The organism is Phenylobacterium haematophilum (genome assembly GCF_014196295.1).
GTDB lineage: Bacteria > Pseudomonadota > Alphaproteobacteria > Caulobacterales > Caulobacteraceae > Phenylobacterium > Phenylobacterium haematophilum.
In genome coordinates, this window is record NZ_JACIDK010000006.1 from 165,972 (window position 1) to 223,281 (window position 57,310).

The following is a 57,310-nucleotide window of genomic DNA, read 5'->3' on the forward strand; positions in this document are numbered from 1 at the left end:
GCGAACCGCCACCCTCCGCGTCGGCGTCGGAACGGGTCTGTTGATCAGAGACGCGATACCATCTTGGCGATTACAGGGACGCGCCAGCTTACGGTGAGGCAGCGACAGTGGGAGCCCCCGCGCCGGGGCCTATGGCGCGGGCTCACGGCGCGATTTTACGAGCCGGGCTGCGAGCGGGCCCTCTTGGGGGCCCTCGCCGGCCCACCGCGTTTCACTGGTCGTGGTGGGAGGCCCCGCTCGTCCGGACCGCCCAACGCTCTGTAAGGTCAGACCCGCCGCGGCGTCTTTGGGATCGTGGTCTCCAAGAGACGGCCGTTTGCCGGGTCAGGCCGCTGAGGGACGATGACGGGCCACACCAGGGTTGGCGACACACGCGGGCGGGCCTGACGATTTAGATCAATCCCACCCATTGCTCAGGCTCGGGCGGGCTCAGGACCGGATAAGGAGCGGAACGCATGGACATCGTGGTCTTTGAAGCTGAGGAGTGGGAGGCAAAGGCCTGCGCCGCGCTCACCCCGCACCACACGCTCAGCTGCACGAAGGCGCCGCTCCGCCGCGACACCGTCGGCGCCTATGCGATGGCGGAAGCTATCAGCCCCTTCGTCGAGTCTGATCTCCGCCGTGACGTCTTGGAGTGCCTGCCTCGCCTGAAGCTCATCGCCACGCGCTCCACCGGCTTTGATCACATCGACCTGGCCTATTGCCGAAGCGCAGGCGTCACCGTCTGCAACGTGCCGGACTATGGTGATCACACAGTCGCCGAGCACGCCTTCGCCTTGCTCCTGTCGTTGATCCGAAAGATTCCCGAGGCTGGCGACCGCGTCCGCCGTGGGGACTTTTCGACGCGGGGGCTGCGCGGCTTCGAACTGGCCGGCAAGACCTTGGGCGTGATCGGCGCCGGCCGCATCGGACGCCGGGCGATCGAGATCGGCCGAGGGTTCTCCATGGAGGTCCTGGCCTTCGACATGGCGCCAGATCTTCAGGCCGCTCAAGACCTCGGCTTTCAGTATGTGGACTTTGTCGACCTCCTGTCCGCCGCCGACGTCATCACCGTTCACGTTCCGGGCGGCGGCGGCAGCCAGGGCCTGATCTCAGATCCGGAATTCGCGCTGATGAAGCCCGGTGCGATCTTGATCAACACCGCCCGCGGCGGCGTCGTCGATCCTGAGGCCCTCATCCGGGCGATCGATTCCGGACGACTCGGCGGCGCCGGTCTGGATGTGATCGCCGAGGAGAAGGCGCTTCGTGACGAGGCGGAGATCTTCAGAAGCGGGTCCGGGCTCCAGCCCGATCAGTTGCGAACCATGATCGCCGACCACGCGTTGCTGCGCTTTCCGAACGTGCTGATCACGCCTCACATCGCCTACGATACACGCGAAGCGGTCGGCCGCATCATCGACACCAGCCTCGCCAACATCGAGGCGTTCGCGCAGGGCGCGGCGCAAAATGTCGTTCGCTGAGCTCATTCCGCCGCGACCGCGTAAGCAATGCGTCAGTTGGACGTCTATGGAGCCGACGGCTCCTGCGCCGTGCCTTTCGGAGCCGCTTCCGATGTCACATCCAGATGCGCGCAATCCCGCACACGCATCAAAGGTGGGCGAAGGACCGCGACGGGCGCGCGCCTTGCGTGACCTCTCGTCCCTTGCGCCGATGCGACTTTCGGCGCCCCTCTGTCCGGCTGGCCGGCTCTATGCCGGCCTTCATCGACCTCTTGGCGGGTGATCCGGCAGTGGCGCAGACGGCTCTTCCAACCGGAATCGACGCCCCCCGATCATCGACTGGGGCCAAGAATATTCGGCAGGGGCGCCTCGTCGCCGTGCGGGGCACAGTATTGGACGTCGAATTCCTGGCGGGCGATCTGCCAGAGATCAACGACGCGCTCGTAATCGAATGGAGCGGGCCGGAGCCGTTGGTCGCCGAAGTTCTGACCCATCTCAACGAACATCGCGTCCGCGCTGTGGCGATGCAGAGCGCCGAGGGGTTGCGCCGTGGGCTGGTGGTCCGATCTGCCGGCGGGCCGATCGCGGCGCCGGTCGGCGAGGCCCTGCTGGGACGACTCGTGGACGTCCTGGGCGTGCTGCGTGACGGCGGCCCTCCCATCCCCGCTGAGACGCCCCGCTGGCCAATCCACCGTCCGCCGCCGACGCTGGCCCGGCAGAGCGGCGCGCCCACGCTGCTGGAGACTGGCATCAAGGTCATCGACTTGCTGGCGCCGCTCGCACGGGGCGGCAAGGCGGGCCTGTTCGGCGGCGCCGGTGTCGGCAAGACCGTGCTGGTCACCGAATTGATCCGCACCATGGGCGAGACCTATGGCGGAATCTCAGTCTTTGCGGGTGTCGGCGAGCGGTCCCGCGAAGGCCATGAGATGTTGCTGGAGATGCGCAGATCCGGCGTCCTGGAGCGGACGGTGCTGGTCTATGGTCAGATGAATGAACCCCCCGGCGCGCGCTGGCGGGTGGCGCTCAGCGCCTTGACGATCGCCGAGTATTTCCGTGACGAGAAGAAGCGCGATGTGCTTCTGCTGATGGACAATGTGTTCCGCTTCGTCCAAGCGGGGGGCGAAATCTCCGGCCTGCTAGGGCGTCTGCCCTCCCGGGTCGGCTACCAGCCCACCCTCGCCACAGAGGTGGCGGGGCTGGAAGAGCGCATCGCCTCGGTTCCCGGCGCGGCCGTGTCGGCGATCCAGGCCGTCTATGTTCCGGCCGACGACTTCACCGATCCGGCGGTCACAGCGCTGTTCAATCATTTTGACGGCGCCGTCGTTCTGTCGCGCGCCATGGCCGCCCAGGGCATGTATCCTGCGGTCGACCCGCTGCGCTCAAATTCGGTCCTGCTGAACGCCAGCGTCGTGGGGGAAGCCCACTACCGTCTGGCGGAGGACGTCCGGTCCACCCTTGCGAGATACCGCGACCTCCAGGACATCATCGCTCTGCTCGGGATGGACGAACTGAGCGCCGACGACCGCCGCACAGTGGTTCGCGCCCGTCGCCTGCAGCGGTTCCTGACCCAGCCGTTCCAGGTCACCGAGGCCTTCACGGGCAAGCCGGGTCGCACGGTTCCGGTCGGCAAGACGGTCGCCGGCTGTCAAGCCATCCTGGAGGGCGAAGCCGACGCCTGGGCCGAGAGTTCGCTCTACATGGTCGGCGACCTGGAGGAGGCGCGCGCCCGACAGGCGCAGGCGACACCCGAGGGTACGGCGTCATGAAGCTTCTCATCACCTCGCCTAGCAAGGTCACGGTCGATCATGACGACATCGCCGCCATACGCGCCGAGGACGCGAGCGGAGAGTTTGGGCTGCTGCCCCACCATGCGGACTTCATGACGGCGCTGAGCATATCTGTCCTCAGTTGGCGCCATCTCGATGGGCGGCAAGGGTATTGCGCCGTACGCGGCGGGCTTCTGACGGTGAACCGCGGCGAGGTCGCGGTCGCGACCCGCGAAGCGATCGTGGGCGATGACCTTGCCGCGCTCGAAGCGATTGTTGGTGATCGGCTTCGGGCGGACGCCGAGCAGGACCGCCAGGCGCGGGCTCACTCGGAACATCTGAGAATCCAGGCCATCCGACAGATCGTCGGCTATCTGCGACCTGGTGCGAGCGACGTCAGGGCGGCCCCCTCATGAGGCCGCCGCTCGACCCCTCGCCCGGCGACGTCGAGAGCGCACTTCAGCGCGCCGTCGCCCAGCGCGCCAAACGCCGGGCCTTCTGGCAGACCCACGGCGAGAGGTCGCTGGCGCAGAATCTGGCGATGATCGGGGCGCTCGGATGGCTAGTCATCACGCCGACCCTCGCCGGTGTCTTCCTGGGGCGGTGGCTCGACCGGCGCTTCGACGTCGGCATCTTCTGGACGGGGGCGTTGCTGACGGCCGGATTGGCGACCGGCTGCGTGATCGCCTGGCGGCGCGTCCAGCAGATCCAGCGGGAGGACGAGGCATGACCGGAGACGAGATCGGGCGTTTGGCGATCTTCGGCGTCGCGGGCCTTGCGCTGGGCGGGGCGAGCCTCGCGTCGTTACGGTTCAACACGAGGCTCTATATGAGCGGCGATTTGTGGAGACCCATCGGCCTGCACATCGTGCGCCTGGCCGTCCTGGCCGCCGTGCTAATCTGGGCGGCCCACGCAGGCGCGGGGCCGCTGATCGCCATCGCGGCGGGCCTAGTGCTGGCGCGGCCGCTGACCCTGCGGCTGCTGGCGAGGGTCGGATGATCACCTCGCCCCTGACCGCTCAGGTGCTCTTCCACATCGGGCCAGTTCCGATCACCGAGCCGGTGGTCGTCACCTGGGGTCTGATGGCGGCGCTGACGACGACCGGCCTATTGGGAACGCACAAGCTGCGGCTCGATGCGAAGCCCGTCCAGGCCACCCTGGAGCTGCTGATCTCCGCGGTGCGCGACCAGATCCGCGAGACGATGCGGAACGATCCCGAGCCCTACCTGCCGTTCCTGGCGACCCTGTTCATCTTCATCGTCTCGGCCAATCTGCTGGCCCTGCTTCCGGGCGTCGAGCCCCCGACCGCGCATCTTGAAACCGACGCCGCGCTGGCGATCATCGTCTTCCTCGCCGTCCACTACTTCGGCGTCCGCGCGCGCGGCCTCGGCGGCTACCTCGCCGATTTCGCCAAGCCGACCTGGATCATGTTGCCACTCAACCTGCTGTCCGAGGTCACCCGGACCTTCTCGCTGATGGTCCGCCTGTTCGGCAACATCATGAGCGGGGTCTTCATCATCGGCATCGTGCTGTCCCTGGTCGGCCTGCTCGTACCGATCCCGTTCATGGCGCTCGAACTGCTCACCGGCCTGATCCAGGCCTACATCTTCACCGTCCTGGCGATGGTCTTCATCGGCGGCGCGGTCGGACACACCCCCTCGTCCTCCAGGAGCCCGCGATGAACTACCTGCCCCACATCAGCATCCTGGCCGCGGCCTTCGCGGTCGGCATGGGCGCCATCGGCCCCGCCCTGGCCGAGGGCAAGGCGGTGGCGGCGGCCATGGACGCGATCGCTCGCCAGCCGGACGCGGCGGGTGTGATTTCGCGGACGCTGTTCGTCGGCCTGGCCATGATCGAGACCATGGCCATCTACGCCCTGGTGATCGCGCTCCTGGTCCTGTTCGCCAATCCGTTCGTGCGTTGAGATGCAGTTCGACCTTTGGACCCTGGGCCTGCAGGCCGCCAATTTCCTGGTGCTGGTCTGGCTGCTGCACCGGTTCCTCTATCGTCCGGTGCTTGCGATTCTCGCGGCGCGGAAGGCCGCGACCGACAAGTTGACTGCGGACGCCGAGGCCGCCAAGGCGGCGGCTGAGACCGTTCGGCTCGACCTGGAGCGCCAACGCGCCTCGATCGAGCAGGATCGCCACGCCGCCTTGAAGGCGGCGCACGAGGCGGCCGACGCGGAGAGCAAGGCGGTGCTCGCCAGGGCGCGGGCCGAAGCCGAGGCGCTCGGACAGGCGGCGCAGGCCGAATTGGCGCAGGAGCGGGCCGCAATCGTCGCCTCTTCGGGAACCGACGCCGCCCGGCTCGCCATCGGCATGGTGCGTCGTCTGGTCGACGACCCCGCTGCGACATCCCTCCAGACGCACCTGCTCAACCTCGCCTGCGAGGACCTCCGCGCCCTGCCGGCCGAGACGAAGCGGCAGATCGCAGAGCGTCTCTCGACGCGCCAAGGCTCGCCGCAGGTGGTGACGGCGACGCCGCTGGACGAGACGGCCCAGGACACCGTGGCAGGGATACTGACCAAGACGTTCGGCGCGCCGCTGGCCCCGGTGTTCCGGGTCGATGCGAATCTGCTGGCCGGCGTGGAGATCCATTTTCCCTTCACGATTCTGCGGCGCTCATGGGCTGAGCGCCTGAAACAGCTGGAAACCGAGGTGATCAATGCCGACCCCGCTACGATCGTCGCTTGACCGCTGGCTGGAGGCGGCGGAGGGGCGCCTGGCTTCGACCGCCCTGGAATCGCGCCCCGAACAGATCGGCGTGGTCGAGGAGGTGGGCGACGGGATCGCCTTCGTGAGGGGGCTTCCGGACCTGGCGGCCAATTCGCTCATGCGCTTCGAAGGCGGCGCCACCGGGTTCGCCCATACCCTTGAGGACGATCGGGTCGGATGCGTCCTTCTCGACCTGGGTCGGGTCGAGGCCGGCGAGCAGGTCCATGGCCTGGGCGCGCCGGTGGGCACGCCCGTGGGGGAGGGCCTCCTCGGCCGAATCGTCGATCCCCTGGGCCGGCCGCTCGACGACGGGCCGCCGATCAGCGCCGTGCGGCATGATCCGGTGGAACGTGCGGCGCCGAGCATCATCGATCGCGACCTGGTGACGCAACCCCTGCAGACGGGCGTCAAACTCATCGACGCCTTGCTGGCGCTCGGCCGCGGGCAGCGCGAGCTGATCATCGGTGATCGCGAGACCGGCAAGACGGCGCTGGCGACCGACGCCATCATCAATCAGCGGGGCGGCGACGTCATCTGCATCTATGTGGCGATGGGACAGAAATCCTCGTCCGTGCGGCAGGTCATCGATGCGGTCGGAACCTATGGGGATCCAAAGCGATGCATCTTCGTGGTCGCTGGGTCGGCGACGGCGCCCGGCCTGCAGTGGGTCGCACCCTATGCCGGCTTCACCATGGCGGAGTTCTTTCGCGACCGCGGCGACCATGTGTTGATCATCCTCGATGACCTGACGAAGCATGCCGCGACCCATCGGGAATTGTCCCTGCTGATGCGACAACCGTCCGGTCGCGAGGCCTATCCAGGCGACATCTTCCATGTCCAGGCCAAGATGCTCGAACGCGCGGCGAAGCTTTCGTCGGACCGCGGCGGCGGGTCGCTGACGGCGCTGCCCATCGCCCAGACCGAAGCCGGCAATCTCAGCGCCTACATCCCGACCAATCTCATTTCGATCACAGACGGACAGATCGTCCTCAGCACAAAGCTCTTTGACGAAGGTCAGAAGCCTGCCGTCGATGTCGGTCTCAGCGTCAGCCGGGTCGGCGGCAAGACCCAGACGCCGGTCCTGCGCGACCTGGCGGAAAACCTTCGGCTCGACTACGCCCAGTTCCTCGAGCTTGAGCTGTTCACCCGGTTCTCGACGACGCTCGACCCGCACACCCAGGCGCAGATCGACCACGGTCGGCGGATTCGCGCCATCCTCACCCAACCGCAATATGCGCCCTTGCCGCTCGGGCACGAGGTCGGCGAACTGCTGGCCCTCCACGATGGGATGCTGGATGGCTTGGCGCTTGACCAGATCGAGGCGTTCAAACGCCAGCTGGGGCCTTGGCTGGATGAGCGGTGCAAAGGCCCGTTGGCGCGACTCGAGGCCGATGGGCGGGTCAGCGCCGGCGACCGCGAACAGATCGCAGCGGCGATCACCGCCCTCGCGGCCACCTTCAAAGCCAAGTCCGGTGAGACTCGACCATGACCGCGCTGGTCGACGCACAAGCCCGTATCCGTAGCGTGCGAAAGCTGAAGATGGTGGTCGACGCGATGCGCGGAATCGCCGCGGCCCATGCTCAGCAGGCGCGAAGCGCGCTCGGCGGCTTCCGAGCCTATGGCGAGGTCATCAACGCCGGATTGCAACGGGCGTCGACGACCCTCACGCTGGACGCGCGACCTCCAGCCGCGGCCGGGCGCAACGCTGTGGTCGTCTTCGCCGCCGAGCACGGTTTCGCGGGGGCGTTCTCCGAGCGGGTCTTGGCGTCATTGGGGGCCCACGAAGTCTCGGAGGTCTTCTTGCTCGGCGGCCGCGGTCTCGTTCTGGCGCAGCAGCGCCGTTTGCCCCTCGCTTGGACGTCCGCGATGGCGAGCCGGATCGCAGGGGTGGACGCCACCGCGCGACGTGTGGCCGACGCCCTTTACGGGAGTTTCGTGAAGGATCAGATCTCGCGGGCTGAGATCCTCTACACGGTCACGACCGGCGCAACCGGGTTTGCGGCCGTTCGCAAGCCGCTCCTTCCCCTTGACCTGGGACACGGGCCGACGGCTGGTTCCGGGCCGCCGCCATTGACCAATCTGCCCCCCGGTCGTCTGATCGAACAGCTGGTGGGCGAGTATATGTTCGCTGAGCTGGCGCTGGCGGCGCTGGAGAGCTTCGCCAGCGAGAACGCCGCGAGGCTGGCGACCATGGAATCGGCGCGTCTCAACATCGAAGACAAGCTCGACGAACTGACCCGGCAGGAACGGTTGTTGCGACAAGAACAGATCACCGCTGAGGTGCAGGAAGTGACATCCGGCGCCCTCTCGGCGGACGATCGGGTCCGACAGTAGACGCTGCGGCTGGCGCGGCGACCCGTGCGCGGTCGTCGACTACGCGCGCCCTGGGCCTCGCAGGCGGTCGTGGTGGCCCAGAGCGATCCACGCATGACTCCGCCCTGCGAGCCGCCCTGCCCTCAATGACTGAGCAGAACGGCGCGGTCTGTCTGGGTGAGGAGGGCGCGGGTGAAGCCGCCGAACACCCGTTCCTGCAGGCGGCTGTGTCCATAGGCCCCCGCGACGATCAGGTCCGCCTTGCGCCGGGTCGCGATGTCCAGAACCTGCTCGACGGGATCGGAACCGCGACCCTCTAAGGCGGTCTCAACGGTCGCCTCGACGCCATGCCGCGCCAGATGGGCGGCCAAGTCCGTGAGGCGCAGCATCGCCTCGGCCGCCTCGTCTGGATTTGCGCAGATTTCCACGACATGAACGGATTGCGCCCGCTGCAGGAAGGGCAGGGCGTCGATGACGGCGCGGCGCGCCTCGCGTGTCTCTTGCCAGGCGATGACAATGCTGCTCAGCGTAATTTGCGTGGCGCCCGGAGGCGTCATCAGAACAGGCCGACCGGCGGCGAGCACCAGCGGGCCGGCCAGCGCGAGCCCGTCGTCCCGTCCGGTCCGCGCCATGCTGCGACCGATGAAGATTAGGTCGGCAGCCCGCGCCTCAGCCGCAAGCTTCTGAAGCGGCGCCTGCATCTGGGCGCGCCATTCGCAGCCCTGCCGCAAAGCTGTCGCGGCGGCGCGGAACTTCGCCTCAGCGCGTTCCAGATCGGCTTCGATCGACGCCAGCTGGGCCACGATCAGGGGCCCCGCGCCATAGGCGGGACCATCGCCGGCATAGCCGCTGCTGTCGAAAGCGCTCTTGTAGGGTTCGGCCCCGACGCCGATCAGCTTGGCGTCGAGCTGGTTGGCGAGGTCGACGGCGAGCGCCAAGCGCGCATCCGGCTGGGGTTCGGCCTCCACGGGGACCAGGATGGTGGAGATGGACATGGGCTGACTCCAGGCGCGGTTCCTAACGAGGACGGATCGTGGCGCGCGACCTTACCGCCAGCCGCTGCGGCGGCGTCTGTAAGGGGGGATGACGGGCGACGTCTTCCTAGAGGCGAGGGACTTCGCGTTGGCATGGAGTCGAACATGATCACGATCAAGGTGGAGAGGATGAAGTGCGGCGGGTGCGCGGCGTCTGTAAAACGCGCCATCGCCGCGGCCGATCCGGACGCCGTCGTCGACGTGGACCTCAAGGGCCATGCCGTCCATGTGCAGAGCGATCGCGACGCCGCGACAATCAGATCGGCCATCGAACGGGCCGGTTACAAGGTGGTCCTCTGAGCCTCAAGGCGCGCGGCTAGGGTCTGGGGTTGGCGCGGCAGAGGCTCCGCCGCACCCAGAGCAGGCCTTGTCTTTCGACACGACGGCTCGCGATCCCGGCCGCGCAGCACCCCTATCCGGCCGATCAGGGTTTGGAACGATCATCAGGCCCCACCGTCGCCTCTGAGGCGACCGTTCCGCCGCGCGCCATCAAGCCAACGCCAAGGAACGTCAGGCCGGCCCCGACGAAGACCGGCCAATCCAGAACTTCGCGGTAGAAGACGGACCCCATCGCCAGGCCGAAGATCGGCGTGAGGAAGCTGAAGGCGTTGGCCTGGTTCAGCGGCGTCGCCTCCAGGACGGAGAACCAGAGCCAATAGGCGAGCGCCGTCCCGAGGAGGCCAAGCGCCAGGAGAATCCAGATGAAGGCGAACGACCAGTGGATGTCCGCTGGCCGCTCGGTAAGCGCCGCCGTGAGGATGAGCGGAAGGCTGCCCATCAGCATCTGCAAGCCCATGGCCATCATGGCGTCGACTCGGCCCGCGATCCGCTTGATCAAGACGTTGCCGATCGTGATGCCCAGCGCGGCGAGGACGATGAAGCCCACGCCGAGCAGGTAGGTTCGCGACGCGCCAGAGAGGAGCTGCGGCGACGCTATGACAACAATGCCCAGAAAACCCAGCGCCAGCCCGGCCGCCCCGCGCGGAGTGAGGCGCTCCTTCAGGACCGCGCCCGCCAGAACCGCCGCCAGGAGAGGTTGGGTGTTGGCGATCACCGTGGCGACGCCCGGCGCGACATAGGCGGCGGCATGAAACATGCCCACGAAGCCGAGGCTCGTCGCGCCGAACCCGATCAGCGCTAGAAGGCCCCAATCCCGCAATTGCTTGGGCGCCGGCCGCCGTAGCGTCATCGCGACCAGGGTCAGCGCCGATCCCGCCAGGAGGGCGCGGAGCGCCGCAAAGCTCATATGCGGGGCCAGTTGTATTCCCGCTGTGATCAGGGGATAGCAGGCCGCCCAGAGCAACATCACCAGCACGACCTTGAGGATCGAAACGATAGTCATGAGGTGGAAATTTGCCCGGTTGCGCGACGATCGGCGGGATCGTCGTCCTGTTGCGCCCTTCCGGGGCCGCCTGTCTATGCAAGCATTCAGGATGCGGACGCTCGTACTGTAATGATCGCCGCAGTGCGCCGTCTATCGTCGTGGTTGGCGCAACTTCCCGGAAGGCGAAGTCGCACCGCCCATCGACCGCACAAGCGCATGTCAGGAGGGGTGTTTCTACAGGGTTGTCCGACGCGCGCTTGCAATCTTCGACCCTGATGGAGGTCGTCCGTGAACGCATTGATCTATTTTCTCGTCTGGGCCGGGATCATATTCGTCCTGATGCGCTTCGGCTGCGGCGCTCACGTCATGGGGCATGGCCATCGCCAGGACGAAGACAAGACGGGCCCAAGCCATCGGGCGACGTCGGGCACGTCGCCTACGCTTGGGGGCGGCCGGGGCGTGGGGTCCCGCCATGACCACTTGCCGCGTCGCTGACTTGCGCGCCTTTCACCCCGTGCGGCGGGTCGGTTGTCGACAATTTCGCACGTCTGGGGATACCCGTGCCCAAGCGCATTGGAGTGCTGCAACATTCCACTGGAGGACCACATGGCTGAGGCAAGAACGCCATCAACACCGCCTCGAGGGAGCCACCTGGCCGCGGATCAGACGCCGGTAAGGGTACCGGTCATAGCGCTTGGCATGAGCCTCGGCCTTTTCCTGGCGACTACCTACGTCCTGTGCATCGGCTTCGACCTCTTATTCCCGGGCCAGGCCATGTATGAGACGTGGCGTCACCTGCTGCCGGGATTCACCTGGCTCACCTGGCCAAGCTTTTTCCTCGGGCTCGCCGAGAGCTTCGGCTATGGGTGGTATGTCGCGTTGATCTTCGGCCCGCTGTTCAACGTCTTCGCCGCCATGGGTGAGCGGCCGCGCTCCACATGATCGCCCCCATCGCGTCGGCGACGGGGCCTCGGCGCAACCGTTGTCCCCGATGCGGAGTCGCGACTTCGGCGGTTGTCTACCCCCAGCATCCCGCAAGGGGAGCGTGAATGTTGCTCGCGCTCTGGTCGGCAGGTTGGCGGCCATGCACAATTGTCAATCGCGCCGAAACGAAAGCCGGATCATGAACAAGCACGATCGCAGTTCGCCATTGGGCGGGGCCTCGGACTCCGCTGATGCGGCGGTGGCCCGAGACCCGGTTTGCGGCATGAGCGTGAAGCTCGGCGCAGGCAAACCGAGCCTTGAGCATGCGGGCGTAACCTATCATTTCTGCTCGCGGGGGTGTCACGACAAGTTTGCGGCCCATCCGGAGACCTACCTTTCTCCAAAGGCGACCCGTGGGGAGGCCAGCCCACTTCCGGCAGGTACGAAATACACCTGCCCCATGCACCCGCAGATCGTACGCGATGCGCCCGGTGACTGTCCGATCTGCGGCATGGCCCTGGAGCCGATGGGCGTGCCGTCCGCGGATGAGGGTCCGAACCCCGAACTTGTCGACTTCAAACGCCGGTTCTGGATAGGGGGCGCGCTGACGCTGCCTTTGCTGGTGCTGACAATGGGCCCCTATGTGGGGCTTGGTTTCCTGCGGGAGATCTTCGGCGAGCGCGCGACATTGTGGATCGAACTGGCCCTGGGCACACCCGTCATCCTGTGGTCCGGCTGGCCGTTTTTCATTCGTGGCGCGAAGTCGGTGATCAACCGAAGCCTGAATATGTTCACCTTGATCGCCATGGGCGTCGGGGCGGCCTACCTGTTCAGCGTTACGGCGGTGCTGCTGCCGGGTATTTTCCCGGCCGGGTTTCGAGATCCACAAGGCCACGTCGGCGTCTATTTCGAAGCCGGCGCCGTGATCATCGTCCTGGTCCTGCTCGGTCAGGTTATGGAACTTGGGGCCCGCGAACGCACCGGCTCGGCGATCCGCGCGCTCCTCGATCTGGCTGCGAAGACAGCCCGCGTCATCCGCCCGGATGGCCGAGAGGAGGAGATTCCGCTCGAGGCGGTGCAGGTTGGCGACCATTTGCGGGTTCGCCCCGGCGACAAGGTTCCCGTTGATGGCGTGGTGGTGGAAGGCCGCTCGTCGATCGACGAGTCGATGATCTCCGGCGAACCGGTTCCCGTCGAAAAGGTCGAGGGGGAGACGGTGATCGGCGCCACGATCAACGGGACGGGCAGCCTGGTGATCCGGGCCGAACGCGTCGGCGGCGATACGGTCCTCAGTCAGATCGTCGAGATGGTGGCCAACGCGCAGCGCAGCCGCGCGCCCATCCAGAAGCTCGCCGACTCCGTGGCCGGCCTGTTCGTCCCGGCCGTGATCGGCATCGCCATTTTGAGCTTCATCGCCTGGGCGATCTGGGGACCGGCGCCGCCCCTGGCCTATGCGCTGGTGTCGGCGGTCGCCGTCCTGATCATCGCCTGTCCCTGTGCGCTGGGGCTTGCGACGCCGATGTCGATCATGACGGCGACCGGGCGGGGCGCCCAGGCGGGCGTTCTGATCAAGAACGCCGAAGCTCTCGAGCGCTTCGCCAAGGTCGACACCTTGATCGTCGACAAGACCGGCACCTTGACCCTCGGCAAACCCCGGCTCGTCGCGGTCTTGCCGCAGGCGGGCTATCGGGAAGACGAGGTCCTGCGCCTCGCGGCCAGCCTGGAACGGGGTTCGGAGCACCCGCTCGCCGAGGCGATCGTCACCGGCGCTGAAGACCGTGGGATCGCCTTGACCAAGGCCGAAGGGTTCGAGGCCGTCACCGGCAAGGGCGTGAAGGGAACCGTCGACGGCCAGCCGGTGGCGCTTGGCAATACGAAGCTGCTCGCGGACTTGGGGCTCGAAGGCGACGCGCTCTCTGGCGTCGCCAATGCGCGACGTGACGAGGGCGAGACGGTGATGTTCGTTATCGTCGAGTCCAAGATCGCCGGTCTTGTCTCGGTCGCCGACCCGGTCAAGGAGACCACCCCGGCCGCGCTCAAGGCCCTGCACGCGCTGGGATTGCGTATCATCATGGCCACCGGCGACAATGAACGCACGGCCAAGGCGGTGGCGGCGCGGCTCGGCATCGACGAGATTCGCGCCGATATCCTGCCAGAAGAGAAGGCGCGCATCATCAAGGCGCTGCAGGCCGAAGGGCGCAAGGTGGCGATGGCCGGGGACGGGGTGAACGACGCGCCCGCGCTCGCCCAGGCCGATGTGGGAATCGCCATGGGGACGGGCGCCGACGTGGCGATCGAAAGTTCAGGTCTGACCCTGGTCAGGGGCGACCTCAACGGCATTGTCCGCGCCCGGAAACTGGCGCGGGCGACCATGCGAAACATCAGGCAAAACCTGTTCTTCGCGTTGATCTACAACGGCCTCGGCGTGCCCGTCGCCGCTGGTGTCCTCTATCCATCGCTGGGAATCCTGATCTCGCCGATGTTCGCGGCGGCGGCCATGAGCCTGTCTTCTGTGTCCGTGGTCGGCAATGCCCTACGACTGCGATCCGTGAAGATCTGAAATCGTCGTAGGGCCGTCTTCCACCACTGGGTGAATGACGGGTCCGAAAATCCGGAAATCGGCAATGAAGGAAGCCATGGGCCACGAGCAGCACGAGGCCGATACGGCGTCTGGAACCATCACCGCGCACTACGCTCGCGACAGCCTTTCGCTGATCGGCGCAATCTCCATGGGGACAGGCGTAATGATCGGCGCGGGCATCTTCGCCCTCACCGGACAAGTTGCTGAGCTGGCCGGATCATGGTTCCCGCTCGCCTTCGTCGCCGCGGCGGTCGTCTCAGGTTTTAGCGCCTATTCCTATGTCAAGCTCTCCAACGCCTTTCCCTCCGCCGGCGGGGTCGCGACGTTCCTGGAGAAAGCCTATGGCAAGACGTCGGTGACGGCGGCGTTTGCGCTGCTGATGTACTTTTCCATGGTCATCAACGAGAGCCTGGTGGCCCGAACGTTCGGGACCTACGCCCTGCGGCTATTCAACATTGGCGAGGAGACCTGGCTGGTGCCGGCGCTCGGCGTCGGTCTGCTCGGGATCGCGTTTCTGGTCAATGTGATCGGCAATCGCCTCATCCAGTCTCTGTCTCTCGTCCTGGTCGTCCTCAAGGTCGGCGGCATCATGATCTTCGCCCTCGCAGGACTCTGGGTGGCGGGGGTCTCCTTCGATTCCGCGACCGTGGCGCCACAGGAGACCTCAGTCGGGGGATTCCTGGGGGCGGTCGCGCTCGGCATCCTCGCCTACAAGGGGTTCACGACGATCACCAACAGCGGCGGTGAGATCGTTGATCCCCATCGCGATATCGGCCGCGCCATCATCTACTCGCTGATCATCGGCATGGTGGTCTATGTGCTGGTCGCCTTGGCCGTCGCGGGCAACCTGACGCTCGAAGAGATAGTTGCGGCGAAGAATTCCACGTTGGCCGAGGCCGCGCGCCCTGCCTTTGGAGACGCCGGCGAAATCTTCACCATCGTCTTCGCCGTGATCGCCACGGCGTCAGGCGTCATCGCCAGCGTGTTCGCCGGCTCCCGGATGTTGGCGATGCTCACGGAGATGAAGCTGGTGCCGCACCGTCATTTCGGCATGTCCGGCAAGCTCCAAGGCCATACGCTCGTCTACACGATCGTCGCGGCGATGGTTCTGACGATCTTCTTCGATCTGTCGCGGATCGCCGCCCTGGGCGCGATCTTCTACATCATCATGGACATCTCTATTCACTGGGGGCTTCTGCGACATCTCCGAAAAGAGACGGGCGCGTCGGCGGCGATCCTGCTCACCGCCATCGTGCTTGATGTGGTCGTCCTGAGCGCCCTGCTGATCATCAAGGGGCGCGCGGATCCGACGGTCATCTATGTCGCCGTCGCCGGCTTGGCGGCTCTGTTTGGCGGCGAGAGGATATTCCTGCGACTGGCTCGTCATTGAGGATCCGTCAGCCGCAACCTCGACGCTGAACCCATGGCGTCCACGACTTGCCACAGCGGTGCGCCGGGCCAGCTTCAGACGCCGCGCCCTTGCAGGGGCCGGCGGATCATAGGGTGTCGGCCGCCCAGATGACCGGAAGGAAGTCTTCACGTCTGAGGGCCGCCCTGCCGATGAGGAGGCCGCCGACCTTTGGAAGCCTCAGGATGTCCGCGGCGTTTTCCGCATCGACGGAGCCGCCGTAAAGAATCGGGACCTGCCTGGCGGCGGCGCCGATCATCTTCACCAATGCTGCATGTATCCGCGCATGCGCCGCTTCAATGTCGTCGGATCTCGGCGCCATGCCTGCGCCGATCGCCCAGACCGGTTCATAGGCGATGGCGAACGCGCCGCCTGCCGGGATCCCGCTGACGCACCGCTCCACCTGCTCGCCGATCACCGCCAGCGCCCGACCCGCGGCGCGATCGTCCAACTGCTCGCCGAGGCACAGAATCGGCCGCAACCCCGCCTGCACGGCCGCGGCGGCCTTCGCGGCGACGTCCGGGTCCGTCTCGCCATAGGTCGCGCGCCGCTCGGCGTGTCCCAGGATAACGAACCGGGCGCCCGCATCCACCAGCATGGCCGCCGAAATATCGCCGGTGAAGGCGCCGCTGGGCTCGGCGCGGCAATCCTGCCCGCCAATCTCGATTCCGGTCCCGCGCAGCACCTCGGCCATCCTCGCGACCAGGGTGGCTGGTGGACAGATGACGGTCCTTGCGCGCGAGGGATGGGCGGCCAGCGCTTTCGCCAGCCCGCAGACCTCTGGCAGGTCCTCCGCAAGCCCGTTCATCTTCCAGTTGCCGACAATCAGCGGCCGCCCGTCGAGACCATCGCATTCGCGACCCGCCGCGGGGTCCCCTGTCTTTGGGAAGCTCGTCGACATACGCAGACCCTCTGCCGCTCAGCTGAAATCGACGACCCCCAGGATCATGCCGACTCGACCGTCACCCCACATGGGCAGCAGCAGGCGAGAATAGGCGGGGGAGGGTGCAGACGGCGTCGCGGGTCCGAAGTGCGACGGCCCGGCGGCTTCAACGGTCGCGCTGCACTGCGACAGCAGGAAGTCGAACGGCGCGCCCAAATCCACCTCATCGAGGAATTCGCCCTCGATGGCCCGTTCGGTCAGGGCCTTGCCCACCGTATTGAGCCGAAACCGCTCCGGCCGCTGAAAGACGTCGATCAGGAAGAGGCGATCGGCCAAGTCGGGCAGATCGGTGAGCTTGGCGTCATCCCAAAACGGCATCTCTGCGCGGCCGCGCAGGAGCCCCTCCCAATAGGCGTGGACCCGCAAGAGGTCGGGTGGGAGATGGGCGGGGAGGGGGTAGGGGTGCTTCACGGAGACAATCCAAACGATCAGCCGCACGGACGTCCGCGGACCTTGGGAACTGAAACATATGACCACGAGCCGCGTCAGACCACCTTGACGCGGCTCAACACGGCCCGATCCGCGACTTCGACCATCGATGCGCCGAGAGGAAGTCCCTTCATGTCAAACATTCTGACCCTCACCATGAACCCGGCGATCGATCTGTCGACATCGACGCAGGCGGTTGAACCGGTCCGCAAACTTCGCTGCGGCGCGACTCGCCGAGAGGCGGGCGGAGGCGGGATCAATGTGGCCCGTGTCGCCCAGCGCCTTGGCGCGCACGTCACAGCGCTCTATCCGGTCGGCGGTTTCGTCGGCCAGATGCTTGAGCGCCTGGTTGAGGGCGAGGGCGTCAGGAGTGTCGGCACGCCGATAGCGGGCGACACGCGCGAAGACTTCACGGTGCTCGACGAGCGGACCGGGCAGCAATACCGTTTCGTCCTCCCCGGACCGCAAATCAGCGAGCCCGAATGGACGCTCTGTCTTGCCAGACTAGCCGACCTCGCTCCCGATTGTGACTTCGTCTGCGCCAGCGGCAGTCTGCCTCCTGGGGTTCCGGAAGACTTCTACGCGCGCGCCGCGGAGGTTGTCCGCGGGCGAGGCGCGAAGTTCGTGGTGGACACCTCGGGTGCAGCCCTCAGGGCCACCCTCAAGACCAAGCTCTATCTCGTCAAGCCGAACCTTCGTGAACTGCAGGATTTGACAGGCGCGACCCTTGACGACCAGGCTTCGCTCTTACGGGCGTGCCGCGAGTTGATCTCCCCGAATGGTGCAGAAGTCGTCGCCCTGACCTTGGGGTCTGACGGGGCGATGCTGGTGACCGCTGACCGCGCATGGCGGGCGCCAGCGCTTCCCGTGCGGGTCGCCAGCACCGTGGGCGCCGGCGACAGCTTCCTGGGCGCGATGGTCTGGGCCTTGGCCTCGGAGTCGGGCTTGGAGGCGGCCTTTCGCCATGCGATGGCGGGCGGCGCCGCCGCGCTCCTGGCGCCTGGCACGGGACTGGCGCACGCTGTGGACGTGCGACAGCTTGTGGATCAGGTCACGATCCAGGGGCTCAGCGAGACCTGATCGATCAGGGCCCGCGCGCCGCTAAGCGGGCACGGCGCCGCGCGGCGTCCCCACCTCGTGTCGGTTCAGTGGGAGGCCAAGGTCTCCGGACGCCCTGCGCGGGTTCGTTGGATCGCGGCAAGTTCGAACCCTGGGGTGAGCGTAACAATGGCGTCCGCCCACTCGCGCGCTTCTGCGTCGGTCTCGCAGAATGCGACCTCATAGGCCGCCGCAGCGTCACTCTTCAGGTAAACGATGTAGGCCGTCATGGTTCCTGCTCCTTCATCGGCCGCAACCTACCGACGTCGCCGATCCCCGACCTTGATTCAGATCATGCGGACATGTCCGGCGGGCGCAAACTCGAACGGTCCTGCCCGTAGCTTGCGAGCGTCATCATCCGTGGCGCGACCGCGAGGATCAATCGCGGCCCCCCGCGCGATCCGCGCTCGGGCCGCCGAGGCTGAGCGCGCCCTCGTTGTGTAAGGATCGACCCCGATCCGCGTCTCTCCCTCCATGAAGGCCGCGCAATGTGGCGGTCCCCGCGGTCGGTGCGTCCGACCGGCCTTGACCGGGAGAGGATAAGTTCATGGGCGCCGATACAGTGCTGGTCTTGCCGTTCGAACAGGTGGCCCGCGCCGACGTGGCGCGCGTCGGCGGCAAGAACGCCTCCCTGGGCGAGATGGTGCAGAACCTCGGACAACGCGGCGTTCCTGTCCCGCCAGGCTTCGCCACGACGGCCGACGCCTATCGACGCTATATTGAAGCGAACGGTCTGGAGGCGATCGTTTCCGCCGCCCTCGACGATCTCGCCGCCGGCAAGGCGCAGCTCGCTGACGTCGGACGATCGATCCGCGAGGCGATCGTGGGCGGGGAATGGCCCGACGACACCGCGACAGCCATCAGGGCAGCCTATCAAGCGCTGTGCACGCGTCTCGGCCGGGACGATATCGATGTCGCGGTCCGCTCGAGCGCGACGGCGGAGGATCTACCGGACGCAAGCTTTGCCGGTCAGCAGGAGAGCTATCTGAATATCCGAGGCGAGGCGGCGCTTCTGGACGCCTGCCGCCGTTGCTACGCCTCCCTCTTCACCGATCGGGCGATCAGCTATCGGCAGGCGAAGGGATTCGACCATCTCAAGGTGGCGCTTTCAGTGGGCGTCCAACAGATGGTCCGTTCCGACCGGGCCGGGTCAGGCGTCATGTTCTCGATCGACACCGAGACCGGCTTCGACAGGGTGGTCTTGATCAACGCCGCCTGGGGCCTGGGCGAAATGGTCGTTCAGGGCGCCGTCGATCCGGACGAATACGAGGTGTTCAAGCCGTTCCTGGACACGCCGAACCTTGTTCCAATCATCGAGAAGAAGCTCGGCGCCAAGGCCCGCAAGATGATCTATGGCGACATCGACGGCCCGCCGACGCGCATCGTCCCGACCTCACGACAGGAACAGGCCTCCTTCGTGCTCACAGACGCTGAGATCATGGCGCTGGGCCGCTGGGCCGCGATCATCGAAGAGCACTATGGCTGTCCCATGGACATGGAATGGGCCAAGGACGGCGAAAGTGGCGATCTCTTCATCGTTCAGGCGCGACCTGAGACCGTGCAGTCGCGCATCGGATCGGGGGCTCTGAAGAGCTACACGATCAAGTCCAAGGGAAGTGTCCTGTCCACGGGCCTGGCGATCGGCGACGCCGTGGTCTCCGGCCGCGTGTGCTTGATCGAGAGTCCCCGAGACATCGACCAGTTCGTGGATGGGTCGGTCCTGGTCACCATGGCCACCGACCCCGATTGGGTGCCGATCATGAAGCGCGCTGCGGCGATCGTGACCGATCACGGGGGCCGCACCTCCCACGCGGCGATCGTCAGCCGAGAGCTCGGCCTTCCCGCCATCGTCGGCGCCGGCGACGCCACCCAGGTGCTGCATGGCGAGCAGGTGGTGACGGTCTCCTGCGCAGAGGGCGACCAGGGTTTCGTCTATGAGGGCCGCGCGGACTACGAGACGCAGATGATCGATACAGCCGACCTCCCCACAACCCACACCAAGATCATGCTCAACCTCGCCAATCCAGCGGCGGCCTTGCGCTGGTGGCGGCTGCCGGCCGAGGGCGTCGGGCTGGCGCGCATGGAGTTCGTGGTCAACAACCACGTCAAGGTCCATCCGATGGCGCTCGTTCGCTACGACGACCTCAAGGACGAGGCCGCGAAGCGAACCATCGCGGACCTCACCGCCGGCTATGCCGACAAGACCGACTATTTTGTCGATCGTCTGTCCCGGGGGCTGTCGCGGATCGCCGCCGCCTTCCATCCCAAGCCGGTGATCGTTCGGATGAGCGACTTCAAGACCAATGAATACGCCAATCTGGTCGGCGGCGCGCAGTTCGAGCCCAAGGAAGAGAATCCGATGCTCGGGTTCCGGGGCGCATCACGCTACTATTCGGCGCGCTACCGCCTAGGGTTCGACCTGGAATGCCGTGCGATCCGGCGCCTGCGCGAGACCATGGGATTCCGCAATGTGCTGGTGATGATCCCCTTCTGCCGTTCCGTGGCTGAGGCGTGCAAGGTGTTGCAGGTGATGGCCGAGAACGGCCTCGAGCGCGGCCGCGATGGCCTTGAGATCTATGTGATGTGCGAGATTCCCTCGAACGTCATCCTGGCCGAAGACTTCGCCGAGCATTTCGACGGCTTCTCCATTGGCAGTAACGACCTCACCCAGCTCACGCTGGGGGTCGATCGCGACTCCGCGGAGCTGGCCGAACTGTTCGATGAACAGGACGAAGCGGTCAAATGGATGATCGACAGAGTGATCGTCGCCGCTCATCGGGCGGATGCGAAGGTCGGCATCTGCGGCGAGGCGCCGAGCAATCACCCGGAATTCGCACAATACCTGGTCGCCCGGAACATCGATTCCATCTCCGTCAGCCCCGACAGTTTCGTCGCCGTCAAGCGCGCGGTCGCCGCCGCCGAGGCCGCCGAGCGCAGCCCCTCGCCAAGGGCATGACCGCGCTGTCGTGAGGCAGCTTGAACGAGATCACAAGGAGGTCGGGTGACGGTCATGGGCTTGCGAACGCTGGACAAGGCGCAGGTGGCGGGGAAACGCGTGCTCGTACGGGTCGATTTCAATGCGCCGCTGGCCGAGGGTCGCGTGGCCGACGACACCCGTCTGCGCGCGGCCCTGCCGACCATCGGTTTCCTTCATCAGAAGGGCGCCCAGGTCATCCTGATGTCTCATCTTGGCAGACCCAAGGGTCAGCGCGTGGCGTCGATGAGCCTGCGGGCTGTCGTCGAGCCGTTGGCGAGGCTCATGGGCGCGCCGGTGGCCTTCGCAGAGGACTGCGTGGGGGACCTGGCCCAGGCCGCCGTCCGCAAAATGGCCGATGGTCAGGTCCTCCTGCTCGAAAACCTGCGATTCCATCCAGGCGAGGAACGCAACGACCCAGCCTTCGCCCGCGACCTGGCCGCTCTGGGCGACCTCTATGTGGACGATGCGTTCTCCGCGGCGCATCGGGCGCATGCATCGACGGAAGGACTCGCCCACCTTCTGCCGGCCTTCGCCGGCCTTGCGATGCAGCGAGAGCTCGAGCAGCTTGAGACCGTGTTGGGGTCGCCCGAGCCGCCGGTGATGGGGATTATCGGCGGGGCCAAGGTCTCCACCAAGCTCGACCTGCTGAACCACCTGGTGACGCGCCTGCAGCGGCTCGCCCTGGGCGGCGCCATGGCGAACACCTTCTGCTTCGCCCAGGGGCACGACGTCGGCGCCTCGCTCCAGGAACCGGAGATGGCCGCCAATGCGCGCGCTATCCTGGAGACGGCGCGCGCCTCAGGCTGCGAAATCCTGCTGCCGATCGACGTCGTCGTCGGTGACACGCAGGCGCCGGACGCCGCGCCGCGGGTCATCGAGCTGGCCGCCATCCAGGCGGCAGACAGCATCTTCGACCTGGGCCCGGCCAGCGTATCCCAGATGCTGCAGGCCATGGACGCCTCGCGCACCTTGGTCTGGAACGGTCCGCTCGGGGTGATCGAACGCCCGCCGTTCGATTCAGGCACGATGCGGGCCCTACGGCATGCCGCTGGCCGCGCCCAATCGGGCGACCTGGTGGTGGTGGCTGGCGGCGGCGACACCGTCGCGGCGCTGAGGGCGGCGGGGATTACGGACGCCTTCGACGTCGTGTCCACGGCGGGTGGGGCTTTCCTGGAGTGGATGGCCGGAAAGACGCTGCCGGGCGTCGCCGTGCTGCAAGACTGAGGAGTGAGACCCGATGCCAAATCTGCCCACGCTAAACGCGACCGTTTCGCAACTGTTGGCCCCGGGCAAGGGGCTGCTCGCCGCCGACGAGTCCTTCGGGACGATCAAGGCGCGCTTCGACGCCATCGGCGTGGCCTCGACGGAGGAGACCCGGCGCGACTATCGGGAATTCCTCTTCCGCAGCCGCGAGCCGATGTCGCGCTACGTGTCGGGCGTGATCCTGTTCGACGAGACGATCTGGCAGGACGCTTCGGACGGGACGCCACTGGTGGACCTGATCACCGCGGCCGGGGCAGTCCCAGGGATCAAGGTGGATCATGGGACCGTGCCGCTTGCCGGTTTCGAGGGCGAGTCGATCACCGAAGGTCTGGATGGGCTCGCCCAACGGCTGGACGCCTACCGTGAGCGCGGCGCCCGGTTCGCCAAGTGGCGTGCGGTGATCGATATGGACGACGGGCTCCCGACGCACGGCGCGATCCGGGCGAACGCCCAGGCCCTGGCCCGTTATGCCGCGCTCTGCCAGGCCCACGATATCGTCCCGATCGTGGAGCCCGAGGTGTTGATGGACGCCGACCCCGATATCAGCCGCCGTGAAGAGGTCACCCGCTTCGTGTTGCAGACCACCTTCCAGGAACTGTTTGAACAGCGGGTCGCGCTCGAGGGTATGATCCTGAAGCCCAATATGGTGCTCACAGTCTCCCCCGGCGCGGATGAGACCGCCATTCAGGACGTCGCCCAACGCACGGTGCGGGTCCTGAAGGCCACCGTGCCGGCCGCCGTGCCGGGCATCGCATTCCTCTCAGGCGGGCAGCCAGACGCGGCGGCGACCGCACATCTGGACGCAATGAATCGCATGGGTCCGCTGCCCTGGACCCTGACGTTTTCCTACGGCCGCGCGCTGCAGACGACGGCCCAGCGGGCCTGGGCCGGCCTCGCGGACAACGTCGCGCGGGCCCAGGGCGCGTTCGCCCACCGCGCGCGGATGAACAGCCTCGCGAGCCGCGGCGAGTGGACCCTGGCCCTGGAGACGGCGGCCTGACAGGGTTTGCTGCGCGCACCTTCGATCGGAGCGGCGCGTTGACCGGACTGTAATGTGGAGGCGCCGCTCGCGTCCAACTTGAGATGAATCGTCCCAGCTACAAGAACGCGCTTCTTAGGGTCTCGACCCGGTGTCCGCCCGGGCGGACGACGGCGCCGCTCACCGGCGCGGGACCTGCGATGGAACGGCTGGGAGCGAGCCGGGCCGCTCGACTTGCGTGTGCGCTGTGCCATTGACGGGGCTGCGCGGGACGCTCTCCGATCGGAACCGGAGCCCCTGGCGGGATGACCGGCCGATCCGCGAGGAGCTGTTCAGCGTTGAGCGTCTCGAAGCGCATGCCCGTAGCCTGGCGCTGGCGCAGCCGGTGGCCGCAAGACCGGCCGCGGGACGGCCGCTCGCCCGTCGCCTGGCCGACAACGAGCGCCTGCTCATCCACGCCTACCGCGACACCAGCGCCGCTTTGGAGAATGGCAGCGCGGTCACCCCCGCCGCGCAATGGATCTTTGACAATTTCCATTTGATCGAAAAGCAGGTGCGCGAGATCCGTCGCGATCTACCCGCCAGCTACTATCGTCAACTGCCGAAGCTGATTTCCGGCCCCTTCGCCGGTTACCCTCGGGTATTCGGCATAGTCTGGGGGTTCGTCGCCCACACTGACAGCCTGTTCGATCCGGAAACTATGGAACGGTATGTCCGCGCCTACCAGGGCGTCCAGCCGTTGACGATCGGGGAACTCTGGGCGGTCGCCATCACCCTGCGGGTCATTCTGGTCGAGAACCTCCGTCGCATTGGCGAACGTATCGTGGCCAGCCGGACCGCCCGCCACGCGGCGGATGCGCTCGCGGAACGCTGGCTGGACGCCGTGGCGCGGTCCTCCGAGCCGCCTATGACGCTGCTGGCGGACGCGAGCCGAGGTCCCCTTGCCGAGGCGTTCGCCGCCCAGCTCTTGCATCGACTGCGGGATCGCGATGGCGCAGTCGGACCCGCCCTGACCTGGCTCGACGAGCGGTTGGCGGCGCAAGGCACATCCGCCGACGAAGCGGTCCGCACCGAGCACGACCGCCAGGTCGCCGCCACGCTCAGCGTGCGCAACATCATCACCAGCCTACGCCTGATCTCCGAAGTCGACTGGACCGATCTTGTCGAGCGTATGAGCCTCGTCGATGACGTGATGGGGTCGGTCGGCCCGTTCCGACAGATGGATTTCCCGACCCGAAATCGCTACCGCACGGCGGTCGAGGACTTGGCGCGCGGCGCGGGGCGGAGCGAGCTGGAGGTGGCGCATGCCGCGAAGGCGGCGGCGGTCAAGGCGGCGTCACCTAACTCCGAGCCGCGGCGGACGGACATCGGCTACCACCTGATCGGGGCCGGCCGGAGCGACTTCGAGCGCGCCTTGGGCTACCGCGCGCCGTTGAAGCTGTGGCCGGGCCGTATTGCGCGCAAGCTGGGGATGGCCGGCTATGGCTCGGCCATCATCTCCCTGGCCCTTCTAATTCTGGCGGTTCCCCTGGCGATCTTCTGGGCTCAAGGACTGTCGCCCACCTGGCTGGTCATCCTGGGCGTGCTAGGCGCGGTCTCGGCGCTCGACGTCGGGGTCGCTTTGGTCAACGCGATCGTCACGCGCGGCGTTCCAGCCGGCTTCTTGCCGGCTCTGGAGCTGTCCGAAGGCGTACCGCCAAACTTGCGTACGCTTGTGGCCGTACCGATCCTGCTCACGAGTCGGCCGGCGATCGAGGCGCAGATCGAGGGCCTTGAGGCGCACCATCTGGCCAGCCTGGAGGGCAATCTCCATTTCGCCTTGCTGTCGGACTGGATGGATTCGACAACCGAGCGCGCCGCCGAAGATGAGGCCTTGCTGGCGATCGCCCGCGACGGCGTCGCCGCCCTTAACCGAAAGTACGGACCTGCGCCGGGAGGCCCGAGATTCCTTCTTCTGCACCGCCGCCGCGTCTGGACCGAGAGCGAACGGTGTTGGATGGGCTGGGAGCGAAAACGCGGCAAGCTGCATGAGCTCAACCGGCTCCTCCGCGGCGCCGTCGACACCACCTTCATCGGTCTCGAGGAGACCCCCGCGCCGCCAGCCGGCGTTCGCTACGTGATCACCCTGGATGCGGACACACGGCTTCCGCACGACACCGTGCGGCGCCTGATCGGCAAGATGGGCCATCCGCTCAACAGACCACGCTTCGACCCTGTGGCAGGTCGCGTCGTGGACGGCTACGGCGTCTTGCAACCGCGGATCACACCGTCGCTGCCCGTCGAGCATCGTGGCACGATCTTTCAGCGCCTGTTCTCGGCCAGCAGCGGCATCGATCCATATGCAGCGGCGGTGAGCGACGTCTATCAGGACCTCTTCGGCGAGGGCTCATTCGCCGGCAAGGGAATCTACGACATCGACGCCTTCGAGGCCGCGCTCGCCGGACGCATTCCGGAGGGCGCGCTGCTCAGCCACGATCTCTTCGAGGGCGTTTTCGCCCGCGCGGGCTTGGCCTCGGATGTGGAGGTCGTCGAGGCCTCCCCGATGCGTTACGAGGTCGCCGCCAAGCGGCACCATCGCTGGGCGCGGGGGGATTGGCAGCTGCTGCCCTGGATCTTCGGGCTCGCGCGGGCGCCTGGCCTGTCGGCCAGAGCGCGTCGCCTGCCCACCGTCGGGCGCTGGAAGATGCTCGACAACCTGCGGCGGGCGCTGACGGCGCCAGCGGCGGTCGCCGCACTGCTGGCGGGTTGGGGCGCGCCAGGGCGCACGCCGTACCTCTGGAGTCTGTTCATCCTGGTCGCTGCGATCCTTCCGGCCTTGCTGCCGCTTGTCGACGATCTTGCGCCCCGGCGGGCCGGCGTGAGCGCTCGCAGCCGCATGAAGGCCGTCGGCGAGGACCTGCGTTTGGCCCTGGGCCGAGCCGGGCTCCTGGTGATCCTGCTGGCCGACCAGGCTTGGCTGATGACCGACGCCGTGGCGCGCACCTTGTGGCGGCTGCTGGTGAGCCGCAGGCGACTGTTGGAGTGGGTGACCGCCGCGCAGACGGAGTCCCAGCTTAAATCCGACTTGGCGAGCGTCTATCGACACATGTATGGCGCAATCCTGTTGGCGCTCGTGGCCGCAGTTTCGGCGGTGACCTGGGCGCGAGCGGCCTGGCCGCTCGGCGCCGCTTTCGCGCTAGTGTGGGCGACGTCGCCTTGGGTCGCGCGCTACGTCAGCCTCACCCGCCCAATCGGCGATCGCCAGCCCTTATCCGCGCAGGATTCGCTACGCCTGCGGCTGACCGCTCGGCTGACCTGGCGCTACTTCGAGACCTTCGTGACCGCCGACGACAATAGCTTGCCGCCGGATAACTTCCAGGAGGACCCGCCAGCGCTCGCTCGGCGCACCTCGCCCACGAACATCGGCCTCTATCTGCTGTCGGTGGCGAGCGCCCATGATTTCGGCTGGATCGGGCGAGGCGAGGCCGGCGAACGGCTGGAGGCCACGCTGGCGACGCTGGAGCGGATGCCGCGGCATCAAGGACATTTCTTCAACTGGTATGACACCCGTGACCTTCGCCCGCTGGAACCTCTCTATGTCTCGACCGTCGACAGCGGAAACCTCGCCGGTCACCTGATCGCGCTGGCCAATACGTGCGACGCCTGGACCCGCGCGGCGCCTGCATTCGCAGACCGGTTGGCGGGAGCCGGAGACGCCCTTTGCCTGGCGCGAGAGGCGCTGGGCCTGATGCGCGATGACCCCTCGGCCCACCGGGCCTGGCGGCCCATAGATGACGCGCTCGCCGCCCTGTCGGACCGCTTGCGATCCCCCGCCAGCGGGCACGATCCCGAACTCATAGTCGCCGTCCAAGGCGAACTTGACGCGGTCCTTCACGCCGCCCATAGCCTAGCGAGCGAACGTGATGATGGCGGCGATCTGCAATTCTGGCTGGATACGGCGCAAGCGACCCTGACCAGCCACCGGCGCGACGCCGCCGGCGAGGTCCATACGGCGCGGCTTGCCGCCATCGCCGCACAGTGCAGACGCTTGGCGGCTGAAATGGAATTCGGGTTCCTCCTGGACCCCTCGCGCAAACTTTTGTCCATCGGTTACCGGACCACGGAGGGGGTCCGGGACAGCAACTGCTATGACCTGCTGGCGTCGGAAGCGAGGCTCGCGAGCTTCTTCGCCATCGCCAAGGGCGATGTCCCTGCACGACACTGGTTTCGCCTAGGTCACGCGGTCACGCCGGTGGGCGATGGCGCGGCGCTCATCTCCTGGTCGGGCTCGATGTTCGAGTACCTGATGCCGTCCCTGGTCATGCGCTCGCCGGCCGGCAGCCTCATGGACGGTTCCAATCAGGCCGTCGTGAGACGACAGATCGAATACGGCCGCCGCCACGGCCGTCCGTGGGGGGTCTCGGAATCCGCCTACAACGCCCGCGACCTGGAGCTGACGTACCAGTACTCCAACTTCGGAATCCCCAGCTTGGGCCTGAAGCGCGGTCTCGGCGACGAAGCGGTCGTTGCGCCCTACGCCACCGCCCTTGCGGCCATGATCGACCCCCAGGCGGCGACCGAGAATCTGCAGGCGCTGGCTCAGGTGGGCGCGCGGGGTCGATATGGATTCTACGAGGCGCTCGACTACACCCCGACGCGGGTCCCGGAGGGGCGAACGCTCGCTGTGGTCCGCGCCTTCATGGCCCACCACCAGGGAATGACGATCGTCGCGCTGGCCAACGCGCTGCTTGGCGGGCGGATGCGCGAGCGCTTCCATGCCGAGCCGATGGTGCAGGCCTCAGAGCTCCTGCTTCAGGAACGCATGCCCCGCGAGGTCCTGGCGCCGAGCCCGGCAACCGCGCTGCACGCCGCCCTGCGTTCCGAAGGCCCAGAGCCGGTCCGGGCGAGGCGGTACGGCAGCGCGCATACCCTCTTGCCCGCGACCCACCTTCTGTCCAACGGGCGCTACAGCGTCATGCTCACCAATGCCGGGTCCGGCTACAGCCGGTGGGGCGACGTCGCACTGACCCGTTGGCGGGAGGACCCGACCTGTGATCCCTGGGGGACCTATATCTACCTCAGGGATACGCAGAGCGGCGCGCTATGGTCGGCCGCGTATCAGCCGACCGGGGCTAAACCCGAAAGCTACGACGTGACCTTCCATGAAGATCGCGCGGAATATCGCCGTCGCGACGGTGATCTGACGACCGAACTTCAGGTCCTGGTGTCGGCGGAGGACGACGCGGAGGTGCGGCGGGTGTCGATCACCAACGCAGGCCTCGTGGACCGAATTGTCGAGATCACCTCCTACAGTGAACTGGCGCTCGCGCCCCCCGCGGCGGACGCCGCTCATCCGGCCTTCTCGAAGATGTTCGTCGAGACCGAACACTTCCGCATGTGCGGCGACGCCCTGCTTGCGACCCGTCGCCGCCGGGCGCCCACAGACCCGGAAATCTGGGCGGCGCATCTTTGTGTGGTCGAGGGCCATGCCCCGGGAAAGCTGGAGTTCGAGACGGATCGGGCGCAGTTTCTCGGCCGTGGCCGCACGGCCCGCGCGCCGGCCGCTGTCGCCGAAGGGCGGCCGCTCACGGGGGGAACCGGGGCGGTGCTGGACCCGGTGTTCGCCTTGCGCCGCCGGCTGCGGATTCCGCCCGGCTCGACCATCCATGTCGCGTTCTGGACGATGATCGCGGACTCGCGCCAAGCGATCATCGATCTGGTTGATAAACACCACGACGCGAACGCCTTCGAGCGGGCGGCGATGATGGCCTGGACCCAGGCCCAAGTGCAATTGCGGCATCTGGGCGTCAACCAGGCGATGGCCGGACTCTACCAGCGCTTGGCTGGACCGATGATCTATGCGACCCCGGCGCTACGGCCGAGATCCGAAGTGCTGGCGGCGGATGCTGGCGGGCAGCCGGACCTCTGGCCGCTCGGCATTTCGGGCGACCTGCCGATCCTGCTGTTGCAGATCGACGAAACCGCCCAGCTCGACGTCGCCCGGGAAGTCCTGCAGGCGGCGGAATACTGGCGGCTGAAGGGACTGGCCGCCGACATTGTCATCCTGAACGCCCAGGCGAGTTCCTATGTTCAGGATCTGCAAGTGGCTTTGGAGGCGTTGGTGCGCGCCAGCCAGTCCCGGCGCCCCCCTGTCGCCGAGCAGACCCCCGGCCGCGTCTTCGTCGTCCGCGGCGACCTCATTGCACCCGATACCCAGGCGCGATTGGCCGCGCTTGCGCGCATCGTGTTGCATGCCCGTCGTGGGCGGATCGCCGAGCAACTGGACGTTCTCGGCGAGGCGGTGGGCGCAGACGCCGTGCGCCCGCCTCCGGCCGTACTGGGCGCCGCGACGCTTCCGCCGTCTCGAACGCCGGAGCTCGAGGTGTTCAACGGGCTGGGCGGCTTCGCCCAGGATGGCCAGGAATATGTGGTTGTCCTGGGGCCGGGACAGACCACGCCGGCGCCCTGGATCAATGTGGTCGCCAATCCCCGGTTCGGCTTCCAGGTGTCGGCGGAGGGCGCCGGCTACACCTGGTCGCTCAACAGTCGCGAGCGTCAATTGACCCCCTGGTCGAATGATCCGGTGGCCGACCCGTCAGGTGAAGCCTTCTACGTTCGGGACGCGGAGACCGGTGAGCTGTGGTCGCCGACCGCCGCACCCCTCAGAGATCACCAGGCGACCTATGTTGCGCGGCACGGCCGCGGCTACAGCCGTTTCGAACACAGCGCGCGCGGGCTTGAGCTCGAACTTCTCGCCTTTGTGCCCCCCGAAGACGCCGTGAAGATTTCGCGGCTGCGCATCACCAACCGCTCCGCACGACCACGGCGACTCTCAGCCTTTGGCTATGTGGAATGGGGCCTTGGCCGTTCCCGCGAGAGCATCGCGGCCTTCACCGCCACCCGCCTGGACGCCGCGAGCCTGGCGATCTTCGCCGAGAACCGGTGGGATCCGGCGTTTGCGAGCCGACTGGCCTTTTTCGACGCCGGCGGCCGCCAGGCCAGCTGGGCCGGCGACCGGCGCGAATTCGTCGGACGCAACGGGAATTTGGAGCACCCGGCCGCTGTTCTCGCCGGCGCCCCATTGTCAAATCGCCTCGGGGCGGCGCTCGATCCCTGCGCCGCCTTCGCCTGTCCCTTCGAGTTGGGCCCCGGCGAGAGCACGGAACTGGTCTTCCTGCTGGGCGATGCGGGGAGCGACGCGGAAGCGCAGGCCTTGATTGCGCGATATCGCACTGCCGATCTCGATCACGTCCTCGCGGCCGTCGAAACCCGTTGGTCCGCGGTACTGGACGGCGTTCAGATTAAGACCCCCGACCGGGCGCTCGACATCATGGTGAACGGCTGGCTGCTCTATCAAACACTCAGCAGCCGTCTGTGGGCCCGCGGCGGATTCTATCAGGCCAGCGGCGCGTATGGGTTCCGCGACCAGTTGCAAGACGTCATGGCTCTCGTGCATACCGATCCTGAGCTAACTCGTGATCAGCTGCTGCGGGCGGCGGCGCAACAATTCACCGAAGGCGATGTCCTGCATTGGTGGTTGCCGCATACCGGCCAGGGGGTTCGCACCCGGATGTCCGACGACCGGGTCTGGCTGCCCTATGTCGCCGCCCACTATGTCGCCGCGACGGGTGACCGGGGCGTACTCGACGAGACGGTGGACTTTCTGGAGGCCCCAGCGCTCGCGCCTGATGAGGCCGAGCGGTTCTTCACCCCAGACTCCTCCGGGACGACCGCGAGCCTCTATGAACACGCCGCCAGAGCCCTGGACGTCAGCATGGCGGTGGGCGTCCACGGGGCGCCCCTGATGGGCGGCGGGGACTGGAACGACGGGATGAATCGCGTCGGGGCGGGCGGCCGCGGCGAGAGCGTTTGGCTGGGCTGGTTCCTTCATGCCGCCCTGACGGGTTTCGTCCCTCACGCCGCCGCACGAGGGGACGCGGCCCGGGCGGCGCGGTGGACGGCGCACGCCGCCACCTTGAAGACCGCCTTGGAAGCCCAGGCCTGGGATGGGGCCTGGTACCTCCGCGCCTGGTTCGACGACGGCGCGCCGCTCGGGTCGGCTCAGAACACCGAGTGTCGCATCGACGCCATCGCCCAGTCCTGGGCCGTGTTGTCCGGCGCAGGTGACCCGCAGCGCGCCCGCCAAGCCATGGCATCGGTCGAACGCGAGCTTATCGATCCGGATGCAGGTCTGGCGCTGCTGTTCGCGCCGCCGTTCGAGGAGACCTCCGCCGACCCGGGCTACATCAAGGGCTATCCGGCGGGTCTGCGGGAGAACGGCGGCCAGTACACCCATGCGGCGCTGTGGACGGTGATGGCCTTTGCTGAGCTGGGGGAGGGCGACAAGGCCCATGCCCTGCTGTCCCTCCTCAATCCGATCAACCACAGCCGGACGAGGGCCGAGGCGCATCGCTACAAGGTCGAGCCCTATGTGGTCGCCGCCGATGTCTATTCCCGCCCCCCTCACGTCGGCCGCGGCGGCTGGACCTGGTACACGGGCGCGGCCGGCTGGATGTATCGCGCCGCCGTGGAGAGCGTGCTGGGAATTCGGCGAGAGGCCGGCGTCCTCAGTCTCGATCCGTGCATTCCAAGAACCTGGCCAGGGTTTGAGGCTAGGCTTGTATGCGGGGGCGCGACCTACCAGATCGTGGTGGACAATCCCGACAGCGTCTCCCAAGGCGTGATGTCAGTGACCTGTGACGGGGCGCCGGTTGCAGGCGCGCCCATCCGCGTCCCCCTGGCGGTCGATGGCCAGACCCACCGCATTCACGTCCGCCTCGGTCGCCGCCAGACCCCCGACTGAGGAGGAAGGCCCTATGCCAGGCCAAATCGACCCGAGAGCCGGAAAGCCGGTCGATCCTGCTGCGCTGATCGATGTCGCCGGGCTGCTCGACGCCTATTTCGCCGTGCGACCCGACCCGTCCGACCCCCGCCAGCGGGTCGCTTTCGGCACCTCCGGCCATCGTGGTTCGGCCTTCACGGCCTCGTTCAACGAGGCGCATGTGCAGGCGATCTCGCAGGCGATCTGCGAGCATCGGCGGGGCCGAGGGATCGACGGGCCGCTGTTCATCGGCATGGACAGCCATGCCCTGTCCGCACCTGCGCTGCGCAGCGCGCTCGAGGTCTTCGTCGCCAACGAGGTGACGGTGATGGTCGACGCCGACGATGGCTTCACGCCAACTCCGGCAGTGTCGCTCGCGATCCTCTCCTACAACCGCGGCCGGACCGCGGGTCTCGCCGATGGCGTCGTGATCACCCCATCCCATAATCCACCTCAGGACGGCGGCTTCAAATATAACCCGCCGCACGGTGGTCCTGCGCAAGTGGAGGTCACCGGCCCGATCGAGCGCCGCGCCAATGCGCTCCTGGAAGGCGGTTTGTCGAGCGTGCGCCGCAGGCCCTACGAGCGGGCTCGGGCCTCGGCCTATGTGAGACGCTACGATTTCCGCGACGCCTTCGTCACCGGCCTCGCCGAGGTGGTCGATCTCCAGGCTATCCGCAGCGCCGGCGTGCGCATCGGAATTGATCCGCTCGGCGGCGCGAGCGCCAGCTATTGGCCGCTGGTGCTGGAGCGCTTTGGCCTGCAAGGCGCTCTGGTGAGCGACGCCGTCGACCCCACCTTCGGCTTCATGACCGCCGACTGGGACGGCGAGATCCGGATGGACTGCTCATCGCCCTACGCCATGGCCCGCCTGGTGGGCCTGCGCGATCGCTTCGACGTAGCCTTCGGCAACGATCCCGACGCCGATCGCCACGGAGTGGTCACGCCCTCCGAGGGCCTGATGAACCCGAACCACTATCTCGTCGCGGCCATCGCGTACCTCACCGCGCACCGATCGCGTTGGAGCCCGGCCGCCGGCATCGGCAAGACCATGGTGACCACTGGCCTCATTGACCGGCTGGCGGCGTCGCTGAACCGGCCCCTGACGGAGACGCCCGTGGGCTTTCGCTGGTTCGTCGAGGGCTTGAGGTCCTCTCGCCTAGGCTTCGCCGGCGAAGAGAGCGCCGGGGCCGCCTTCCTGCGGCGTGATGGCGCCGTCTGGACCACGGAAAAGGATGGACTGAGCTTGGGCCTGCTGGCGGCCGAGATCATCGCGCGCACCGGTTCGGATCCCTCGAGGCTCTACCGGCGCGTGGCCGATGATCTCGGCGATCCTCACTACGAGCGGATCGATGCGCCCGCCGGGCCGGCGCAGACAGCGCGGCTTAAGGCGATCACCGCGGAGGATCTGGAGCTGCCCGATCTCGCGGGAGAGCCGGTCCTTGAGATCGAGACGACGACGGCCAGCGGCGAGCCCCTGGGTGGGGTGAGGGTTCGCACGCGGTCTGGGTGGTTCGCCGCGCGACCTTCAGGCACCGAGCCCATCTACAAGATCTATGCCGAGAGCTTCGTGAGCGGCGAGCATCTGCGCCGGATCCAGCAGGAGGCGTTGGAGGCGATCGGGCGCGTGCTGACAGCGGCCGACCAAGCGTCCGGCGTGGACACCCCCGGTTAGCGGGGGTCGACCCGAGGTTCATGCGATGTCCCGAGCGCTCGGACAAGCGCCCTGGCGCCGGCGACCACAAGGCCCACGCCTACGGGGCGATGGCCCGCAAGAGCATTGCGAACGCCGCCACCAGCACCAATCCCGCCACCATCCAGACCCACGCCGGCGGCGGGGGCGGGTCCAAGCGCGTGGGAAGATCGTCGTCGTCCCGTCTCAGGGGCACAGGCTCGCCACGTTGGAACCTCATGGGCGCATCAGTTGGCGTGGGCGCCCTCGGCGTGGCGTTGGCGCGCTTCATGGCCGGCGCGCGCCGCGCAGGTGCCTTCGTGCACCGTCACCTCCGACGGAGACGCTGCATGCAGGATCGCCTTCGCGCGGTCGATCTCTTCTGACGCGCCGTGCGCCATCACCAGGAACTGGTCGGCCTTGACAGCCTCTTCATAACGCAGGACCGAATCCTTTGGAATCCCGATGCCCATCAGCGCGCCGGTCAGAGCGCTCACGCCGCCGACCAGCACCGCGCCTTCGACGGCGCCCAGCAGCATCGCCCCGAGATGGCCCAGGACCACCACCGGACCCACCAGGGGAACGGTCATGAAGAGACCGCCCGCGAAGAGGCCCCACAGACCGCCCCAGAAGGCGCCGTTCTTACCCCAAAGCTTGATCCGATCGCCGAGATTGTAGAAGCCGATGACCTTCTCGTCGGTGTGATAGCCCTTGCCGACGATGGTCAGCTGGTCCATCGCAAACCCGGACTGAGCCAAGGTGCGGACGGCCTCTTCGGCCTGTCCATGGCTGCTGAACACGGCGACGGCGACGTTTTCCTGGCTCATGATAGTCTCCTGATGGCTCGGGCCGCCGCCCGAGGTGTCTAAGCGGTCATTGAAGGACGCGCGACGGGCGTCCGCATTACAGCTGTCGCCCCCGCGGAACCCCGTGGCCGGCGTCGGCGCAGGCGATGTCGGGCCCTCAGCGACATGCTGGACGTCGCCTCAGGCCAGCGCCAAGGGGCGGAGCGCCTTAAGGGGCGCGCCCGAGCCTTTGGCGGACGTCGCGGATGTGGTCGCCCGTGTCACACCGGCAGTCCAGGAACCCGTGCTCCGGACAGGTCAGGCAGACATCCTCCAGGCGGGCCTTGAGCGCCCGGCGCGCGCGGTGGAGCTTGACGTTGACGTTGTTCAAGGTGAGCCCGACGCTAACGGCGACCCGGTCCCGCGGCTCGCTCAGAAGATCTATTCGCCAGATGAGCTCGCTATAGTCCGCCTTGATCGTCGGCAGCAGTCGGTAGAGGCAGTAACAGACGGCGGCGTCCATTTCGACGTCGGGTTCGAAGGCCAGGGTTTCCATCTCGCTGGGCTCGCGAAGGGTCTCTCGCCGGCGCGAGGCCCGGCGGTGATGATCGATCAGGGTGGTGGCGAGCACCCGGCTCAACCAGCCGCGCACGGACTGGATCTCACGCAGGTCGCCCGCGCGCTTCAGCGCCCGCTCCATGAAATCCTGTAGAACCTCCTCGGCGTCGGCGTGATTGCCGAGGCGCCGGCGCAGGAACATCAGGAAATCGCGGTGGCATTCCACCAGTTCGCGTCGCACGGCCGCGTCGGCGGCCTTGGCCGCATCTTCGGCGTCCTCCGAAGAGGGCTCTGATTCGTCACTCGGTGGGGGCATGCGTGATCTCCGTCCCGTCCTGACGCCGCCGCGCCGCCCTGCTTGCAGGATCGCGTCGGACGCCGGGACGGGTCCGCGACCCTGCCCCAGTAAAGGCGCCCGGCAGGCTGGCGGCTTCCGGACGGCGGGCAAGTTTCAGCGCCACCCCGACCGCCGTCTCGAAGTCCCGCTCCAGCAGCGCCGGGGCGATGTGCGCGCGAAGATGATCGGCCCAGCGAAACTCGCTGAACGGGCCTGAGGACTTGCGGTAGCCTCCCAGGCGGCGCAGGGCGCTGGCAAGGCTTCGGAAAGGATCATCGCCAAGATCGGCCAACCGTTCGGGCATGTCGCCGAAGGCGCGCCGTTGGCCCAGGGCGTCATAGGGTCGGCACCAGCCACGCTGATCCAGCCGCCGCCAAAAGGCGGCCGGCGACAGATGCTGCAGGTCTTCGACAATATGCACCGCCGCGACCGCTTCGCCCTGCTGTTGTCGGGCGCACAGACTGTGGTGGCGGTCCAGGACATAGGCGACGCCCTTGGGGCCGAGCACCGCCGGGGCGCTCCTCGGCGCGGCTCCGAGGCCTCGCCGGCGCTTTTCCGCGACTTCGCGCCAGCCGACGGCCATCTGCGTCGGCCGAAGCTGCGAAATGGGCCACAGATAGCAGTCTATGCCGAGACGGACGGGGTGCGTCGACCGACCGGCCTGGACCGTCGTCTCGGCTGACCAAGGCGCGCGGGATGACATGAGCGGCGCCTTAATGGGCCAGACCGGCGGGGTCATGATAGGCCGCAACGATAGTCGGATCGGCCGGCGGGCAGTCCTTGCCCTCGAACTCGAAGCGCGACACCAGGTCGCGAATGAGCGCCACCCGGACGGCGCGCTTGTCGTCGGCCTTGACGATGGTCCAGGGCGAGACGAGCGAATGGGTGCGGGCCAGCATGACGTCGCGTGCGGCGGTGTAGTCGTCCCAACGCTTGATCGCGACGCGATCGATGTCGCTCTTCTTCCACTGGCTCAATGGATCCTCCGCCCTCGCGCGCAGGCGTTGGCGCTCTTCGTCCTTGGAGACGTCGAGATAGTATTTGATGAGTTTGACGCCGCAATGGTCGAGGAGGTTCTCGAACATCGGTGCGGTGATGAGGAATTCTTCGTATTCCTCGTCGGTGCAAAACCCCATGACGCGCTCGACGCCGGCGCGGTTGTACCAACTGCGGTTGAACAGGGCCATCTCGCCCGCCACCGGCAGGTGCGCCACATATCTCTGGAAATACCAGGCGCGCCGCTCACGATCGGAAGGCGGGTCCAGCGCGACCACACGGGTTTCGCGAGGACTGAGATGGCGGGTGATCCGTTTGATCGCCCCATCCTTGCCCGATGCGTCCCGGCCTTCCAGCACCACAAGCACCTTCATCCCATCGCGGATAATCTGGTTCTGGAGGCGGGTCAGCTGGATCTGAGCCGCCTTCAAGGCCGCCTTGTAGGCGGACTTCTCCGACACCTCGGTTTTCGTCTTGGCGCTCATGGCAATGGGTCCCGACCGGTCATTCCGCCGACGCAGCGCGCCGCCTGAGTGATAAGACGCCTTCACGACGATCAGCTTACACTTGGCCGGGGGCCAGACCGGGGGGCAGGGTCAGCCGCGTGCCGTATCGAATCGGGCGCACCCAGACGGCCCATCAAGCCAGCCGCCCCTGAACCCGGCCCGCTCAAGACCCCTGCGTATGCAGGGGCAATGACGCATCAGGTCCCACAGCAGACCATTGCGATGGTTTTCGATCATCAGCACGACTGGGCCTTCATTGAGTCCGAAATGCCAAGGCGACACCCACCAGTCGTAGGGACTTCCAGGCGCGCCCGGATAGGTCGGATTGAAGGCCGCCTTGAAGCCATAGGCGTTGTCGCGTTTCAGCTGCGCCTGGTGGATACAGAAATCGAGGGCGGGCCCGACGATCTCGGGCGCGAAGGGCAGGGACGCAGCGACGGCCCAGGGCGCGAGGGTGCCGTCATCGGGACCATAGGGGACGCCTCGGGCGACATAGTCCTCGAACCGGCGTTCCACGCCGTCGAGACTGAGCGTAGCGGGCCCGGGCCCCTCGCTGGCGGTGACGCCCCAGCAATGTTCGCCATAGCCCGCGAACCGACCCGGATTTTCGATGGCGTAGCGCTGCTGCACATAGGTGGCGCGACGGCTGTTCTCGAAATAGTCGCTGCCGCGCTCGCGCATGACGGCGTCCTGGAGGCCGCGCAGATCAAGCCAGACATGGGACAGTTGATGGATGAAGAGGGGTCCGGCATAGAGGTAGTCGTAACCATAGTGGCGCTCCCACCGGAACGTCGACGTCCAGGCGACATAGCTGACGCCTGAAAGGGGATGGGTGGGCGAGCCCAATCCCAGGACATAGAGCAGCAGCGCCTCGTCATAGCCTTCCCAGCGATAGGGCAGGAAGCCGGCCTCCGGCGTCCATCCATGCGTGACGGTATCGCCCCCGTCCTGCGCCCATGCCCAATCGGCGCGGGCGTATAAGGCCTCGGCGAGGAAGCGAATCTCAGCTTCGGCGTCCGCGGACTCCGTGAAATAGGCGCCTGCCGCCAGCGCGCCGGCGAGAAGCAACGCGCTGTCGATGGTGGAGAGCTCGCACGTCCAGGCTCGGCGGCCGGTCTGCATGTCCAGGAAGTGATAGTAGAATCCGCGGTGTCCGGTCGCGTCCGACGCCTCGCCCTGTGGGCTATTCCAGAAGAAGCGAAGGGTCGCCAGGGTCCGTTGGATGGCCGTTTCACGGCTCATGTAGCCGCGTTCGACACCTACCGGATAGCAGGCCAACGCAAGGCCGGTCGCGGCGATGCTGGCGGGCCAACCGGGTTCGGTCTTGTCGCGCACCAAGCCGTTGGCGGGGTTGGTCTCATGTCGGAAATAGCCGAACGTCTCGCGCTGCAGCGTGCTCAGGTCGTCTTGTCGCTCCGCCTCGGTCCTCACCTGATCATTCCCACCTGAGCGCCCTCGGCGTCGCATGCGGCCCCTGGCGTCGCCCAGCCCGCACTTAAGGTTTCGCCGTGGACCAACATCGAGATGTAAGGATCCCGATCCGGATGCGTCTTCTTCTGACGACCGACCATGAAAGAGTTCACGCCGACACGTTTCGGGCGCCCCCGAGTCGCTGGGATCGGCGTTGATGTTTCAGAGGTCGAATGAACAGGAGGCAGGCTCATGACACAGTGCATCTCCAGCCTTGGCGGACCCTCACCGCTCAAGGAAATGATCACCTTTGAGGTGGTCAAGGAACCCTACGGTTGGGCGGTGCGGCGTGATCGCAGCATGATGACGCCGTTCTGGTGCAAGGACCTGGCGATCGCCGAAGCTGGCCGGATGGTGGACGCCTTGCGCCGTCATGGCGCGAAGGCCGAGATTCGGATCGCGGACGACGAAACCTAACGGGTCTGCGGGCTCGTTTGGGAAGGCGCGCCTGTGATGAGACGGTAAAGTCGCGGGCGAGACATCCGAACCCGCCCGTCGCCCATCAGGCGATCTTTGGAGCATGTGAACACTGCGGAAATCGCGACTCGTAGTCAAGGCGCTACGCCTCGCGTCACGAGCAGCAATGCGATCATGCCAGATGCGAGGCAGTAAATCAGCATCGGCGGTAGGGTGAAGCGGATAATTGCGCCCTCATGACGAAGCAACCCGACGACGGCCGCGGCGGATACCACATTTACGACGGAGATCATGTTGCCCGCATTGGCTCCGAGCATTTGCGCTGCGAGCACGATGGTCGCCGGCACGCCGGCGTTTTCGGCGGCGACCAGTTGAAACTGTGCAAACATCATGTTGCTGAACGTGGCGCTGCCCGAGAGGAAGGCGCCAAAGGCGCCGATAACCGGAGCGACGAGCGGCCAAGCGGAACCGGTGAGGTCAGCGGCGGCCCTGGCGAGTTCCACGGGCATGCTGGCGAGCCCCGCGTCGTTGAAGCCAGAATGAATGAAGATTCGGACCATCGGCACGGCGGATCCCAACGCCGCTACGCTGCCCACCAAAGCGCCGCCCGCCTCTCGCAACGCTGAACCTGAACGCTGAAGGCCTAGATGGTGAAGGGGAAGGGTCAGCAAGGCGACGACGATGAAAACGGTCCCTGGCGAATAGAACGGCTCGAATGAGGCGCCGATTTCGGTGCCAAGAATACGATCCCATGAGACGGAGACCTCTCGCAGCCAGGTCCTAAGGGGGAGGAGGTCGATCCGCGTGACCAACAACAATCCCGCCAGCAACAGATAGGGAGCCCACGCCCGTCCCAGCGACATCGTGGAGCCGACCAGTGCGTCGGTCGATCGAGGTGGCTCTGGCCATGATACCAGTCTCGGGGGAAGCAGCAGGCCCAAACGGGCCACGGGGATCGTCACGGCCAGCCCGACCAGAGCGCCGATGAGGGAGGGAAATTCCGGCCCCAGCAGGACCGCCGCCGCGAGCGCCGGCAATGTGAAGGCAAGCCCGGCGAAGATCGCGAACCTCCAGATTTCAAGGCCTTCGCTCCAACTCCGCCGCGGATGGAAAAATCTGGTCAGCATCACCACCATGATCAACGGCACGAAGGCGCCGACAAACACGTCGATGCTGACCGCCTGCAGCACCACAGCCTCGAGAAAGCCCGGCTCTCCGGCCGCCGTCAGACCTGCCGGGCCCGAACCGGTCGTCTTCAACCCTTCCGCCAGGCCGACAACGACCGGCGTCCCTAGCGCGCCGAATGAGACGGGGCTGCTGTCGGCCACCAGCGCGAGCACGACGGCCGACAACGGTGTGAAGCCTAGGGCGACCAACAGGGGCGCGGTCACCGCCGCCGGCGTTCCAAATCCCGCAGCACCCTCGAGGAAAGCGCCAAACAACCACGCAATCAGGATGACCTGAACCCGGGGGTCAGGCGTGATGTGGGTGAAACCCCGTCGGATCGCCGCCAAACCGCCACTGGCGTTGAGAATCTTCAGGAGCAACACGGCGCCAAAGACGATCCACAGGATCGAAGCGGCGATGAGCGCGCCCTCAATGCCAGCCGCCACGACATGCCGGACTGGAACCTTCCAAATGAGGACGGCCACGCCAGCGGTGAGCGCCAGGCTGAGCGGCATGGCCCGGGCGGCTGGCAGACGCAGGACGACGAGGAGGCCGAAGACCGCCATCAACGGCGTGAGCCCGGCGAGAATCAACATGGCGACTCCCCGGTACGACGACGCCCAACAGCAATCGCCGACCGCCGCAATCTAGGTGTTTCGAACCGAAGCCAAACTCTCGAGGCCGCCGATGCCGAGGCTGGCGTTGGTCTTGGCGATGGAGGTTTCGGCGTCCGGCGCGGCGCGCCGCAGAGCCCGAATGGCGTCTATCGTTTCCGGGATCACGATCGCCTGGTTGTCGACCATATAGGCGTAGAAGAGCTCGTCGCCTTCGACCCGGAGCATGTCGGTCCATAAAGCCACCTCGTAGAGGTTGGCGTGGGGCCGCCCAATGTCGGCCATGAGTTCCTTGACCGTGTTCAGGGCCCCCAGTCCGTCGCCGGTCTGAATGGCCGCGATGCGCGATGACGCCTTGAAGGCGGCGAGCACCTCGGCCTTCTCTGCGGCGCGGGTCATCTGCACCGACCAGTAGTGCAGGTGCGCGAGGGTTTCGGGAACCTTGACGGCCATGGTCACCACGTCGAGGTCCGGATCGACGCTCTTGGCGTCGGGCCCTTGGTGGCTGGGAATCTCCGGTTCCGGCACCAGGGTATTCATGATCCCGCTGTGATCGCTTTCCCAGGGGTCGGTGGCGCGCCGCAGGAGCGTGCCCCGCGCGCGCCGCAACAGACCCGCGCGCTTGAGGGCGGTCAGGGTGCGCACGATCGATGTGGTGTTGCACGAGACAACCCGGGTCGCCTCACGGCCCAAGGCCCCCGCATAGCTGGACTCGGCGACGAAGGAGTGACCGGTGACCTCATGCTTTTCGCCGCCCTGGACAATGAAGGGCTTGCCGCTGCGCCGGTAGAGCTCAGCGTTCGCCGCGCCGACGTGTTTGGGCGTACAATCCACCAGGACATCGGCGGCCGCGATGAGCTGCGTGAGGTCGCCCTCGATGGGCAGGCCCGCGGTTTGCATCGCCTGCGCATCCTTCGACGTCGCTCCAAACAGTTTCACGCCCTGGCGCGAGGCGACCTGAAGCCGCCAATCGGCGCTCACGTCCGCCACCCCGTGCAGGATCATGTCGTCCTGGGCCGCGACCGCCTGCGCGACACGCTTGCCGATCACGCCATAGCCGATGACGCCCACTCGGATCTGTTCGGGCTCGCTCATGGGATTGTCCTCCTTCAGGGGGCGCCAGGCGGCGCGGGGATGTTTCAGCCAAGCAGATCCGCAGCCTGGCGGCGCTCGTTGTCCACCATGTAGTCGCGGGTGAGGGGGGCGGCGGTGACCCGACGCGCCAGCTGAATCTGGAACACCATCAGGCCGCCGACACGGAACGCGGCTTCACAGACGGCGAGATAATATTCCCACATCCGGCAAAACCGCTCGTCATAGAGGGCGGCGGCCTGCGCCCGCCGGGCCTGGAAGCGTTCGGACCAGCGCTGCAAAGTCTCGGCATAGTGCAGCCGCAGGATCTCCACATCGGTCACCCACAGGTCGCTCTTCTCGACGCTGGCCAACACCTCTGACAGCGATGGGCAGTAGCCGCCCGGGAAGATGTACTTGTCGATCCACGGGTCGCTGTCTCCCGGCGGATTGCGGTGGCCGATCGCGTGGATCACGGCCAACCCATCCGGGGCCAGCCGGCGACGGATCACGTCGAAGAATTCGCCGAAATGCGGCTCCCCGACATGTTCGAACATGCCGACGGAGACGATCCGGTCGAAGGTCCCGGTCGAATGCCGATAGTCTTGCAGATGAAACCGGACGCGATCGTCCAGGCCTTCCTCATGAACGCGCGCTTGCGCGACCGCCAGCTGCTCCTGCGACAGGGTGAGGCCATCGACCTCGACCCCGTGACGCTGCGCCAAGTCGAGCGCCAGACCACCCCATCCGGAGCCGATGTCGAGAACGCGAGCGCCCGATTCCAGGCAGAGCTTCGCGGCGAGGTGCGACTTCTTCTTCGCCTGGGCCTCGTCAAGGGTCTCGTCGCCGGTTTGAAAGTAGGCGCACGAATACTGAAGGTCCTCATCAAGGAACAGTTTGTAGAGCTCTTTCGACAGGTCGTAGTGATGAGCCACATTGACGCGCGCACGCTCCACCGGATTGTGGCGCTGAAGCTTTTGAACCGGCGCGGCGAAGGCGCGAAGGGTCTGGGCCTCCTTGGTCAGGGCCTCGGCCGCGGCGACCGCGATAAGGAGGAAGTCACGTAGGCTGCCTTCCTGAACGACGAGGCCGCCGTCCATATAGGCTTCGCCCGCCCGGAGGCTGGGGCTGGCGAGCAAGCGGGCCGGCTCTTCGGGATCTGTCAAACGCACCGTCGCGAAGGGCGCCTCGCCCGTCCCGAACACGTGACGTCCGTCCCAGGGGTCGAGGACGACGAGCGTGCCGTATTGAACAGCCCGTTCCAGCACCTTGGCCAGCACAGTGAACGCCGCCCGATCGGGCAAAACAGCACGCAGCGCCTGTCTCAGCATCGGATAGTCTCTTGTTGCCTTGTGGGTTTACGTCGGGATTTGAAGACTAAGACGGCGAACCCGCCGACGCCTTACAGTTGCGGAGCGTCAGGGTCTTCGCAGCGAGATCGCGAGGCGCGGGGTCGACGTCGCGGCGCGCTCAGGCGCCTTGGACCATGGCGTCGGCGCGTTGTTTCGCCCAGCAGTCGCTGAGCGCGCATTCGCGGCACTTGGCGCTCTGGACGCGGCGCAGATCGGCGCGGGCGCGATGCAGCCGCACCCCGCCATTGGTGGCGCTCAAGCCTCGATCCGCCGCTACCGTCTTGAGCGGGCGTTCGTGGAGGTAGACCGCCCTGAGCAGCTCGGCGTAGGGGGGCGAAGCTCCGCCAGCGTCGCCTTCAGGCATTCGGCGGGGGTTGCGAGGTCAGGGGCGTCGGCCCCCGCGTCGGGCGCGGGCGCGGCGGCCATGGCCTCGGCCATGCGCCGCTGCGCCGCGGCCCGGCGATAGCGGTCAACGACCAGACGGCGCAGCGATACACTCATCCATGCGTCCGGCCGCTCGGCGGCGGCCAGCGTCGGCGCATGCTTGAGGAAGCGGATGAGGGCCTCCTGCCAGACATCCTCCGCGTCGTCGCCGGCGGGCAGGCGCGCGCGCAGATAGCGGAGCTGGCGGGGCCGCTCGGCGTCGAGCGCGCGCGCAAAGCCCTCAAGAGGGACCCAGGTCTTCGACGTACCCTCACAAGCTTCCAACCGTTGCAATGTTTGACAGTGTGCGTCGTCGTTCGTTCTATTAGCGCGATCACAGAGCATTCGACCGTCCCTTGTCGTTTCCAGGGGAGCACTCGACTCCAAATTACGGCTTGGGGTTGATCGAAATCAAGGACTATCTGTATTTTCCGAAATGAAATATAGTCTGAGGGATTTCTGATCTTCGCACGTATAAGAAACCATCAGACCTACAGTCCAAATCCACTCCCCGGCGTGCTGCGGTTGGGCTGACAGCCGCGCTCAGGCGTCGTCGGGGGTTTCACCGCATCGCGGCCTCATCTTGGCGTTCCATCACGTGGCGGGCGTAAGCTCCGAGGCTGCGCTTCGTCTCTATAGGGCGGCGTCTCCTCAAGGGGCGCCGCGGCCTGGAGGAAGCACGCACTTGGGCAGATTGAGATCGTGGGTCTTTCAGATTCTTTGGGCGGGGTGGACGGCAGTGTTCGCCTTGGTCATCCCGGCATTGTGGCTAAGTCGATCACCGCCCACCGCGATCCGCCTGATCACACGCGTTTGGGCGCGCGGTGTCCTGGCGCTGCTCGCCGCGGTCACCGGCGTCCGATATATTGAGCGCGGTCGCGAGCTTCTTCCGCCGAAGCCATGCCTGATCGTGGCGAACCATCAGTCGACCTGGGAGACCATCGCCGCGCTGGTGCTGTTCCCCGACGTCGCCATCGTCGCAAAACGTGAATTGCTGAAGATTCCCGTGATGGGCTGGTATCTTGAACACTCGCCGATGGTGGTGATCGATCGCGCCGACGCGGCCAAGGCGCTGAGAGAGATGACCGCAGCCTGCCGCGCTGCGCTGTCGGAGGGACGATCGGTGCTGATCTTTCCGGAAGGCACCCGCAGGGCCCCTGGATCGCCTGTGATCTTCAAACGCGGCGTCGAGTTTCTCTATCGGACACTCGGCGTACCCGCCGTGGTGGTCACCCATGACTCGGGTCATCATTGGAAACGAGACGGCCTTCTGTCCCCCGGCGTCATTGGCGTCACGATCCTGCCGCCGATCGCTCCGGGCCTCAACGCTGCGCAGTTTGTTCGGACGGCCCAGACGATGATGGGCGCCGCCCAAAAGGAGATCCCATGATGTCCGCTCTCAAGGAAGTCGCCGGGCGGAAGATCCGCCGCAGACGTTCTCGAGGCGCCGCGAGGGTGTGTTCTACGCACCAGGCGGGGCGGCGCGCATGTGACGCGCAGGTCGAGGACAAGATCGACGACGCGCTCGCCGACAGCTTCCCCGCCAGTGATCCGCCGGCCTTTGTGCGACCTGGAGCCCAGATCAGGCCCCAGGACTGCCCCGGCGCCTAAGGATCGCCTTTGATGTGATGGCGAAAAAATCTATCAGGATCCGCGGCGGTCCAGTTCGCAACTGCACGGAGAAAGGCGTCTCGACCATGGCATCCGCTGAAGACGTTCCATATCCTGAAGGACACCGCGCGGGCGCCTCGCAGCGCCTGAACTTCGGGTGTTTCTGCGTGACCTTGGACCGGGGGGCCCTGGCCGAGGCCTTGGATCAAGAGGTCGGCGTCGCCGGGTTCGCAGCGACGCTCGCGCAGACCCATCCCACCCTGTTCTCCAATGTGTCAGTGTTCGTTCCGGCCAAGGCCCTTGTAGAGATGGCCGGCGTGGTGGTCGCCGTCGAAGCTGCGGCTCGCCTTGCGGGATTCCAAGCAGCAGCGCTGGCCTGGGCCGATCCTTTGGCCGTCGCCGATCCGGGCCCCTTGGGCGTTCTGATGGGTTACGATTTCCACCTGGGCGCGGATGGCGCAAAGCTCATCGAGGTCAACACCAACGCCGGCGGGGCCTTCCTCAACGCGGCTTTGGCGCGCGCCCAGCGCTTCTGCTGCGCCTCGCAGAGACCACAGGCCGGGGTGCCTGGGCCGGCGGCGTTCGCGACCCGCGTCGCCGAGATGTTCCTCAGCGAATGGCGGCTGCAAAGAGGCGAGGGGCGCCCACGCCGGATCGCGATCCTCGACGACGCGCCCGCCACCCAGCACCTGCTTCCGGAGTTCAGGCTGGCCCAGGCCCTGCTGCGCGCTCAAGGGCTCGAGACCGTCATCGCCGATCCCGCCGACTTGATCGTTGCGGATGGCGAGGTCCGCGTCGGGGGACAGGCGATCGATCTCGTCTACAACCGGTTGGTGGACTTCGCCCTTCAGGCGCCGGCCCACGCCGCTCTGCGCGAGGCCTATCGCGAAGGCCTCGTGGTGGTGACGCCCAACCCGCATGTCTATGCTCTGCTCGCCGACAAGCGCAACCTGACCCTGTTGTCAGATATGCCCCGACTGCGCGAATGGGGTCTTGGCGCCGACCACGTCCGCGCTCTCAACCAGGCTGTGCCACCCGCCGTGCAGGTCAGTCCGGCCAATGCGGACCAGCTGTGGGCGGAGCGCCGTAATCTGTTCTTCAAGCCCGCCTGCGGCCACGCCAGTAAGGCAGCGTACCGTGGCGACAAGATCACCCGCCGGGTGTGGGCCGAGATCATCGCGGGCGACTTCATCGCCCAGGCCTACGCGGAGCCGAGCCTACGGCGCGTGAGATATGAGGGCGCCACGAGCGATCTCAAGATCGACCTGCGACTCTACACCTACGCCGGGGAGGTCCAGCTGATCGCTTCTCGGCTCTATCGCGGACAGACCACCAACATGCGAACGCCAGGCGGCGGCTTTGCGCCTGTCCTGGTCGATCCGGCGAACGCCTGAAGGCCACGACCCACCGGCGTCCGACCGGTCTCAGCGGAATGGGGACTCAGGGTTTGGCGTCCGGAGCCGCCGGTTTGGCAGGGGGCATCGGGTGGTCCGCCATCATGGCCGCGCACTTCTTATGCATGGCCTCCATCTCCGCCTTCGTCAGGGGCTTGCCCTGGGGCCAGGTGGCGATGCCGGACTTGTCACGACTGTGTTCATGGACCGCCTTCGGGTCCATCATGCGGCCCATGACGGCCTGGCATTGCTCATGGCTCGGCATGGCGGCGGCGCCATCCGTGGTCGGCGCCGGAGCTGGCGCGTCGGAATGGTGAGCGGTGTGATCCTGCGCGAGCGCGGGAGCGCCCATCAACAGGGCCAAGCCAGCCGCGGCAATCAACATGGTTCTCATAGGATTCTCCAGATCGAGAAGGCGCGCTCGAAGGGCGCAGCCCCTAGGACGCGACCACGACGACAACATTACGCGCCTTCGTCTCGACCGACCTCGATCGCCCCGGGATCGAGTCGCTTATCACCACCCTTCGGGCAGTGGTTGTAATCAACGGGCGAGCGATGCGTCTTACAAGGGTGACCGATGTTGCGACGTGCTGGCGGGATCTCATCTGCGGTATGTCGTCGCGTCGTCGAGCATGGGCGGCCCCGGTCGTCCGGTTGAACCCGACGTTCCAGGAGCGAGAGATGGCTGCGTCCCGAACGAACACACCCCCCACGAGCGCGGTCACCGCGGTCCCCGACACTGACGCCGGCCTTCGGGCCTTCATGCTCGGGGTCTACAACCGCTTGGCGCTCGGGCTGGTCCTGGCGAGCGGTCTGGCCTGGGTCGTCGGCAATGTCCCGCAGGTGGGACAGCTGATGTTCCGCACAGTCGCGGGCCAACCGGTCGGCTACACGCTCCTTGGCATGGGGGTGGTCTTTGCGCCCCTGGTCCTTTTGCTGGGCGCCGGATTCGTCATGCGAACGCCGACAGCGCGTGGTACGGGCGCGCTCTACTGGAGCATTGTCGCCCTGATGGGCGCGTCGCTCGGCGTGGTGTTCCTCATCTACACCGGCGCTTCGCTCGCGCGGACCTTCCTCATCACGGCGGCGGCGTTCGGCGCCCTGAGCCTTTGGGGCTACACCACCAAGCGCAGTCTGAGCGGCGCGGGCAGCTTCCTGATGATGGGTCTGATCGGTCTGATCCTGGCCAGCGTGGTCAATATGTTCCTTCGCAGTTCGGCGCTCGCCTTCGTGGTCGACATCGTCGGCGTTCTGATCTTCTCCGGCCTCATCGCCTGGGACACGCAACGGCTCAAACTGTCCTATGCCGACCTGTCGGCGAAGGGGGCATCGCTCGAGGTGGCGGCGAACTACGGCGCCCTGAGTCTATTCATCAACTTTATCAACCTCTTCCAGTTCCTTCTTCTCCTGACCGGCCAGCGCCAGCGCTAAGAATGCCTGCAGATTCCTATGAACACGGCGGGCTTCGCACCCGTGTCTCCAGCAAGCCATGTGTCCCCGGGGCACGAAGAGGGTCGCTAATGACGAGCGATGGGGGCTAGGGGTGTGTTTCTCCTCAACCGCGAGCTTCACTGCGGCCGCCGTCTTAGCCCCGGCTGGGGTCGTCAGCGTGGCCCGGGCCTGGCGCGGCGATCGCCGCTTCCTGGCCTTGGCGACGCTGCCGCTGCTCTTCTCGATCCAACAGCTGCTGGAAGGCCTGGTCTGGCGGTCCGGAGCCATCGGCGATGTCGCGGGAATCGCCCGCTATTCGCTCGGCTACATGTTCTTTTCCTGGCTCGCCTGGCCCGTCTGGGTGCCCTTTGCGACCTACTTCCTCGAGCCGGCCCGACGACGGCCGCTCTACCTGGTTTTCGCGATCGCCGGCGGCGTGCTGGGAGGCCTGCAGTATGTTCCCTACTTCATCCACGAGAGCTGGCTGGTGACGCGGTTCCTGACCCACGCGATCAGTTACCAGGGCGTCCAGTTGCTCGATCTGGTGATCGGCCGCGAAGCGACCTACGCGATCTATCTCATCGTGGTGATCGGCCCCTTGCTCCTGAGCACCGAGCGCGACGCCAAGCTGTTCGGCGTGCTGGTGAGCCTGGTGCTGGTCACCACCTACGCCTTCTTCCAGTTCGCCTATGTCTCGGTGTTCTGTTTCGGGGGGGCGTTGATGTCGCTTTACCTGGTCTGGCGCCCGTTCTCGTCGGGACGCACTGGCCATGACGCCGGCCGGACCCTGCGCCTTCCTGCGCGGGCGGTGGCCTCGACGGAAGGACGATCAGGATGATCGCCCCCAGCCATCGCGCCGCCAACCCCAAGGGCCTAAGGTCGTGCGCGTTGGGCAGCAGGAGGTCTTAGATGCCATCTTGTCGCCAAGACGCCACGGCCGCGGCCCGAAAGTTGCTGCGAACCTTCGCCAGCGCCCCCGAACCGCGCAAACGCGCCCGCGAGATCTATCTTGAGCTTGCGGGAGCGAGAGACTGGTCCGCGTCGGAGCGCGATGAAATTCAGATGTTCGGCGACTGGCTGCAGTCCTATCCGGCGACGGATCAACTCCGGCTCGGGTGCGAAAAGATTATCGCGAGCCTGACGTGACTGCGATCGCGCCGAATCCCAGATGGGTGAAGCCGCGCGCAGTGCGGGGCGAGCGCCAACATGCGACCTGTCCAGCGCCGCGCCTGCCGTCCGGGCGGCGAAGCCCGAAAATCTCGAGGCGACCTCGCCTGCCGGCCGCGCACCCATCGACTCGGACCTGACAAGTCGAGCCTTGATAGACCGCGAGGACTCATGTCATTCGACCGCTCCGCACATCGACGTATCACGAGCTTGACCGCACGCGAGATCCTGGATTCAAGGGGCTGGCCCACGGTCATGGTGACGGTCGGGCTTGCCGACGGGGCCGTGGCTTCAGCCTCCGTGCCGTCGGGAGCGTCCACCGGGCAGTTTGAGGCTCACGAACTGCGGGACGGCGATCCTGCACGCTATTCGGGGCGCGGCGTGCTTCAGGCGTGCGCCCACGTGGCCCAGACGATCGCACCGGCGCTCATGGGCTTTGCGGCGACCTCGCAACAGGAGATCGACCGCTTGCTGTGCGATCTGGACGGCACGCCCAACAAATCGAGGCTCGGCGCGAACGCGATCCTTGGCGTGTCGCTGGCCGTTGCCCGCGCCGGAGCCCTCAGCCTTGGCGCGCCGCTCTATCGTTATCTCGGCGGCGTGGGCGCACGACGCCTCCCGGTACCCATGATGAATGTCATCAATGGGGGCAAACACGCGGGCAATGGCCTGCAGATGCAGGAATTCATGATCGTTCCCCATGGGGTGCCCGCCTACGGCGAGGCGCTGCGCTACGGGAGCGAAACCTACCACGCGCTGAAGTCGCTCCTCGAAGAAGCGGGCTTATCGACAGGCGTCGGGGACGAGGGCGGCTTCGCCCCCAAGCTGGCCTCGGAACGCCAGGCGCTCGAGTTCATCGTCCGCGCCATCGAGAAGGCCGGTTTCGAGCCCGGTCGGCAGATCGCCATCGCCCTCGACCCCGCCGCCACGTCTTTCGCGCACGACGGTCAATACGCCCTTCCGTCTCTGGGTCCCCGCAGCCTCACGGCCGACGAACTGCTCGCGGTGTATGAAGACTGGAGCCGGAGTTTCCCCATCGTCTCCATCGAGGACGGGTTCGCCGAGACGGACTGGCCGGCCTTTAGCCAGCAGACGGCGTCGATGGGCGATCGCGTCCAGATCGTCGGCGACGACCTCTATGTGACCAACACCCGCTTCATCGCGCGCGGGATCGCGGAGAAGGCCACGACGGCCGCGCTCATCAAGCCCAACCAGATCGGCACAGTCACTGAGACGATCGCAGCCGTCGACCTTTGCCGACGCTCGGGCCTAGCCTACAAATTCTCTCACAGGTCGGGCGAGACGGTGGATTCCTTCGTCGCCGACTTCGCGGTGGCGATGGGCGGCGGCCAGTTGAAGGCCGGCGCGCCCTGCCGCGGAGAACGGCTGGCCAAGTACGACCGGCTCCTGGAAATCGAAGACGAGCTCGGCGGCGCCGAGTTCATCTCCCCGTTTATACGATGACGCCGATGGCGAGCCCGCATCCCGGTCAAGTACGATCGCGCGTCCCGCGCACCGCAGCTAGCTCTGCGTCGGCATGGCGCGTTCGATTATAGCGCCAAACTCGCAGCCCGCAGGCAGCATGCCGAATGCGCCAGCCTCCGGGCCGAGCCGGCTCATGAGGAAGGCATGGACCATGAAACCCGGCGCATGGCGGACCAGAAGCGCGGCCTGCAGGACGACGGCGAGATCTCGGCTGAAACGGCGAAGGCTGGTTTCGTCGGCGGCGGCGCGGGCATGGTCGAGCACCAGGTCGATCTCGCGATCCAGCCGCGAATCCGCGCCGTGGACCGCGGCAAGTTCGGCCTCCAGCGCCTCCAACACCTCAGGCGACCGTTGCAACGCCCGCTGGACATCCAGGCACATGATGTTGCCCGCCCCCTCCCAGAGGGAGTAGAGCGGCAACTCGCGGTAAAGCCGTGGCATGCCGCTGTCTTCCACATATCCATTGCCACCGAGCACCTCGAGGGCCTCGGCCGCCACCATCGGGCCGCGCTTGCACACCCAAAACTTGGCGGCGGGCGTGAGCAGGCGCCGCAACAGCGCCTCGGCCGGGTCAGTCGCCGCATCGAAGGCCCGCGCCAAGCGGAAGGCAAGGGCGGTGGACGCTTCCACCTCCAGGGCGAGGTCGGCCAGCACATTGGTCATCAGCGGCTGGTCGACCAGCCGCCGCTGGAAGGCGGTGCGATGCTGAGCATGGTGAAGCGCGAGCGCGAGCGCGCGGCGCTGCACGCCGGCGGAGCCGACGACATTGTCGAGGCGGGTGAATTCCACCATCTCGATGATCGTGGACACGCCGCGCCCCTCGTCGCCGATCAGCCACCCCAGCGCGCCCTGGAATTCGACTTCGGATGAGGCGTTGGAACGATTGCCCAACTTATCCTTCAGGCGCTGAAAGTGGAGCGCATTGAGGTCGCCGTCGGGCGTCCAACGCGGCATGAAGAAGCACGAAAGACCGCCGGGCGCGTGCGCCAGGACCAAGAAGGCGTCGCACATCGGCGCCGACATGAACCACTTGTGTCCAACAATGCGATAGGGGTTGCCCGGCCCGCGCGATCCCACCGGTTCGGCGCGCGTAGTGTTCGCCCGCAGGTCGGATCCGCCCTGTTTTTCGGTCATGCCCATGCCGACCAAGGCCCCGGCCTTTTCGGGCAGCGGCCGGGATGCGGGATCGTAGGTCCGCGAATAGAGCTTCGGAAGCCAGGCGCGCAGCGCCTCGCCGGCGTTCGCCAGGAGCGGGATGGCGGCGTGGGTCATCGAGAGAGGACAGCTTGTGCCGGCCTCGACCTGGCCGCTCATATAGAGCCCCGCGCCCCGGCGCACATGAGCGCCGGGGCGCGGGTCCGACCAGGGTGAGGCCTGGAGACCCTCGGCGACCTGAAGCCGCATGAGGGTGTGATAGGCGGGATGGAATTCGACTCGATCGACGCGCCGGCCATAGCGGTCATGGGTCTCAAGGCGCGGGACCTCCCGGTTCGCGAGCCTTCCAAGCTCGAGTGTCGCCGCCGATCCCAGGGTTTCGCCATAGGCGTTCAGCTCATCGAGCGCCCACGCAGCGCCTTCGCCAACGACGGCTTCCATCAGCGGTGTGTCTGACAGGAAGAGGTTATAGTCCTCCAACGGCGGCGCCTGGTTGAAGACCTCGTGGGTCTGGCGGGTCGAAGCGCTCATGACGACTCGCAGGGCCTTTCAGACGGAAAGCGGCGCAGGTATGAAGCGGTCGGCATCAGCGGCGTCTCGCAGAACCGCCGCCAAACCTTGGTCCGCCGTCGCATCGCTGCGCGCAACCAAAGCTTCCGCCTGAGCGCGCGGCTCTTCGGCTAAGTTCGGCGGACGACTCGTTGGGCGGTTGGTCATTCCGACGGGCGCCTGGCGAATGATCGACCGCGGGCGCAGGGGTCGCACACACGGCGTCGAACAGGTCAGGCGCCGGGTCGCCGCCACGGCGGACAGGACCGGACGCGGGCGCGCGCGAGCTCCATCGAGCCTGGTGCTCCTAAATCAACCCGCCGCCGCCGGTCGTGGCGTTGCGCCCGATGCCCCGCCATTTGCAGGCTGATGAAGGCGAGGCCCAACAGCACCCAGAGCCAATTTTGTGATAACCAAACCATTGTGGGGCTCCTTGGACGGCGTCCGCTTGACACTTTCGACCGTCGTGTACGCTTCACGATTAGATTAGGCAGCACTCCGCAACGTCGACTTGACCTCGATCAATCTTGTTCGACTCATCTCAGCCAGACGTAGTGTCAGGCGTGTCTTTTCGCCGCGTTCGGAGATCTACACGGCCGCGGCGCGCCCTAAGCTCGATCCGTTGGCTCAAGGCTGTGAACCAAGCGATAGGTGAACCAAAGCGCGAGCCCGTAGCCCACCGCCGCCAGCACCGGCATGTCGCCGAGGATTGTCGGGCCGATGCTGTGTTGCATGAGCAGCGAGGCGGCGATGTAGAGGCCGAGAGAGACGAGGGCCAAGGCGATGCGGTCTGCGGCGCGCCCGAGAGTCTTGGCGGAGGCGGTTGCATCCGGCAGTCGAATTGACAGGCCGCCGTGCCGGCGCTGGTTGTGCAGCAAGCGGCCGGCGGTTTGCGGAAGGTCGCGCGCCGCCATCGCCACCTCCCAGCGAAACCGGGCCAGCATGGACTCGGACGCACTCCCGCCCGGGCGGAGCATTCGAAGAACCTCCGGCGCGCTCTGGCCCAGCATCTCCGCCACATCCAAATCCGGATCGAGGAGGCGCAGGGTCCCTTCGGCCGTAAACACTGTTCGCACCAGAACCGCGAGCTGGGGCGGCAATGCGATGGCGTCGCCTCCCCCCAATCGCGCGATGTCGACCATGAGATGAGCGATCGACCAGGATCGAAGCGGCAAGCCTTCGAGTTCGCGAAGAATGACCTCAACGCCGCGCGTGATCACGTCGTGATCCGCGCCCGGCGTGAGGAGTCCCAGATCGGCGGCCGCGTCCGCCAGCCACCCGGGATCTTGGACCGCGAAGGCCTGGACGAAGGACATCAGTGCGCGCCGCGCGGACGCATCCAGCATGCCCACGGCGCCGAAATCGTGAAAACAAAGCCGCCCGTCGTCCAGAACGAAGATGTTGCCGGGATGGGGATCCGCATGGAACACGCCCAGACGGAAGAATTGCTCCAGATAAAAGGTCACGAAGGCCTGAGCGAGGGCCTTGGACTCCCCTGCCAAGGCGGGGTCGCCGATGTTGCGGCCGTGACTCATCTCCTGGACCAGGACGCCGCGCGCGCTGAGGGTGTCGATTACATCCGGAATGAAGACGGCGGGCGAATCGCGAAAGGCGCGGGCGAATCGACGGATGTTCCGCGCTTCCGTCTCCAGATCCGTTTCGAGCCTGAGATTTCGCCAGATTTCGTGGGCCAATAGCCCGATGCGACGCCGGCGCAGGAATGGGATCAGCAGGGCCCCCAACCTGGCCAGCGCCACCACGATGCGCATGTCGCGATCGATCACCATGGCCACGCCTGGGCGCAGGACTTTGACGACGACGGAACGGCCATCATGTAGGCGGGCTCGGTGGACCTGGGCGATGGAGGCCGCGGCGAGCGGCGTCGCCTCGAACGTCCGGAACAGCTCCTCGGGGGATCTTCCCAGCGCCGCTTGTATCGATGCGACCGCGCGTTCGGGCGGAAATGGGCTCGCGTCCGCCTGGAGCCGACCCAGCTCACGCGTCCACTCGGACGAGAGGAGGTCGCGGCGCTGACTGAGCGCTTGGCCGAGTTTGACGAACGTCGGACCCAGCCGCTCCAACGTGCGCCGCACCCGCAGCGGCAGCCGGGTGGCGGTTTGTGGACGCACACGCGACCACAGGGCCGCCGCAAGGAGCCCAGCGGCGGCAAGGCCAATTTGAAGCGCCCTCAATAAGATCATGCCTGCGCCCCGTCCGTGCGTTCGACGACCTCTGCTGGACGTTGCTAGCCGCCGTCCATTACAGGGTCGCCGCAGATGCGACGACCGTCCGGCGAAACCGAAGCATGGGCGTTTCGGTCGTGAGGTCTGGGAAGGGGGTTCGGACTGGAGCCTCGCTCCTCACCCCAAGCCTTGCCGAGGGGCGCGGCGAGGCCCAGCCGCCCCGGCGCTTCGCGGCCAGCGCGACTGTAATCGAACGGCCACCGACGCGTCTCTTGTCCAATCGAGCCCCTGCGGCGGGCCAATGGCGAAGGAGAAGCCCGGTGAGACCATTCTTCAATCGTGTCAGCCGGCTGGCGGCGGTCCTGCTGGTCCCAATCGTGCTCGCCGGATGCGGCGTCAACACCATCCCGACCAAGCAGGAGAAGGCGAGGGCCAGCTGGGCCGACGTCCAGAGCCAGTACCAACGCCGCAGCGACCTGATCCCCAATCTGGTCGCGACGGTGAAGGGTTACGCCGCCCAAGAGAAGGGCGTGTTTGTCGAAGTCACCCAGGCGCGCGCTTCAGCGACCCAGGTCAAGGTCGACGCATCGACGATCACCGACCCCGCCAAATTCCAGCAATTCGCCCAAGCCCAAGATCGGCTGACCGGCGTGCTCGGGCGGTTGATGTTGATCCAGGAAAACTATCCCGACCTGAAGTCCAACCAGAATTTTCTGGCGCTCCAGAGCCAGCTCGAGGGCACCGAGAACCGCATCGCCGTCGCCCGGCGCGACTACAACGAGGCGGTGCGCGACTATAACACCAGCCTACGCACCTTCCCGGTCATCCTGTGGGCCAAGACGTTCTACGCGTCAGCCAAGCCCATGCAGCTCTTCGCAGCGAGCGCACCGGCCCAGTCCGCTCCAACAGTCAGCTTCGCGCCGCCCGTCGCGCCGGCGTCAGCGGGCGCTACGCCGGCCACCAAATGATCGCCTTCGGCCGCTCGCTCGTCGCGGCCGCCCTATCGCTGATCGTAGGGCTGGCGGTGTGGTCGGCGGCCGCCGCGGCCCCGACCTTTCCCGAACTCACTGGGCGGGTGGTCGATGGCGCCAACATTCTATCGCCACAGGCCGAAGCGTCGCTGACGACTAAACTTGAAACGCTCGAAGCCAAGACCTCCCGCCAGCTGGTGATCGTCACCGTTCCGTCCCTGCAGGGCTATGAGATCGAGGACTACGGCTACCAGCTCGGCCGGGTCTGGGGCATCGGTGAGCAGGGCCGCGACACCGGTGTTCTCATGATCGTCGCCCCGAACGAACGGCGTGTCCGCATCGAAGTCGGCTACGGCCTGGAAGGCGTGCTGACAGATGCGCTGTCGACCGTGATTCTGCAGGAACGTGTCCTCCCGAGATTCCGGAAGGGTGATTTCGAGGGCGGAGTGGTCGCCGGCGCTGATGGTCTGATCGCCCAGCTCTCGCTTCCAGACGACGAAGCGAGAGCCAAGGTCGCGACGCTAGCCCAGGCGCCTGCGAGTAGTGACAAATCCACCCTGGGAATCATCCTGGTCCTGCTCGGTCTGTGGGTCGCGCTTGGCCTGTTCGGTTCGGTCACCGGCCGGCCGGGTCATCGCATGGATCTATGGTTGCTCCCCCTGTTGCTGCTGATGAGCGCTGGCGGACATGGCGGGCGGGGTCGCCGCGGCGGGGGAGGGTTTCGCGGCGGTGGCGGTTCGTTTGGCGGCGGTGGCGCGTCAGGGGGGTGGTAGATGCTTCTGGAAGCCCAAGATCATGCACGCATAGCGCAAGCTGTTGCGGCCGCCGGGGCCACGACCAGCGGCGAGATCGTCTGCGTGGTGACCAACGAGGCTGCGCCCTACGCGGAGGTCCCGCTGGCCTGGGCGGCGCTCGGCGCGCTTGTGCTCCCGGTGGCGCTACTCGCAGCCGCCAGCGCAACGCGCCACTTCGACTATACGTTTGGCGGCTGGACCGCCGGGCACATCGGGGCGGTCCACGCCGCGGTCCTGACAACCCTCAGCGGCTATGTCTTGCTGCAATGTCTGCTGTTCGCGGGACTCTTTGCCTTAGTGTCCGTTCCGGCCATTCGCCGCCGGTTGACCCCACTGTCGCTTAGGCGAATGCGGGTGCGCGAGCGGGCGCTGGAGCAATTCTTCGTCCGGGGCCTCGACAGCACGCGGGAGCGGACCGGCGTGCTGATCTTCGTCTCCTTGAAAGACCGCCGCGCCGAGGTGCTGGCCGACTCAGGCATCTCGGGCAGGGTCGATCCATCGGTTTGGGATGGCGTCGTGGCGGAGCTGGTTGATGGGGTAAGGGGCGGCCGGCCGGGCGACGGCCTTGTTGCGGCCGTTGAGCGCTGCGGGCGAATTCTCACCAAGAGCTTTCCCGCCCAGCCTGGCAATCCCAACGAGCTGCCGGACACCCTTGCGGAAACCGATCTGACGTAACGCAAGAGGGCGTCTTCCAGCTGCAGCGTCGACGAGACCTGTAACGTGGTGCAGGCCGGCGCGTCATTGCCTGTAAGGCGCGTCCCGCAACCGGCGAAGCACGAGGCCGCGGAGCTTCTTGTAATGCGACGGCCCCTGCGCCCCAAATGAACGGACAAGGCGAGAACCTCTCGGGAGACCTGCGATGGGCAAGATGCGAGCCGCCGTCTTCGTCGAGCCGGGCCGGATTGTCCTGGACGACAAACCGGTACCCGACGTGGGTCCGCTGGACGCCCTGGTCCGCATCACGACCACCACCATCTGCGGAACCGACGTGCACATCCTGAAAGGAGAATATCCGGTCGCGCGCGGCTTGACGGTCGGTCACGAGCCGGTCGGCGTGATCGAAAAGCTCGGGTCCGCCGTCCGCGGCTACCGGGAAGGCCAGCGGGTCATCGCCGGGGCGATCACGCCGAGCGGCTACAGCAACGCCTGCCTCTGCGGGTTCCACAGCCAAGACGGGGCGGGAACAGCGCATGGGTGGAAGCCGATGGGC

49 protein-coding genes (1 of these 49 running past the window's edge) are annotated in these 57,310 nt (G+C 66.6%); 31 read left to right on the forward strand and 18 right to left on the reverse strand.

What is annotated here, in order from left to right; all coding sequences use genetic code 11:
• Positions 1-455: 455 nt before the first annotated feature.
• The 10 genes from GGQ61_RS18255 (at position 456) to GGQ61_RS18300 (ending at position 8,253) form a co-directional block, all read left to right on the forward strand.
• Positions 456-1,460 carry a hydroxyacid dehydrogenase gene (locus GGQ61_RS18255; RefSeq protein WP_183775952.1) on the forward strand — a complete coding sequence of 335 codons (1,005 nt, stop codon included), beginning with the start codon at positions 456-458 and terminating at the stop codon, positions 1,458-1,460.
• A 230-nt stretch (positions 1,461-1,690) separates the two neighbouring features.
• Complete coding sequence (gene atpD / locus GGQ61_RS18260; protein ID WP_183775954.1) at positions 1,691-3,205, forward strand: F0F1 ATP synthase subunit beta; 1,515 nt, start codon at positions 1,691-1,693, stop codon at positions 3,203-3,205.
• Positions 3,202-3,621, forward strand: a complete 420-nt coding sequence (locus GGQ61_RS18265) for a F0F1 ATP synthase subunit epsilon (protein ID WP_183775956.1) — start codon at positions 3,202-3,204, stop codon at positions 3,619-3,621. Before atpD ends, GGQ61_RS18265 begins: the two co-directional genes overlap by 4 nt.
• Positions 3,618-3,935, forward strand: a complete 318-nt coding sequence (locus GGQ61_RS18270) for an AtpZ/AtpI family protein (RefSeq protein ID WP_183775959.1) — start codon at positions 3,618-3,620, stop codon at positions 3,933-3,935. The genes GGQ61_RS18265 and GGQ61_RS18270 overlap by 4 nt, the downstream gene beginning before the upstream one ends.
• Complete coding sequence (locus GGQ61_RS18275; RefSeq protein ID WP_183775961.1) at positions 3,932-4,204, forward strand: N-ATPase subunit AtpR; 273 nt, start codon at positions 3,932-3,934, stop codon at positions 4,202-4,204. Before GGQ61_RS18270 ends, GGQ61_RS18275 begins: the two co-directional genes overlap by 4 nt.
• Positions 4,201-4,887 (forward strand): F0F1 ATP synthase subunit A, encoded by a 687-nt coding sequence (locus GGQ61_RS18280; RefSeq protein ID WP_183775963.1) that lies wholly within the window; start codon positions 4,201-4,203, stop codon positions 4,885-4,887. Before GGQ61_RS18275 ends, GGQ61_RS18280 begins: the two co-directional genes overlap by 4 nt.
• Positions 4,884-5,129 (forward strand): F0F1 ATP synthase subunit C, encoded by a 246-nt coding sequence (locus GGQ61_RS18285; RefSeq protein ID WP_183775965.1) that lies wholly within the window; start codon positions 4,884-4,886, stop codon positions 5,127-5,129. Before GGQ61_RS18280 ends, GGQ61_RS18285 begins: the two co-directional genes overlap by 4 nt.
• Before the next feature lies 1 nt (position 5,130).
• Entirely contained in the window at positions 5,131-5,898 is a 768-nt protein-coding gene (locus tag GGQ61_RS18290) for a F0F1 ATP synthase subunit delta (RefSeq protein WP_183775967.1), read from the forward strand.
• Complete coding sequence (locus GGQ61_RS18295; RefSeq protein WP_183775969.1) at positions 5,870-7,408, forward strand: F0F1 ATP synthase subunit alpha; 1,539 nt, start codon at positions 5,870-5,872, stop codon at positions 7,406-7,408. The genes GGQ61_RS18290 and GGQ61_RS18295 overlap by 29 nt, the downstream gene beginning before the upstream one ends.
• Entirely contained in the window at positions 7,405-8,253 is an 849-nt protein-coding gene (locus GGQ61_RS18300) for a F0F1 ATP synthase subunit gamma (RefSeq protein ID WP_183775971.1), read from the forward strand. Before GGQ61_RS18295 ends, GGQ61_RS18300 begins: the two co-directional genes overlap by 4 nt.
• A 122-nt stretch (positions 8,254-8,375) precedes the next feature.
• Here GGQ61_RS18300 and GGQ61_RS18305 read toward each other — a convergent pair whose 3' ends face one another.
• Positions 8,376-9,227, reverse strand: coding sequence for a universal stress protein (locus GGQ61_RS18305; protein WP_183775973.1), 852 nt, complete (start codon positions 9,225-9,227; stop codon positions 8,376-8,378).
• A 144-nt stretch (positions 9,228-9,371) separates the two neighbouring features.
• On the opposite strand from GGQ61_RS18305, the gene GGQ61_RS18310 reads away from it, so the two are divergent.
• Positions 9,372-9,566: a heavy-metal-associated domain-containing protein gene (locus tag GGQ61_RS18310; protein ID WP_183775975.1), complete on the forward strand. Its 195-nt coding sequence runs from the start codon at positions 9,372-9,374 to the stop codon at positions 9,564-9,566.
• Between the two features lie 124 nt (positions 9,567-9,690).
• On the opposite strand, the gene GGQ61_RS18315 is transcribed toward GGQ61_RS18310, so the two are convergent.
• Entirely contained in the window at positions 9,691-10,608 is a 918-nt protein-coding gene (locus GGQ61_RS18315; protein ID WP_183775981.1) for a DMT family transporter, read from the reverse strand.
• Between the two features lie 681 nt (positions 10,609-11,289).
• Here GGQ61_RS18315 and GGQ61_RS18320 point away from each other — a divergent pair.
• The 3 genes from GGQ61_RS18320 to GGQ61_RS18330 all read left to right on the forward strand — a co-directional run bounded on the left by GGQ61_RS18320 (position 11,290) and on the right by GGQ61_RS18330 (position 15,485).
• Complete coding sequence (locus GGQ61_RS18320) at positions 11,290-11,532, forward strand: DUF5676 family membrane protein (RefSeq protein WP_221221121.1); 243 nt, start codon at positions 11,290-11,292, stop codon at positions 11,530-11,532.
• 181 nt (positions 11,533-11,713) lie between these two features.
• Positions 11,714-14,074, forward strand: a complete 2,361-nt coding sequence (locus GGQ61_RS18325; protein WP_183775983.1) for a heavy metal translocating P-type ATPase — start codon at positions 11,714-11,716, stop codon at positions 14,072-14,074.
• Between the two features lie 64 nt (positions 14,075-14,138).
• Positions 14,139-15,485 (forward strand): APC family permease, encoded by a 1,347-nt coding sequence (locus tag GGQ61_RS18330; RefSeq protein ID WP_221221122.1) that lies wholly within the window; start codon positions 14,139-14,141, stop codon positions 15,483-15,485.
• A 106-nt stretch (positions 15,486-15,591) separates the two neighbouring features.
• Here the strand turns inward: GGQ61_RS18330 and tpiA are convergent, their stop codons facing one another.
• Entirely contained in the window at positions 15,592-16,404 is an 813-nt protein-coding gene (gene tpiA, locus GGQ61_RS18335) for a triose-phosphate isomerase (RefSeq protein WP_183775985.1), read from the reverse strand.
• An 18-nt stretch (positions 16,405-16,422) separates the two neighbouring features.
• Positions 16,423-16,857 carry a PAS domain-containing protein gene (locus GGQ61_RS18340; protein WP_183775987.1) on the reverse strand — a complete coding sequence of 145 codons (435 nt, stop codon included), beginning with the start codon at positions 16,855-16,857 and terminating at the stop codon, positions 16,423-16,425.
• Between the two features lie 150 nt (positions 16,858-17,007).
• Between GGQ61_RS18340 and GGQ61_RS18345 the strand changes: the two genes are divergently transcribed.
• Entirely contained in the window at positions 17,008-17,955 is a 948-nt protein-coding gene (locus tag GGQ61_RS18345) for a 1-phosphofructokinase family hexose kinase (RefSeq protein ID WP_183776100.1), read from the forward strand.
• 65 nt (positions 17,956-18,020) lie between these two features.
• On the opposite strand, the gene GGQ61_RS18350 is transcribed toward GGQ61_RS18345, so the two are convergent.
• Positions 18,021-18,203, reverse strand: coding sequence for a hypothetical protein (locus GGQ61_RS18350; RefSeq protein ID WP_183775989.1), 183 nt, complete (start codon positions 18,201-18,203; stop codon positions 18,021-18,023).
• A 317-nt stretch (positions 18,204-18,520) separates the two neighbouring features.
• Between GGQ61_RS18350 and ppsA the strand changes: the two genes are divergently transcribed.
• From ppsA to GGQ61_RS18375, 5 genes are all read left to right on the forward strand, one after another.
• Positions 18,521-20,929 carry a phosphoenolpyruvate synthase gene (gene ppsA / locus GGQ61_RS18355; RefSeq protein ID WP_183775991.1) on the forward strand — a complete coding sequence of 803 codons (2,409 nt, stop codon included), beginning with the start codon at positions 18,521-18,523 and terminating at the stop codon, positions 20,927-20,929.
• A 54-nt stretch (positions 20,930-20,983) separates the two neighbouring features.
• Positions 20,984-22,174, forward strand: a complete 1,191-nt coding sequence (locus GGQ61_RS18360) for a phosphoglycerate kinase (protein ID WP_183775993.1) — start codon at positions 20,984-20,986, stop codon at positions 22,172-22,174.
• A gap of 13 nt (positions 22,175-22,187) precedes the next feature.
• A complete protein-coding gene (locus GGQ61_RS18365; RefSeq protein ID WP_183775995.1) occupies positions 22,188-23,213 on the forward strand; it encodes a class I fructose-bisphosphate aldolase in 1,026 nt (341 codons plus the stop codon).
• A 364-nt stretch (positions 23,214-23,577) separates the two neighbouring features.
• Positions 23,578-31,974, forward strand: a complete 8,397-nt coding sequence (locus tag GGQ61_RS18370) for a glycoside hydrolase family 94 protein (RefSeq protein WP_343056196.1) — start codon at positions 23,578-23,580, stop codon at positions 31,972-31,974.
• A gap of 13 nt (positions 31,975-31,987) precedes the next feature.
• Complete coding sequence (locus GGQ61_RS18375; protein ID WP_183775997.1) at positions 31,988-33,667, forward strand: phosphohexomutase domain-containing protein; 1,680 nt, start codon at positions 31,988-31,990, stop codon at positions 33,665-33,667.
• Positions 33,668-33,912: 245 nt separating this feature from the next.
• On the opposite strand, the gene GGQ61_RS18380 is transcribed toward GGQ61_RS18375, so the two are convergent.
• The 5 genes from GGQ61_RS18380 to GGQ61_RS18400 form a co-directional block, all read right to left on the reverse strand.
• Positions 33,913-34,491 (reverse strand): general stress protein, encoded by a 579-nt coding sequence (locus tag GGQ61_RS18380; protein ID WP_183775999.1) that lies wholly within the window; start codon positions 34,489-34,491, stop codon positions 33,913-33,915.
• Positions 34,492-34,678: 187 nt separating this feature from the next.
• On the reverse strand, positions 34,679-35,323 hold the full coding sequence (locus tag GGQ61_RS18385; RefSeq protein WP_183776000.1) for an RNA polymerase sigma factor: 645 nt from the start codon (positions 35,321-35,323) through the stop codon (positions 34,679-34,681).
• Positions 35,307-36,083 (reverse strand): ParB-like protein, encoded by a 777-nt coding sequence (locus tag GGQ61_RS18390; protein ID WP_343056197.1) that lies wholly within the window; start codon positions 36,081-36,083, stop codon positions 35,307-35,309. The genes GGQ61_RS18385 and GGQ61_RS18390 overlap by 17 nt, the downstream gene beginning before the upstream one ends.
• Positions 36,058-36,825: a polyphosphate kinase 2 gene (gene ppk2 / locus GGQ61_RS18395; protein ID WP_183776004.1), complete on the reverse strand. Its 768-nt coding sequence runs from the start codon at positions 36,823-36,825 to the stop codon at positions 36,058-36,060. The genes GGQ61_RS18390 and ppk2 overlap by 26 nt, the downstream gene beginning before the upstream one ends.
• A gap of 111 nt (positions 36,826-36,936) precedes the next feature.
• Complete coding sequence (locus GGQ61_RS18400) at positions 36,937-38,277, reverse strand: glucoamylase family protein (protein ID WP_221221124.1); 1,341 nt, start codon at positions 38,275-38,277, stop codon at positions 36,937-36,939.
• Between the two features lie 231 nt (positions 38,278-38,508).
• Here GGQ61_RS18400 and GGQ61_RS18405 point away from each other — a divergent pair, with 231 nt between their 5' ends.
• On the forward strand, positions 38,509-38,733 hold the full coding sequence (locus tag GGQ61_RS18405) for a hypothetical protein (RefSeq protein WP_183776008.1): 225 nt from the start codon (positions 38,509-38,511) through the stop codon (positions 38,731-38,733).
• A 134-nt stretch (positions 38,734-38,867) separates the two neighbouring features.
• Here the strand turns inward: GGQ61_RS18405 and GGQ61_RS18410 are convergent, their stop codons facing one another.
• The 5 genes from GGQ61_RS18410 to GGQ61_RS18430 form a co-directional block, all read right to left on the reverse strand.
• Positions 38,868-40,496 (reverse strand): L-lactate permease, encoded by a 1,629-nt coding sequence (locus GGQ61_RS18410; protein ID WP_183776010.1) that lies wholly within the window; start codon positions 40,494-40,496, stop codon positions 38,868-38,870.
• Between the two features lie 51 nt (positions 40,497-40,547).
• Positions 40,548-41,609: a type II glyceraldehyde-3-phosphate dehydrogenase gene (locus GGQ61_RS18415; protein WP_183776012.1), complete on the reverse strand. Its 1,062-nt coding sequence runs from the start codon at positions 41,607-41,609 to the stop codon at positions 40,548-40,550.
• A 44-nt stretch (positions 41,610-41,653) separates the two neighbouring features.
• Positions 41,654-42,916, reverse strand: coding sequence for an SAM-dependent methyltransferase (locus GGQ61_RS18420; protein ID WP_183776014.1), 1,263 nt, complete (start codon positions 42,914-42,916; stop codon positions 41,654-41,656).
• 139 nt (positions 42,917-43,055) lie between these two features.
• Positions 43,056-43,196, reverse strand: coding sequence for a hypothetical protein (locus tag GGQ61_RS18425; RefSeq protein WP_183776016.1), 141 nt, complete (start codon positions 43,194-43,196; stop codon positions 43,056-43,058).
• Positions 43,197-43,210: 14 nt separating this feature from the next.
• Entirely contained in the window at positions 43,211-43,705 is a 495-nt protein-coding gene (locus tag GGQ61_RS18430; RefSeq protein ID WP_183776018.1) for an RNA polymerase sigma factor, read from the reverse strand.
• A gap of 394 nt (positions 43,706-44,099) precedes the next feature.
• Here GGQ61_RS18430 and GGQ61_RS18435 point away from each other — a divergent pair, with 394 nt between their 5' ends.
• Both GGQ61_RS18435 and GGQ61_RS18440 read left to right on the forward strand, forming a co-directional pair.
• Positions 44,100-44,750, forward strand: a complete 651-nt coding sequence (locus GGQ61_RS18435; RefSeq protein WP_343056198.1) for a lysophospholipid acyltransferase family protein — start codon at positions 44,100-44,102, stop codon at positions 44,748-44,750.
• 388 nt (positions 44,751-45,138) lie between these two features.
• A complete protein-coding gene (locus GGQ61_RS18440; protein ID WP_343056199.1) occupies positions 45,139-46,365 on the forward strand; it encodes a hypothetical protein in 1,227 nt (408 codons plus the stop codon).
• Positions 46,366-46,411: 46 nt separating this feature from the next.
• Here GGQ61_RS18440 and GGQ61_RS18445 read toward each other — a convergent pair whose 3' ends face one another.
• Complete coding sequence (locus GGQ61_RS18445) at positions 46,412-46,759, reverse strand: hypothetical protein (protein WP_183776024.1); 348 nt, start codon at positions 46,757-46,759, stop codon at positions 46,412-46,414.
• 287 nt (positions 46,760-47,046) lie between these two features.
• On the opposite strand from GGQ61_RS18445, the gene GGQ61_RS18450 reads away from it, so the two are divergent.
• The 4 genes from GGQ61_RS18450 (at position 47,047) to eno (ending at position 50,427) form a co-directional block, all read left to right on the forward strand.
• Complete coding sequence (locus tag GGQ61_RS18450) at positions 47,047-47,796, forward strand: Bax inhibitor-1/YccA family protein (RefSeq protein ID WP_183776025.1); 750 nt, start codon at positions 47,047-47,049, stop codon at positions 47,794-47,796.
• A 58-nt stretch (positions 47,797-47,854) separates the two neighbouring features.
• Positions 47,855-48,634, forward strand: coding sequence for a DUF6629 family protein (locus GGQ61_RS18455; protein WP_246371078.1), 780 nt, complete (start codon positions 47,855-47,857; stop codon positions 48,632-48,634).
• Between the two features lie 113 nt (positions 48,635-48,747).
• Positions 48,748-48,942 carry a hypothetical protein gene (locus GGQ61_RS18460; RefSeq protein WP_183776028.1) on the forward strand — a complete coding sequence of 65 codons (195 nt, stop codon included), beginning with the start codon at positions 48,748-48,750 and terminating at the stop codon, positions 48,940-48,942.
• Positions 48,943-49,134: 192 nt separating this feature from the next.
• Positions 49,135-50,427 carry a phosphopyruvate hydratase gene (gene eno, locus GGQ61_RS18465; RefSeq protein ID WP_183776029.1) on the forward strand — a complete coding sequence of 431 codons (1,293 nt, stop codon included), beginning with the start codon at positions 49,135-49,137 and terminating at the stop codon, positions 50,425-50,427.
• A 57-nt stretch (positions 50,428-50,484) separates the two neighbouring features.
• On the opposite strand, the gene GGQ61_RS18470 is transcribed toward eno, so the two are convergent.
• Together GGQ61_RS18470 and GGQ61_RS18475 are read right to left on the reverse strand one after the other, a co-directional pair.
• A complete protein-coding gene (locus GGQ61_RS18470; protein ID WP_183776030.1) occupies positions 50,485-52,134 on the reverse strand; it encodes an isovaleryl-CoA dehydrogenase in 1,650 nt (549 codons plus the stop codon).
• 626 nt (positions 52,135-52,760) lie between these two features.
• Positions 52,761-54,353 (reverse strand): ABC1 kinase family protein, encoded by a 1,593-nt coding sequence (locus tag GGQ61_RS18475; protein ID WP_183776032.1) that lies wholly within the window; start codon positions 54,351-54,353, stop codon positions 52,761-52,763.
• Between the two features lie 302 nt (positions 54,354-54,655).
• On the opposite strand from GGQ61_RS18475, the gene GGQ61_RS18480 reads away from it, so the two are divergent.
• The 4 genes from GGQ61_RS18480 to GGQ61_RS18495 all read left to right on the forward strand — a co-directional run.
• Positions 54,656-55,303, forward strand: coding sequence for a LemA family protein (locus tag GGQ61_RS18480; RefSeq protein WP_183776034.1), 648 nt, complete (start codon positions 54,656-54,658; stop codon positions 55,301-55,303).
• Complete coding sequence (locus tag GGQ61_RS18485) at positions 55,300-56,079, forward strand: TPM domain-containing protein (RefSeq protein WP_183776036.1); 780 nt, start codon at positions 55,300-55,302, stop codon at positions 56,077-56,079. The genes GGQ61_RS18480 and GGQ61_RS18485 overlap by 4 nt, the downstream gene beginning before the upstream one ends.
• Complete coding sequence (locus GGQ61_RS18490; RefSeq protein WP_183776038.1) at positions 56,080-56,775, forward strand: TPM domain-containing protein; 696 nt, start codon at positions 56,080-56,082, stop codon at positions 56,773-56,775.
• Between the two features lie 184 nt (positions 56,776-56,959).
• Positions 56,960-57,310 carry the start of an NAD(P)-dependent alcohol dehydrogenase gene (locus GGQ61_RS18495; RefSeq protein ID WP_183776040.1) on the forward strand. It continues 723 nt past the right edge of the window, so only the first 351 of its 1,074 coding nucleotides appear in the window; its start codon is at positions 56,960-56,962; the stop codon falls past the right edge of the window.

Coding starts and splice junctions, on each gene's coding strand:
- GGQ61_RS18295 (WP_183775969.1), top strand. CDS start 5,870: ATGCCGACCCCGCTACGATCGTCGCTTGACCGCTGGCTGGAGGCGGCG.
- GGQ61_RS18455 (WP_246371078.1), top strand. CDS start 47,855: ATGTGTCCCCGGGGCACGAAGAGGGTCGCTAATGACGAGCGATGGGGG.
- GGQ61_RS18485 (WP_183776036.1), top strand. CDS start 55,300: ATGATCGCCTTCGGCCGCTCGCTCGTCGCGGCCGCCCTATCGCTGATC.
- GGQ61_RS18415 (WP_183776012.1), bottom strand. CDS start 41,609: ATGAGCGAGCCCGAACAGATCCGAGTGGGCGTCATCGGCTATGGCGTG.
- GGQ61_RS18300 (WP_183775971.1), top strand. CDS start 7,405: ATGACCGCGCTGGTCGACGCACAAGCCCGTATCCGTAGCGTGCGAAAG.
- GGQ61_RS18265 (WP_183775956.1), top strand. CDS start 3,202: ATGAAGCTTCTCATCACCTCGCCTAGCAAGGTCACGGTCGATCATGAC.
- GGQ61_RS18385 (WP_183776000.1), bottom strand. CDS start 35,323: ATGCCCCCACCGAGTGACGAATCAGAGCCCTCTTCGGAGGACGCCGAA.
- GGQ61_RS18380 (WP_183775999.1), bottom strand. CDS start 34,491: ATGAGCCAGGAAAACGTCGCCGTCGCCGTGTTCAGCAGCCATGGACAG.
- GGQ61_RS18310 (WP_183775975.1), top strand. CDS start 9,372: ATGATCACGATCAAGGTGGAGAGGATGAAGTGCGGCGGGTGCGCGGCG.
- GGQ61_RS18420 (WP_183776014.1), bottom strand. CDS start 42,916: ATGCTGAGACAGGCGCTGCGTGCTGTTTTGCCCGATCGGGCGGCGTTC.
- GGQ61_RS18320 (WP_221221121.1), top strand. CDS start 11,290: ATGAGCCTCGGCCTTTTCCTGGCGACTACCTACGTCCTGTGCATCGGC.
- GGQ61_RS18375 (WP_183775997.1), top strand. CDS start 31,988: ATGCCAGGCCAAATCGACCCGAGAGCCGGAAAGCCGGTCGATCCTGCT.
- GGQ61_RS18270 (WP_183775959.1), top strand. CDS start 3,618: ATGAGGCCGCCGCTCGACCCCTCGCCCGGCGACGTCGAGAGCGCACTT.
- GGQ61_RS18445 (WP_183776024.1), bottom strand. CDS start 46,759: ATGAGAACCATGTTGATTGCCGCGGCTGGCTTGGCCCTGTTGATGGGC.
- eno (WP_183776029.1), top strand. CDS start 49,135: ATGTCATTCGACCGCTCCGCACATCGACGTATCACGAGCTTGACCGCA.
- tpiA (WP_183775985.1), bottom strand. CDS start 16,404: ATGTCGACGAGCTTCCCAAAGACAGGGGACCCCGCGGCGGGTCGCGAA.
- GGQ61_RS18450 (WP_183776025.1), top strand. CDS start 47,047: ATGGCTGCGTCCCGAACGAACACACCCCCCACGAGCGCGGTCACCGCG.
- GGQ61_RS18470 (WP_183776030.1), bottom strand. CDS start 52,134: ATGAGCGCTTCGACCCGCCAGACCCACGAGGTCTTCAACCAGGCGCCG.
- GGQ61_RS18305 (WP_183775973.1), bottom strand. CDS start 9,227: ATGTCCATCTCCACCATCCTGGTCCCCGTGGAGGCCGAACCCCAGCCG.
- GGQ61_RS18490 (WP_183776038.1), top strand. CDS start 56,080: ATGCTTCTGGAAGCCCAAGATCATGCACGCATAGCGCAAGCTGTTGCG.
- GGQ61_RS18255 (WP_183775952.1), top strand. CDS start 456: ATGGACATCGTGGTCTTTGAAGCTGAGGAGTGGGAGGCAAAGGCCTGC.
- GGQ61_RS18405 (WP_183776008.1), top strand. CDS start 38,509: ATGACACAGTGCATCTCCAGCCTTGGCGGACCCTCACCGCTCAAGGAA.
- ppk2 (WP_183776004.1), bottom strand. CDS start 36,825: ATGAGCGCCAAGACGAAAACCGAGGTGTCGGAGAAGTCCGCCTACAAG.
- GGQ61_RS18280 (WP_183775963.1), top strand. CDS start 4,201: ATGATCACCTCGCCCCTGACCGCTCAGGTGCTCTTCCACATCGGGCCA.
- GGQ61_RS18330 (WP_221221122.1), top strand. CDS start 14,139: ATGAAGGAAGCCATGGGCCACGAGCAGCACGAGGCCGATACGGCGTCT.
- atpD (WP_183775954.1), top strand. CDS start 1,691: ATGCCGGCCTTCATCGACCTCTTGGCGGGTGATCCGGCAGTGGCGCAG.
- GGQ61_RS18275 (WP_183775961.1), top strand. CDS start 3,932: ATGACCGGAGACGAGATCGGGCGTTTGGCGATCTTCGGCGTCGCGGGC.
- GGQ61_RS18315 (WP_183775981.1), bottom strand. CDS start 10,608: ATGACTATCGTTTCGATCCTCAAGGTCGTGCTGGTGATGTTGCTCTGG.
- GGQ61_RS18325 (WP_183775983.1), top strand. CDS start 11,714: ATGAACAAGCACGATCGCAGTTCGCCATTGGGCGGGGCCTCGGACTCC.
- GGQ61_RS18285 (WP_183775965.1), top strand. CDS start 4,884: ATGAACTACCTGCCCCACATCAGCATCCTGGCCGCGGCCTTCGCGGTC.
- ppsA (WP_183775991.1), top strand. CDS start 18,521: ATGGGCGCCGATACAGTGCTGGTCTTGCCGTTCGAACAGGTGGCCCGC.
- GGQ61_RS18350 (WP_183775989.1), bottom strand. CDS start 18,203: ATGACGGCCTACATCGTTTACCTGAAGAGTGACGCTGCGGCGGCCTAT.
- GGQ61_RS18345 (WP_183776100.1), top strand. CDS start 17,008: ATGTCAAACATTCTGACCCTCACCATGAACCCGGCGATCGATCTGTCG.
- GGQ61_RS18430 (WP_183776018.1), bottom strand. CDS start 43,705: ATGCTCTGTGATCGCGCTAATAGAACGAACGACGACGCACACTGTCAA.
- GGQ61_RS18290 (WP_183775967.1), top strand. CDS start 5,131: ATGCAGTTCGACCTTTGGACCCTGGGCCTGCAGGCCGCCAATTTCCTG.
- GGQ61_RS18365 (WP_183775995.1), top strand. CDS start 22,188: ATGCCAAATCTGCCCACGCTAAACGCGACCGTTTCGCAACTGTTGGCC.
- GGQ61_RS18360 (WP_183775993.1), top strand. CDS start 20,984: ATGGGCTTGCGAACGCTGGACAAGGCGCAGGTGGCGGGGAAACGCGTG.
- GGQ61_RS18410 (WP_183776010.1), bottom strand. CDS start 40,496: ATGTTGATTCTCGCCGGGCTCACGCCGTTGATGGCGGTCTTCGGCCTC.
- GGQ61_RS18475 (WP_183776032.1), bottom strand. CDS start 54,353: ATGATCTTATTGAGGGCGCTTCAAATTGGCCTTGCCGCCGCTGGGCTC.
- GGQ61_RS18390 (WP_343056197.1), bottom strand. CDS start 36,083: ATGACCCCGCCGGTCTGGCCCATTAAGGCGCCGCTCATGTCATCCCGC.